This is a genomic window from Enterobacter cloacae complex sp. IR5450 (assembly GCF_049238665.1).
GTDB classification, from domain to species: Bacteria; Pseudomonadota; Gammaproteobacteria; order Enterobacterales; family Enterobacteriaceae; genus Enterobacter; species Enterobacter hormaechei_C.
Genome location: NZ_JBMKIC010000005.1, coordinates 1 through 57671, shown reverse-complemented (window position 1 = coordinate 57671; position 57671 = coordinate 1). Strand labels below are relative to the sequence as shown.

Annotated in this window: 49 protein-coding genes and 1 pseudogene; 11 read left to right on the top strand and 39 right to left on the bottom strand. The window is 56.5% G+C overall.

Annotation, left to right across the window (positions count from 1 at the left end; genetic code table 11):
• Positions 1 to 28: 28 nt before the first annotated feature.
• The 7 genes from ndk to ACOTYB_RS06260 form a co-directional block, all read right to left on the bottom strand.
• Positions 29 to 460, bottom strand: a complete 432-nt coding sequence (ndk, locus tag ACOTYB_RS06290) for a nucleoside-diphosphate kinase (protein WP_003860625.1) — start codon at positions 458 to 460, stop codon at positions 29 to 31.
• Positions 461 to 584: 124 nt separating this feature from the next.
• Complete coding sequence (locus tag ACOTYB_RS06285) at positions 585 to 1460, bottom strand: 4Fe-4S binding protein (RefSeq protein ID WP_220153279.1); 876 nt, start codon at positions 1458 to 1460, stop codon at positions 585 to 587.
• Positions 1460 to 2239 carry a dimethyl sulfoxide reductase anchor subunit family protein gene (locus tag ACOTYB_RS06280; protein WP_220153280.1) on the bottom strand — a complete coding sequence of 260 codons (780 nt, stop codon included), beginning with the start codon at positions 2237 to 2239 and terminating at the stop codon, positions 1460 to 1462. The genes ACOTYB_RS06285 and ACOTYB_RS06280 overlap by 1 nt, the downstream gene beginning before the upstream one ends.
• Positions 2232 to 2861 carry a DMSO/selenate family reductase complex B subunit gene (locus tag ACOTYB_RS06275; protein WP_003860631.1) on the bottom strand — a complete coding sequence of 210 codons (630 nt, stop codon included), beginning with the start codon at positions 2859 to 2861 and terminating at the stop codon, positions 2232 to 2234. Before ACOTYB_RS06275 ends, ACOTYB_RS06280 begins: the two co-directional genes overlap by 8 nt.
• Positions 2858 to 5236 (bottom strand): DMSO/selenate family reductase complex A subunit, encoded by a 2379-nt coding sequence (locus ACOTYB_RS06270; protein ID WP_023325065.1) that lies wholly within the window; start codon positions 5234 to 5236, stop codon positions 2858 to 2860. The genes ACOTYB_RS06275 and ACOTYB_RS06270 overlap by 4 nt, the downstream gene beginning before the upstream one ends.
• Before the next feature lie 88 nt (positions 5237 to 5324).
• A complete protein-coding gene (pbpC, locus tag ACOTYB_RS06265; protein ID WP_220153281.1) occupies positions 5325 to 7652 on the bottom strand; it encodes a peptidoglycan glycosyltransferase PbpC in 2328 nt (775 codons plus the stop codon).
• 1 nt (position 7653) lies between these two features.
• Entirely contained in the window at positions 7654 to 12606 is a 4953-nt protein-coding gene (locus ACOTYB_RS06260) for an alpha-2-macroglobulin family protein (protein ID WP_220153282.1), read from the bottom strand.
• A 286-nt stretch (positions 12607 to 12892) separates the two neighbouring features.
• On the opposite strand from ACOTYB_RS06260, the pseudogene ACOTYB_RS06255 reads away from it, so the two are divergent.
• From ACOTYB_RS06255 to ACOTYB_RS06240, 4 genes and pseudogenes are all read left to right on the top strand, one after another.
• A pseudogene (locus ACOTYB_RS06255) lies at positions 12893 to 14433 on the top strand (PTS transporter subunit EIIC).
• A 12-nt stretch (positions 14434 to 14445) separates the two neighbouring features.
• Complete coding sequence (locus ACOTYB_RS06250; RefSeq protein WP_421765775.1) at positions 14446 to 15813, top strand: 6-phospho-alpha-glucosidase; 1368 nt, start codon at positions 14446 to 14448, stop codon at positions 15811 to 15813.
• A gap of 89 nt (positions 15814 to 15902) precedes the next feature.
• Positions 15903 to 16748 carry a 3-mercaptopyruvate sulfurtransferase gene (gene sseA, locus ACOTYB_RS06245; protein ID WP_022651593.1) on the top strand — a complete coding sequence of 282 codons (846 nt, stop codon included), beginning with the start codon at positions 15903 to 15905 and terminating at the stop codon, positions 16746 to 16748.
• A complete protein-coding gene (locus ACOTYB_RS06240) occupies positions 16748 to 17518 on the top strand; it encodes a MurR/RpiR family transcriptional regulator (RefSeq protein ID WP_022651594.1) in 771 nt (256 codons plus the stop codon). Before sseA ends, ACOTYB_RS06240 begins: the two co-directional genes overlap by 1 nt.
• Positions 17519 to 17535: 17 nt before the next feature.
• Here the strand turns inward: ACOTYB_RS06240 and sseB are convergent, their stop codons facing one another.
• The 11 genes from sseB to trmJ all read right to left on the bottom strand — a co-directional run bounded on the left by sseB (position 17536) and on the right by trmJ (position 26251).
• Complete coding sequence (gene sseB / locus ACOTYB_RS06235; RefSeq protein WP_409248813.1) at positions 17536 to 18312, bottom strand: enhanced serine sensitivity protein SseB; 777 nt, start codon at positions 18310 to 18312, stop codon at positions 17536 to 17538.
• A 78-nt stretch (positions 18313 to 18390) separates the two neighbouring features.
• Positions 18391 to 19677 carry an aminopeptidase PepB gene (gene pepB, locus ACOTYB_RS06230; RefSeq protein ID WP_003860647.1) on the bottom strand — a complete coding sequence of 429 codons (1287 nt, stop codon included), beginning with the start codon at positions 19675 to 19677 and terminating at the stop codon, positions 18391 to 18393.
• A 60-nt stretch (positions 19678 to 19737) separates the two neighbouring features.
• Entirely contained in the window at positions 19738 to 19938 is a 201-nt protein-coding gene (gene iscX, locus ACOTYB_RS06225) for a Fe-S cluster assembly protein IscX (RefSeq protein WP_003860650.1), read from the bottom strand.
• Between the two features lies 1 nt (position 19939).
• On the bottom strand, positions 19940 to 20275 hold the full coding sequence (gene fdx / locus ACOTYB_RS06220; RefSeq protein ID WP_003860652.1) for an ISC system 2Fe-2S type ferredoxin: 336 nt from the start codon (positions 20273 to 20275) through the stop codon (positions 19940 to 19942).
• Between the two features lies 1 nt (position 20276).
• Entirely contained in the window at positions 20277 to 22127 is a 1851-nt protein-coding gene (hscA, locus tag ACOTYB_RS06215) for a Fe-S protein assembly chaperone HscA (RefSeq protein WP_126524753.1), read from the bottom strand.
• A 14-nt stretch (positions 22128 to 22141) separates the two neighbouring features.
• On the bottom strand, positions 22142 to 22657 hold the full coding sequence (gene hscB / locus ACOTYB_RS06210) for a co-chaperone HscB (RefSeq protein ID WP_003860657.1): 516 nt from the start codon (positions 22655 to 22657) through the stop codon (positions 22142 to 22144).
• Between the two features lie 80 nt (positions 22658 to 22737).
• Positions 22738 to 23061 (bottom strand): iron-sulfur cluster assembly protein IscA, encoded by a 324-nt coding sequence (gene iscA / locus ACOTYB_RS06205; protein ID WP_003860659.1) that lies wholly within the window; start codon positions 23059 to 23061, stop codon positions 22738 to 22740.
• Positions 23062 to 23074: 13 nt separating this feature from the next.
• A complete protein-coding gene (gene iscU / locus ACOTYB_RS06200) occupies positions 23075 to 23461 on the bottom strand; it encodes a Fe-S cluster assembly scaffold IscU (protein WP_003860661.1) in 387 nt (128 codons plus the stop codon).
• Between the two features lie 24 nt (positions 23462 to 23485).
• Entirely contained in the window at positions 23486 to 24700 is a 1215-nt protein-coding gene (gene iscS, locus ACOTYB_RS06195; protein WP_220153283.1) for an IscS subfamily cysteine desulfurase, read from the bottom strand.
• Between the two features lie 117 nt (positions 24701 to 24817).
• Positions 24818 to 25309, bottom strand: coding sequence for a Fe-S cluster assembly transcriptional regulator IscR (iscR, locus tag ACOTYB_RS06190; protein ID WP_003860665.1), 492 nt, complete (start codon positions 25307 to 25309; stop codon positions 24818 to 24820).
• A 216-nt stretch (positions 25310 to 25525) separates the two neighbouring features.
• Positions 25526 to 26251 (bottom strand): tRNA (cytosine(32)/uridine(32)-2'-O)-methyltransferase TrmJ, encoded by a 726-nt coding sequence (gene trmJ / locus ACOTYB_RS06185; protein ID WP_003860666.1) that lies wholly within the window; start codon positions 26249 to 26251, stop codon positions 25526 to 25528.
• 132 nt (positions 26252 to 26383) lie between these two features.
• On the opposite strand from trmJ, the gene suhB reads away from it, so the two are divergent.
• Positions 26384 to 27187: an inositol-1-monophosphatase gene (suhB, locus tag ACOTYB_RS06180; protein WP_003860668.1), complete on the top strand. Its 804-nt coding sequence runs from the start codon at positions 26384 to 26386 to the stop codon at positions 27185 to 27187.
• Positions 27188 to 27248: 61 nt separating this feature from the next.
• On the opposite strand, the gene ACOTYB_RS06175 is transcribed toward suhB, so the two are convergent.
• The gene (locus ACOTYB_RS06175; RefSeq protein WP_023314655.1) at positions 27249 to 28229 is read right to left on the bottom strand and encodes a nickel/cobalt transporter; all 981 of its coding nucleotides are present in this window, start codon (positions 28227 to 28229) and stop codon (positions 27249 to 27251) included.
• The gene (locus tag ACOTYB_RS06170; RefSeq protein WP_045330516.1) at positions 28220 to 28858 is read right to left on the bottom strand and encodes a DUF1007 family protein; all 639 of its coding nucleotides are present in this window, start codon (positions 28856 to 28858) and stop codon (positions 28220 to 28222) included. The genes ACOTYB_RS06175 and ACOTYB_RS06170 overlap by 10 nt, the downstream gene beginning before the upstream one ends.
• A 125-nt stretch (positions 28859 to 28983) precedes the next feature.
• Between ACOTYB_RS06170 and csiE the strand changes: the two genes are divergently transcribed.
• Positions 28984 to 30261, top strand: a complete 1278-nt coding sequence (csiE, locus tag ACOTYB_RS06165; RefSeq protein ID WP_220153285.1) for a stationary phase inducible protein CsiE — start codon at positions 28984 to 28986, stop codon at positions 30259 to 30261.
• On the opposite strand, the gene ACOTYB_RS06160 is transcribed toward csiE, so the two are convergent.
• Positions 30262 to 31401: a 3-phenylpropionate MFS transporter gene (locus tag ACOTYB_RS06160; RefSeq protein ID WP_003860673.1), complete on the bottom strand. Its 1140-nt coding sequence runs from the start codon at positions 31399 to 31401 to the stop codon at positions 30262 to 30264.
• A 172-nt stretch (positions 31402 to 31573) separates the two neighbouring features.
• Here ACOTYB_RS06160 and ACOTYB_RS06155 point away from each other — a divergent pair, with 172 nt between their 5' ends.
• Positions 31574 to 31996, top strand: a complete 423-nt coding sequence (locus ACOTYB_RS06155) for a DoxX family protein (protein ID WP_003860675.1) — start codon at positions 31574 to 31576, stop codon at positions 31994 to 31996.
• A 53-nt stretch (positions 31997 to 32049) separates the two neighbouring features.
• Here the strand turns inward: ACOTYB_RS06155 and glyA are convergent, their stop codons facing one another.
• Positions 32050 to 33303, bottom strand: coding sequence for a serine hydroxymethyltransferase (glyA, locus tag ACOTYB_RS06150; RefSeq protein ID WP_003860678.1), 1254 nt, complete (start codon positions 33301 to 33303; stop codon positions 32050 to 32052).
• Positions 33304 to 33607: 304 nt separating this feature from the next.
• Here glyA and hmpA point away from each other — a divergent pair, with 304 nt between their 5' ends.
• Entirely contained in the window at positions 33608 to 34798 is a 1191-nt protein-coding gene (gene hmpA, locus ACOTYB_RS06145; protein WP_003860681.1) for an NO-inducible flavohemoprotein, read from the top strand.
• 76 nt (positions 34799 to 34874) lie between these two features.
• Here the strand turns inward: hmpA and glnB are convergent, their stop codons facing one another.
• From glnB to purL, 5 genes are all read right to left on the bottom strand, one after another.
• Positions 34875 to 35213, bottom strand: coding sequence for a nitrogen regulatory protein P-II (gene glnB, locus ACOTYB_RS06140; protein WP_003860685.1), 339 nt, complete (start codon positions 35211 to 35213; stop codon positions 34875 to 34877).
• Between the two features lie 80 nt (positions 35214 to 35293).
• Positions 35294 to 36631, bottom strand: coding sequence for a two-component system response regulator GlrR (gene glrR / locus ACOTYB_RS06135; RefSeq protein ID WP_003860687.1), 1338 nt, complete (start codon positions 36629 to 36631; stop codon positions 35294 to 35296).
• Entirely contained in the window at positions 36628 to 37380 is a 753-nt protein-coding gene (qseG, locus tag ACOTYB_RS06130; RefSeq protein WP_022651603.1) for a two-component system QseEF-associated lipoprotein QseG, read from the bottom strand. The genes glrR and qseG overlap by 4 nt, the downstream gene beginning before the upstream one ends.
• Positions 37377 to 38810, bottom strand: coding sequence for a two component system sensor histidine kinase QseE/GlrK (qseE, locus tag ACOTYB_RS06125; RefSeq protein WP_421765786.1), 1434 nt, complete (start codon positions 38808 to 38810; stop codon positions 37377 to 37379). The genes qseG and qseE overlap by 4 nt, the downstream gene beginning before the upstream one ends.
• A gap of 532 nt (positions 38811 to 39342) precedes the next feature.
• A complete protein-coding gene (purL, locus tag ACOTYB_RS06120; protein WP_220153286.1) occupies positions 39343 to 43230 on the bottom strand; it encodes a phosphoribosylformylglycinamidine synthase in 3888 nt (1295 codons plus the stop codon).
• A 267-nt stretch (positions 43231 to 43497) separates the two neighbouring features.
• Between purL and mltF the strand changes: the two genes are divergently transcribed.
• A complete protein-coding gene (gene mltF / locus ACOTYB_RS06115; protein ID WP_022651605.1) occupies positions 43498 to 45048 on the top strand; it encodes a membrane-bound lytic murein transglycosylase MltF in 1551 nt (516 codons plus the stop codon).
• Here mltF and tadA read toward each other — a convergent pair.
• The 4 genes from tadA to murQ are packed head-to-tail and all read right to left on the bottom strand — an operon-like array spanning position 44936 to position 48409.
• A complete protein-coding gene (gene tadA, locus ACOTYB_RS06110) occupies positions 44936 to 45475 on the bottom strand; it encodes a tRNA adenosine(34) deaminase TadA (RefSeq protein WP_022651606.1) in 540 nt (179 codons plus the stop codon). The two genes, mltF and tadA, sit on opposite strands and share 113 nt — an antisense overlap.
• 24 nt (positions 45476 to 45499) lie before the next feature.
• Positions 45500 to 46135: a phosphatidylglycerophosphatase C gene (gene yfhb, locus ACOTYB_RS06105; protein WP_003860696.1), complete on the bottom strand. Its 636-nt coding sequence runs from the start codon at positions 46133 to 46135 to the stop codon at positions 45500 to 45502.
• Positions 46136 to 46138: 3 nt separating this feature from the next.
• The gene (locus ACOTYB_RS06100) at positions 46139 to 47503 is read right to left on the bottom strand and encodes a PTS transporter subunit EIIC (RefSeq protein ID WP_003860698.1); all 1365 of its coding nucleotides are present in this window, start codon (positions 47501 to 47503) and stop codon (positions 46139 to 46141) included.
• A 9-nt stretch (positions 47504 to 47512) separates the two neighbouring features.
• Positions 47513 to 48409 (bottom strand): N-acetylmuramic acid 6-phosphate etherase, encoded by an 897-nt coding sequence (murQ, locus tag ACOTYB_RS06095; protein ID WP_003860700.1) that lies wholly within the window; start codon positions 48407 to 48409, stop codon positions 47513 to 47515.
• A gap of 118 nt (positions 48410 to 48527) precedes the next feature.
• Between murQ and ACOTYB_RS06090 the strand changes: the two genes are divergently transcribed.
• The gene (locus tag ACOTYB_RS06090; RefSeq protein WP_003860702.1) at positions 48528 to 49376 is read left to right on the top strand and encodes a MurR/RpiR family transcriptional regulator; all 849 of its coding nucleotides are present in this window, start codon (positions 48528 to 48530) and stop codon (positions 49374 to 49376) included.
• 56 nt (positions 49377 to 49432) lie between these two features.
• Entirely contained in the window at positions 49433 to 49693 is a 261-nt protein-coding gene (locus tag ACOTYB_RS06085; RefSeq protein ID WP_003860704.1) for a YfhL family 4Fe-4S dicluster ferredoxin, read from the top strand.
• On the opposite strand, the gene acpS is transcribed toward ACOTYB_RS06085, so the two are convergent.
• The 8 genes from acpS to ACOTYB_RS06045 form a co-directional block, all read right to left on the bottom strand.
• Positions 49690 to 50070: a holo-ACP synthase gene (gene acpS, locus ACOTYB_RS06080; RefSeq protein ID WP_003860706.1), complete on the bottom strand. Its 381-nt coding sequence runs from the start codon at positions 50068 to 50070 to the stop codon at positions 49690 to 49692. The genes ACOTYB_RS06085 and acpS overlap by 4 nt on opposite strands.
• Positions 50070 to 50801, bottom strand: coding sequence for a pyridoxine 5'-phosphate synthase (gene pdxJ / locus ACOTYB_RS06075; RefSeq protein WP_220153287.1), 732 nt, complete (start codon positions 50799 to 50801; stop codon positions 50070 to 50072). Before pdxJ ends, acpS begins: the two co-directional genes overlap by 1 nt.
• A gap of 75 nt (positions 50802 to 50876) precedes the next feature.
• Entirely contained in the window at positions 50877 to 51584 is a 708-nt protein-coding gene (recO, locus tag ACOTYB_RS06070) for a DNA repair protein RecO (RefSeq protein WP_003860708.1), read from the bottom strand.
• 17 nt (positions 51585 to 51601) lie between these two features.
• Complete coding sequence (gene era / locus ACOTYB_RS06065; RefSeq protein WP_003860709.1) at positions 51602 to 52507, bottom strand: GTPase Era; 906 nt, start codon at positions 52505 to 52507, stop codon at positions 51602 to 51604.
• A complete protein-coding gene (gene rnc, locus ACOTYB_RS06060; RefSeq protein ID WP_003860711.1) occupies positions 52504 to 53184 on the bottom strand; it encodes a ribonuclease III in 681 nt (226 codons plus the stop codon). The genes era and rnc overlap by 4 nt, the downstream gene beginning before the upstream one ends.
• A gap of 223 nt (positions 53185 to 53407) precedes the next feature.
• Positions 53408 to 54382 carry a signal peptidase I gene (gene lepB / locus ACOTYB_RS06055; RefSeq protein WP_048210113.1) on the bottom strand — a complete coding sequence of 325 codons (975 nt, stop codon included), beginning with the start codon at positions 54380 to 54382 and terminating at the stop codon, positions 53408 to 53410.
• Positions 54383 to 54397: 15 nt separating this feature from the next.
• Complete coding sequence (lepA, locus tag ACOTYB_RS06050; protein ID WP_003860714.1) at positions 54398 to 56203, bottom strand: translation elongation factor 4; 1806 nt, start codon at positions 56201 to 56203, stop codon at positions 54398 to 54400.
• Between the two features lie 976 nt (positions 56204 to 57179).
• Positions 57180 to 57551: a transposase gene (locus ACOTYB_RS06045; RefSeq protein ID WP_421765774.1), complete on the bottom strand. Its 372-nt coding sequence runs from the start codon at positions 57549 to 57551 to the stop codon at positions 57180 to 57182.
• Between the last annotated feature and the right edge of the window lie 120 nt (positions 57552 to 57671).

Sequence of the window (57671 nt, the reverse complement as noted above, 5' to 3'; positions counted from 1 at the left end):
ACGTTTGCACGCGGCATTTACGAAATTATTAGCGAGTGCGCGGGCACACTTCGCCTTCAGCGAAGAAGAACGCGATTTCGCGCGCAGCAGATTCAACAGAGTCGGAACCGTGGGTGCCGTTCTCGGTGAAGCTGTCTGCGTAGTCGGCGCGCAGAGTACCTGCCAACGCGTTGTCCGGGTTGGTTGCACCCAGCAGATCGCGGTGACGCTGTACCGCGTTTTCGCCTTCCAGTACGGATACCACGATTGGGCCAGAAGTCATGAACTCGACCAGACCGTCAAAGAATGGGCGACCTTCGTGCTCAGCGTAGAAACCGCGAGCCTGTTCAACGGTCAGGTGCAGCATTTTGGTGCCAACGATCTTAAACCCTGCTGATTCAAAGCGAGCGAAGATGCTGCCAATAACGTTTTTTGCCACCGCGTTTGGTTTGATGATGGAAAAAGTACGTTCAATAGCCATTGATAACCTCTGTAAAATGTTCTGTTGTTTTTGCATACCTGAGTATGGTGTGGCGCGGATTATAAAGAGCAATAGCGCCATTGCCTATGGTTATGCATAACATTTTTTTAAAATGAGACGAAGATTAGCAACAGCTCGTATTTCGCATACCGTGTTGATGATGAAAACAGAGCGGGCACTGCTTTTCATCAGACGTAAATGACCAGAAATGACGGTGGCACGTCAGGCAAACGGCTTCATATGCCGGTATGGTCACGCTTTTCGCTGTTCCTTCTGTTTGCGTCACGTTTATCGCCCCATGCTGGCATACCGCTTCGCAGCCGCCGCACCCCGTACAGCGTCCGGTTTCCACGACCAGTTCAGCGTTCTCAAACCGAATCGCGTTTTCCGTACAACTCCGCCAGCACGCGCCGCAGAGTACGCAGGAGTCGGTATCGAGAGTTATCTCTGCCTCGCTAAACGCAGAAAACGCCCTGCGCAGCTCACGCTGACCGGGCACGACGCTACAGACCCGGACATCCTCACGGGGAACGCGCATCAGCGCACGCCGGGCGGTATTAACCTCGTTGACGGGTATATGTTTAAACGCCCACGCCGCTTCGCCGCGTCGACGAAGCGCCAGATTCAGCCGGGCAATCGCCAGCAACCAGTCAGGATTCTGCTCCGCGTCGATACTGATAAAACGAACGTGGTACTGCGCGTGCCACAGCAGAAGCTCATTCACCCCTGGCGCACGATCAGTAAACGGCCCAACAAGCGTATCGCCACTCAGAAAGCGTTTTCGCGGCGTGATGCCGGTGATGGCCCCAGCGGGGCAGACGAACAGGCAGTCACCGCATTCAATACAGCGGCTGTCATCAACCGAGACGCCGGTGTCGGTAAAAGAAAAAGCCTGCACGGGACAGACGTCCGCGCAGGCGAGGCAGGAAGAGTGGCGAAAACGGCGACGGACGCACGCATGCGTCACGTCCATCGCCGGGGCAAAGGTTAATCCGCCCATCAGCCAATACTGAAGAAAACAAAGCGCAGCATCAGCTCACCCACAATTAGCAAAGCGCTGCCCAACAGCATTGTGCCTCGCGCCGCTTTTAAGCCGCCCGCAGCAAAGCACAGCATACCCGCAACGGATACGCACCAGCTCAGCAGATGAACGGTTCGCAGTTGCTCCAGCATCTGTAGCGGTGCGTGAGGGAACGTCACCACGGTGTGGTCCATAGCCGTAATATCTGCCAGCCAGACGGGCTGCATCACCAGACGCACAAGCACCAGCAGCGTGATAATGACAACCGCCGCACGCACGGTTGACTGGCAACGCGTCCCAACGACCATGCAGGCTGAACCGATAATCCCCACCGAACCGATAAACAGCACCAGAGTGTTAACATGCTGCCATGTCACCACGGATGCGTGCATGTAGATCTGCGCCATGCAGAACACGTCGATCAGACCTACCAGACCTGCCACAACCAGCAGTGGCTTCCAGCCAGGCTTTTTGACAATCATCAGCAGCGTTGCGAAGCCAAGCGCCGCAAGATAAAGACTGGCAAAGATAATCTCACGGCTCAGCCAGGAGCTGGATACGTGGCGCAGCGCGTTAAGAGCATTAAGCGGATAGCCCATGTGCAGCGCGGAGGCGAGCAGCCCCAGGCTCGCCAGCACAAACGCTCCGGCTGCCGGCAGCAGCACGCTGCGTTGCGTGCTTCCGAACGCCAGCCACAGCGTAACGCCAACCGATCCTTGCAGGAACAACGTAAAAATCAGCAGCGGTAACTCATGCATGACGTTTCCCCTCTTTCTCTGCGCCCTGATGCGCTTTGATCACCAGGTTTGGTTTGGTGATGGAGGAATCAGGCAGGCCTTTCACATCACAGACCGCACCATACTTCGCCCGCAGTTCATCAATCGGCCCGAATTTAATCGCTTCGAGTGGACAGGTTGCCACACAGACGGGCTGCTCTCCCTTCGCCTGGAGATCCACGCAGAAATCACATTTGGACATCTGCCCGGTCTGCTCGTTGAGCTGTGGCGCGCCGTAAGGGCAAGACCATGCGCAGTAGCCGCAGCCGACGCACTTATCAGTATCAACGCGCACAATGCCGTCTCCCGGACGCTTGTGCATCGCCGTGGTCGGACAGTTTTTAGTGCAGATTGGGTCTGCACAGTGGTTACAGGAAATAGAGAGCGTGTAGGCAAACACATTGTTGCTGACGCCGCCCTGCCCGGTTGGGATGAAATTCCCGCCATTGACTTCGTAAACGCGACGGAAACGACGTCCGACCTCAAGGTTGTTTTTATCTTTGCACGCCACCTGGCATGCCTTGCAGCCCGAGCAGCGAGAAGAGTCGATATAAAAACCCAGCTGTTTGTCGCTCACCGGTGCGTAATGTTTAAACTGACTCATGCTTTAGCTACCTCCACCAGCATAGTTTGATGGGAATTCCCTTTCGCAAGCGCAGTAATACGGGCGGAACTGAGCACGTTCGCGCAGCCGCCTTTATCGATACCCTGCTCGTCCGGCTGCCACCAGGCGCCTGCCTGCATGGCCACCACGCCTGGAATGATGCGCGGCGTGACCTCCGCCGGGATCTCGCAAATGCCGCGCGCGTTATGAATACGCACGGTATCCCCCTGCGCAATGCCGCGCTTTTGCGCATCCTGCGGGTTGATCCACAGCTTTTGCTGCTGCGCCTCAATTAACCACGGGTTGGCGTACTGGGTGGAGTTAGCGCGGTTTTTCCCTTTCCAGGTGATCAGCTGGAGCGGGAAGGTTTTCGCCAGCTCGTCTTCCGGCCCTTCATGGGCAGGCACGTAGTGCGACAGCGCCGGAATTTCCGGGTGATGCATGTCGTACAGACGCTTCGAGAAGATCTCAATTTTTCCGGACGGCGTCGGGAACGGATGATTCTGCGGATCGCGAATGTTGTCTTCAAAGGCAACGTACGGCGCGCTTTTGAAAAGATGCTGACGCGTCTTCTGTAGCGTCGCGAAGTCCGGCAGGTTTTCATCCGGCATGGACAGCCGCGTCTGCTCCCAGATGTGCTCAATCCACGCTTTTTCGTCACGGCCCTCGCTGAACGCTGGCTCGACGCCAAGCTTAGCAGCGACCTCCCGCAGCCAGTCGTAGTCTGAACGGCGTTCAAATTCAGGTTCAATGAGCTTTTCTGACAGGATCAGATAGCTTGCCGTGCCCCAGGTTTCGCCGATATTCCAGCGTTCCATAAAGCTGGTTTCCGGCAAAAGGAGGTCGGCGTATCTGGCGCTAGGCGTCATAAACAGATCGCTTGCGACGATAAACTCGATTTTCGACTCGTCTTCCAGGACACGGGTTGCCTGATGAAGATCCGGGTTCTGGTTAGCCAGATAATTGCCCGCCAGCGAGAACAGGATGCGGATATTGCTGTCCAGCTTCTCAGCATCCTTCAGGCCATCTTCCGCGGTTACCTTAGAAGCATCATCAGCAGCCTGCACCCAGTTCATGACCGAAATTTTGGCTTTGACCGGGTTGTCCGGCATCTCTGGCCCGGCCGCAAATTTGCGGTTTGCGCAGCCTCCATAGCCTGCTGCCCAGCCGCCTTTCACCCCAACGTTACCCGTCAGCGTGGCCAGTATCGTCGAGCCGCGCGCGGTGCGCTCGCCGCAGTTGTGACGCTGCGGTCCCCAGCCCTGGATCAGCGCGGCGGGTTTGGTGGTTGCGTAGTCGCGCGCCAGCTGACGAATAGTTTGTGCAGGCACGTGAGTGATTTTCTCTGCCCACTCGGGCGTTTTCGCCACGCCATCCTTTGCACCGCTCAGGTAAGCCATCAGGGATTCATTGGCCGGAACGCCTTCTGGCATGGCGTCTTCGTCAAAGCCCAGGGTGTAGCGTTGAATAAAGTCGCGATCGTGCAGATTCTCCGTGACGATCACATACATCATCGCGTCCATCAGGGCGTTGTCCGTGGCAGGAAGCAATGGGATCCACTGATCGGCAAGGGAGGAAACCGTATCGGAATAGCGTGGGTCAACAACGATAAAGCGCGTGCCGTTTTGCTTCATCTTCTGGTAGAAGTGGTTGCTGTGCCCGAAGATGGTTTCCGTCGGGTTATGCCCCCAGAGAATGACCAGTTTGGTGTCCAGCAGCGTGTCCAGAGAGCTGCCGCTGGCGGCGGTGCCATAGGTATACGGCGTTGCCGCCGCCGTGTTACCCATACTGACCGAGTGATAGCTTTCGAGATAGCCGCCGGTTAAGTTGAGCAGACGACGAACCATTTTATCGCCGGAAAAGGTCCCGCCGGACACCGCGGTGCCCACATGAACATAGCGTGACGCAGCACCGTATTTTTGCGTAATAGTTTTTAATTGATTCGCAATAAGGGTGGTGGCTTCATCCCAGGTAATACGTTCGAATTTTCCTTCGCCACGTTTACCCACGCGTTTCATTGGATATTTAAGCCGATCGGGATGATAAACAAATTTCCGATAAGCCCGACCACGAACGCAGGCGCGCATCACTGGCATCTGCGGATCCAGCGCGTTATCCGGTCGCGTTGAAATTCGGGTCACAACGCCATCACTGACGTGAGCACGAATATCACACTTGCCGCCGCAGTCAAACGTACTACAGGTTTGCACCACTTTTTCTTCAGGCGTAGCGTCTGAAACCGCCGCGTCCTGTGCCTGTACTTTGCCGGTTTTGACGACAAACGGCAGGGCGGCGAGCGCCGACCCTGCCTGAATAAAATGACGCCGGGATATGGCGGGAATAAGCCCTTCTCCCTGATGTTTATTTTTTTTCATTGCTCGTTCCTTCAAATAAAAACGCATTCTCGTTTTTTTTCAGGAACGAATATTGATAATTATCAAGCTAACTCTTGAGGAGTAACACTTAGCGATCTAATTCAAAATTCACCGTCACCGTTTGTCCTGTTTCATCTAATACAATTAATTGATATTTACCAGGCAAATATAATTGCAGTGAATAATTCTTCTGATGCCCGTCCAGCGGTTCGCCATTCAAAAACCACCATCGTTGCCCCTCCCCGCCGCTGGTTAAAACATTGAGGGTAATATTTTTCTCACCTGGAAGACGTTTAATTACCGCCCCTTCTCTGACGCCTGACAACATCAGCGGCGCCGCATTATGGTTATCCAGCGGAGGGCAAATTGCTGAACGGGCGGGGAGACGAGCAGCCCGTTTTTCGGCAGCAGGCAGCCAGGGCTCCAGCGGCAGCGGCCAGACATCCAGCACTTTTTCTGTCGCATCAGGACAATCCGCCGCAACGCGTTTGCCTTCTTTATCCAGCCAGACCGGGAAACGGATCCCGCGAATACCTTCCTGTTCCGGCAGCAGCAGCGTAGGCGGTTCACTGCCTTCCAGCAGCCAGGTTGACAGCCGACGCCGACAGTTTTCGCTCCCTTCAGGCAGGGACTGGCCCCCCGGCCAGCAAATCACGCCCCGTCCTACGCTTGCGGGACGCGGATCGCGCGGCAGGCGCGCTTCATCCACCATCGAGCGGGACTGAAGCATGTTATTGACCTGATTCAGGAGCGGTACCGCGCTGGCGAAACCAAACTGCCCGGCAACGGGCGTGCCGTCCGGGCGTCCGGTCCAGATTCCGATGACATAGCGGGCATTCAGGCCGATGGCCCAGGCATCCCGGTAGCCATAGCTGGTGCCCGTTTTCCACGCCAGCGGCGCAACCTGGGGCAGCGCACTGTCCGGCAGGGGCTGTGCTTCATTAGCGAGAATGCGACGAATAATCCACGCCGCCCCCTGCGATAACAGCGGACGTTCGATCAGCGGATCGCCCGGCTGTAAACGCAGCCGGCCCGCCTTACCCTGACGCGCAAAGGCGCTATAGGCGGCAGCGATATCAGCCAGGCGTGCGCCTGCGCCCCCCAGGATCAGAGAGAGGTTGGGCTGTGCCCCCGCAGGCAGAATGAGCGGTAATCCCGCGTTGCTCAGCATTCCGGCAAAACGTTTTGGGCCGTACGCTTCCAGAACCTGCACCGCAGGCAGGTTGAGGGAACGCACCAGGGCTTCGCTCATACTGACCGGCCCATGGAAGCCGCTGTCAAAGTTGCCGGGACGATAATCCCCCGTTTTTCTTGGAACATCCTGTAATAACGAAGCGGGATGGATCAGACCATCGTCCAGCGCCATGCCATAGATGAATGGTTTGAGAACCGATCCCGGCGATCGGATCGCATTGACCATATCTACGTGGCTGAAACGGCTGTCATCATTGATATCTACCGAGCCTACCCAGCCACGCACTTTCATGGATGTATGATCCACGACGATCATCGCCAGCGAACTGCGGGCGGGCAGGCGTGATTTCCAGTTCATTGCCAGCTCTTCAAGCTGTCGTTGCAATGCTGCATCCAGCGTGGTGACTATTTTTGTGTCACGACTTTTACTCAGCATCATGCGGGAAAAGAGCGGCGCCAGTTGCGGCATCTGCCGGGGGGCCAGCCAGACCGGCTCTTCACGGGACTCTTTCACCTGCTTCTCAGACCAGACGCCCTGAGTCAGCATGCGGTCGAGTACTTTGTTCCGCGCCGCTTCGGCACGTTCCGGCCAGCGGTCCGGGCGCAGACGGCTGGGTGCTTGTGGTAGTACAGCCAGCAGCGCCGCGTCGGAATAGCTCAGCTGAGACGGCGGTTTGCCAAGGTAAGTCCAGCTTGCCGCGCCCACGCCCTGCAACGTGCCGCCAAACGGGGCACGGTTCAGATACAGCGTCAGGATTTCACGCTTGGAGAGATGCCATTCCAGCTGCATCGCCCGCCACAGCTGACGAATTTTACCGCCAAAGGTTCGCGGATGCGGATCCAGAAGGCGTGCCACCTGCATGGTAAGCGTGCTCCCGCCAGAAACCACTCTCCCGGAGGTGAGATCCTGCCAGGCGGCACGCATTACAGATAGCGGATTGACGCCCGGGTGATCCCAGAACCAGCGATCTTCATACTGGATCAGCGCCTCAAGATAGCGTGGGGAAACCTCTTTAATGGTAACCGGATAGCGCCAGATGCCTTCGCTGTCGGCAAAACGCCACAACGGAACACCCTGCTCATCCACCACCACTCGCGCAGGGTTGACCTCTTTCAGGGGCAACGGCCACACGCGGTCAGCGACGACAATCAGCCCCCCTGAAACGAGAAGCGCTCCCGCCAGCCACAGCCAGCGGGAGCGAATCAGGCGTGCTATCCGCATCTTACGGAACAACGATCAGCGGGCCACTGGCCGCCCCCGTTGCCCGCCACTGCGGAACGTACATGGACTCGACCATCGGAACAGGCACCTGGTAGGTTCCCGGCGTAACGGCACGGGCCAGGTAAACCAGCGTGACCGGCTGACCTTCATTGACCGGCACCGCGGCCACAAAGCGATCGTCGCGGAATTCCATGTGCTGAATATCAGACTGTTGCATCTGATTCAGCAGGTTTTGCACTTCACTGCCGCTGTCCTGCAAGCTGGCGCTGCTGCTCGCAAGATTCTGGTTTTCCAGCTCCAGACCTGCCGGGAGCAGATCCACCACCAGCGCATCCGGCACGTTCTGGCTGGCCTTCACTTCCAGCCATACCAGAACCAGTTCACCGCTCTTCAGAGAAGAGAGCGACTTGCTGCTGCCATCTGTCGCCAGGATATGACGTTCAATCTGCAAGACATTCGAGGATGGCTGAGGCGCATACTCCGGATAGCCAGTAGTATCCAATCGTACCCACAGCGGCGTAGTGCCGGTATTCGTCATCTGCAACGCACCAATCTGATCGCCGTTCAGGTTTTCTACCTGCGCTTTATCACTGCTCTGGGTCTGTTCAGAGAGGGAGGTCGTTGCCTGCCACGCACCTGACAAGGTTTGCAGTGATCGTCCGGCCAGGAACAGCGCATTGCTCTCCTGGGTAGACAGCCAGCGCTGGCTGAACGCGTCTTCAGATAACGCGTTCAGCAGCCTGTTTTGAGCATCCGGCAGCAGCTTGTACTCTTCCAGCAGCGAGAGCATCAGGGCATTATCACGCAGCTGGCTGCCGTAATCCGCCATCCAGTTTCGGCTGTCGTTACGGGGTGTTTTGAGAGCCAGATCCAGCGCCTGCTGGCTGCGCGGTGCATCCCCCATCAGTTTGAGTGCCATGCCCAGCTGCATCAACGGAAGCCCGGAAGCAGCCTGAGCGTGGCGCTCCCAGATTTCACGCAGCGCACCGAGCGGCGCTTTTTGCTGACGCGCCAGCACCAGCGAAGCATACGCCAGGACAGCAAATTTGCTGGCCTGGGTGTCGTCGCTGTAGCGGATGGACATCATGCCCGGATCCTGTAAATAGCGCAGCAGTCGGCTGTTGGCGTTATTCACCGCCTCGGCAGGCACGCTGTAACCCTGCTCCCCTGCCCGCACCAGGAAGTCCGTGACATAGGCGGTCAGCCAGTACTCTTCCGGGCCGTTTTTATCCCACAAGGCAAAACCGCCATCGTCACGCTGCATTTGCAGCAGACGGGAGATCCCGATATCAATGGCCGCACGGCGTTTATCGTCGGTATCGCCTTTAATGCCCAGTGCCTTCAGCTGTGCCGCGTTGGTGTAGAGGGACGGGAACAGGCCGCTGGTGGTCTGCTCAAGACATCCATACGGATAGGCCTGAAGTTCACGTATGTAGCGCGCCAGGTTCAAAGGTGGTTTACCGCTGAGCAACAGCTGCCCCTGTAGCGTGGCAGGCGAGAAACCTTCGATATGCTGTGCTGGCGCACTCCAGGATTCGCCAGGATTCAGCATCGTGCCCGTATTCACGGTTTGCGCCGGGAATGCGGGACGCACGCCAATTTTCCAGCTCTTCTGCTGCGGCGCAAACGTCTCACCTGGGAGCTGAAGGCCCGTCACCTGAGCAGTCACTTGCCCATCGCCATAGCCCTCCAGGGCACGCACCGGTATAAACAGGGTGCTACGTGCGCCAGGCGGCAGCTTAACCGGCTCTGGCTGAGCACCTTCGAGCGACAACTTACCGGCTGCGGTTAACGCAATGCTCAGCGTTTGCGGCTGGTCAGTCAGGTTAGTCAGGTCCAGCGTCAGGCGGGAGGTATCGCCACTTGCGAGGAACCGCGGCGTGTTAAGCTCGGTGATAATCGGAGCCGCCACAATGATTTTGCTTTCGCTGCTGCCGAAATCGTCTTCCGTCCAGGCCTGCGCCATCAGACGCAGTTCACCGTTGAAATCGCCAATCGGCAGCGTGATGGTACCTTCGCCGTTGGCATCAAGCGTAACCGGCTGCGCCTGCTGGGCAATAATGGTGACATGGTTCACCGGTGGCTTACCGCCGCGTTTCAGTTCATCGCCGTCTCCGCCAAAGCGCAGTGCGGCCAGACGTCCCTGACCTTCAATCACCTGGCCGTAAACATCATAGATGTCCGCGCCATAGCGCTTCTGACCGAAGAAAGCTTGCCACGGATCCGGCGTGACGTAGTCGGTAATGTTCAGCACGCCGCTATCGACAGCCGAGACCAGCACGTTCACCTTCTGTGGCACAGCCCCCTCTTTTACGCTGGCTTTCACTTTCACAGAAAGCGTCTGGTTCGGACGCATTTTTTGCGGGTTATCCAGTGCGATGTTCAGGCGACGATTTTCGTCCCCCATTGGCAGATGCAGCAGGCCAACCGCCCGTTTTGGCGTGGCGGATTTTGATTTATCGCCAGGACGAACCACCAGCGTGCTGAGATAGAGATCGTGACGTTTCCAGGCCTTGTCGACCGGGATAGCGAGATTCAGACCGTTAGCCGGTACGTCGATCTCTTTCCACCACAGCGGCCCTTCACTGGACTCGATCATCGCATAGCCCTTGCCTGCGGCCGGCGCGGCGATGTGCAGTTGGATGGTATCGCCTGGCTGATAGGATGGCTTATCCAGTTTCAGCGTCACGCGGTCAGGGCGCGCGGCCCCGGTGCCGTCGCTGTTATCCTGCCAGCTGTAGCCTGCCCAGAAGCGCACGCTGCTGACCATGTCATCAGGGGCTTTCACTTCCAGACGGTATGAGCCCCACTCCACCGGGAAGGTGACTTTACCGGTTTCATCGGCCTTGAGGTTTAGCTCCTGCTCGCCCTCAACCAGATCTTTTTGATCAAACTGAGACTGCCAGCCCTCACTCTCGGACCAGTTCCAGAAGTAGTCACGACGCTCGCGAATCAGTCGTACCTGTAATCCGGAAACGGCCTTTTTGGCTCCGCTGGCATCGGCATAGACGATGTCGAAGCTGGCGTTGCCGTTCTCGTCGACGATCGGCTGGTTGATGGTAGTATCGGTGCGGTAGTCGTAAACCGCCTTGCTGGCGAACTGAGGGCGAATACCCGGCAGCTCAGCCGCCGGCCAGATGGACTGCTCAGCACGACGCGTCACCGGACGCCCACCTGATTCCAGCAGGCTGGCCTGCAAAATCAGTTGCAGCGGCGAGTGCACCTCTTTCCACTGGCTTTCGGTGGTAACCTGTCCGCGCCCCTGTTCGTCCAGCGTAAGCTGTACTTCATCCAGGCTGCGGCTCAGGTTCTCCTCGGCAATATCACCGAACTGGAAGCCAGGCAGCCCAGGCACCGCGTCACGTAGCGGACGCAGGAAAAGCTGGCCTTGCAGAGAATTGCCGTTAGCTGGCGCGCCGTACAGGTAATAGCCCACAACGTTAAAGTCCACATCCTCCTGCGGGGAAACCGGCGTTTTTTGCCCGGTCAGATTCAGCGCCATGCGCTCAGGCATAAAATCTTCGACGTGGAAATCCCACATGCGCTGTTGGTTATCCCCCGTATTCGCGCGAATATGCCACATGCCGGTCTGGGCGCCGCTATCAAGCGAATAGTTGAAGCGATAAAGGCCGTTCTCAGGTTGCACAACGACCGTACGCGCTACCTGGCCGTCCGGACGCAGCACGTCAAGTTTTACCGGCTGCTCGGGAAGCGGTTTGCCATCGCTGTCGCGAAGCAGGCCGTTCAGGATCACCGTTTCACCCGGACGATAGAGATCGCGCGGGCCAAACATAAAGAACTGTTTGCTGTAACCCGGGTTACCGGCGATATCAAACTCCGCCAGATCCAGCGCCGGAAGTTTGAGATCAAGAAGCGTGGTCTGGCCATCTTTACTGGCCAGGATCAGCGCGGCTTCTTTATCGGTTTCCAGTTTCGCATGACCATCGGCGTCGCTGTTCGCCTCGGCCAGAGTCTGCCCTTTATCGTTCAGAAGGGTAATGGTCACGCCTGACTGCGCCGCACCGTTTTCAAGACTCTGGGTGAAGATGTCCAGGCGGTTATGATAACGGTGAGCGGACAGCCCAATATCACTTAAGGTAAAGAGCGTCGCGGCGTTACTGTAGTTATAGTGACCAGCCTGATTCATCACGGCGATATAGACGCCAGACTGCTGGAGCGGCTTAATATCTTTGAGCGGCAGGAGCAGTTTTTCACGCGTGTTGCGCGCCGGGTTGAGGTCGAAACGGCCGGTGTAGACCAGTTCCGCCATCTTCAGCAGATTGTCAGATTCCCAGTTGGTCAGCGAGTTACGGTACTCCCACTGGCTGACAAACGAGGCCAGCGACTCCGGCTTAACGCGGTAGAAGTTCACGTCCACATTGTTGACGTTGAGCGCCATCACCGGCAACCCTTCCACCACTTTACCCGGCAGCAGCGATCCGCGGCTGGCGAATCCGACCGTCGGTTCAACATCCCGGGTGGTGATCGCTTTTTCATAGTCAATGCCGAATGTCGCTTTGTTCAGCGCCAGCAAATCACGTTCGACGGTGACAACCAGATTACGATTCGGCTCCAGATGGCGCAGGCGCAGCTCTTTCAGATTGGGGGCCAGTTCCCAGGCGCCGTCCACTTTGCCGCTTTTTTTATCCACCACATGTACCGTTTTCGCAAAATCCTGGCTGGGATCCAGCGGTACAGAGAAGGTCAGAACCAGCGTCGCGGCGCCGTCGAGTTGCACTTCAGAGGCATCCAGCAGCGTCAACGCCTTACCCTGACTCTGCGCGGCCAGCTTAGCCAGCTTTTCAGGATCCGGTGTTGCCGGGGTTTTCTTTTCTGATGCAGTAGACGCTGCGGGGGCAGCGGCCTGAGGTTTGTCGTCGCTGTTATCACAGCCGACAAGCGTAAAGGTGGTGAGCAGCGCGAGAGAGATCGCAGCTAAGCGAAACGGTTTCATCCTGTATCCCTGGCCTGAGGGGCCTGTTGGTCATCGTCCGGATAAGTATTATCCGCAAGTTTCGTTAATACAAAAAGTCCAATTTTATAATCTGGAAAGCACCTCGCAGAATGGCATCACGCCGCTACGCCGTGATGGAACCGCGATCACAGCGCATAACGTCACATGTTACCTTTCACGTCATTTGTTTTTAAAACAAGAAGATAGCTGGATAAGCTCGCATCAGGCCTGCTAGTTTTATGACCATGACGCACCCTGAGTGCGCGGTTCAATAAGAGAGAAAGCCATGAAACGAGCCGTGAACGCCCTACAAAATTTCGGAAAATCACTTTACGGACCTGTACTTATCTTACCCATCGTAGGCCTGTTTATCGCCTTTGGGAATGTGCTGGGTAACGGCAATCTGGCCGAGTACCTGCCGTTTCTTGGCCACCCGCTGATCCAGAGTGTCGGCCAGCTGATCGCCAAGTCTGCCGTGTCGGTGCTGGTCAACCTGGCGCTGGTGTTTGCCGTTGGTATCCCCATTGGACTGGCAACCCAAGACAAAGGCTACGCGGCGCTGATTGGGCTGGTAACTTTTATCGTGTTTATCAATGCCATGAACGTGACGTTACAGCTTCAGGGGGAACTGGCCCCTGCGGAACAGATGAAAGCCGCCGGACAAAGCATGGTGCTGGGCGTCCAGGTGCTGGAAATGGGCGTTTTCGCCGGGATCCTGACCGGGGCGCTCTCCGGTTATCTGTACAACAAATATTCCGGTGTCCAGTTTAACGGCGCGATGGCGATTTACTCCGGCCACTGCTTTGTCGCGATTGTAATGCTGCCTGTCTCTATGCTGCTCGGCGTGATCATGAGCGAACTCTGGCCGTACGCACAGCATGGAATAAGCGCCCTGGCGCTGGCGATCAAAGGGTCCGGTCCGTTTGGCGTGGCGATCTACGGTTTCCTTGAACGCATTCTGGTGCCGACGGGCCTGCATCATCTGGTCTATACGCCGTTCCTGTATACCGAACTGGGCGGTACGCAGGAGGTGTGCGGTACGGCTTACCAGGGCGCGCGCAATATCTACTTCGCCGAGATGGCCTGCCCGGACGTGAAGCAGCTCAGCAGTACCGTGGTGTGGGATGCGCGCGGCATCAGCAAAATGTTTGGCCTGCCGCGGCGCTGGCGATGTATATGACCGCCAGGCCAGAGCGTAAAGCGGCGGCGAAAGCGATTCTGATCCCGGCGGCGCTGACCTCGCTGCTGGTCGGCGTAACCGAGCCGATTGAGTTCTCCTTCCTGTTTGTCGCCCCGCTGCTGTTCGTGGTGCATGCGGTGCTGACCGGTATCGGCATGATGCTGTTCTCGCTGTTTGGCGTTCACGCCATCGGCGCCAACGGGATTATCGATTTCATCCTCTACAACCTGCCGCTCGGCACGGAGAAGTCCAACTGGCCCATGTACATCGTGGTCGGGCTGATCATGTTCGCTCTTTATTTCGTGGTATTCCGCTTCCTGATCCTGCGCTTCAACATGAAAACGCCGGGGCGTGAAGATGAGGACCAGGAGACACGCCTTTACAGCAAGCAGGAGTACCAGGCGAAGGGCAATAACGACGGGCTGGGCGAATCGATCGTTGTGGGTCTGGGCGGTCGGGAAAATATAGAGGTAGTGGATAACTGCTACACCCGCTTACGCGTCACGGTGAAGGACGTCGCCATCATCGACGAACCGCGCCTGAAAGCGACCGGCGCGAAAGGGATAATCAAACAAGGTAACAACGTTCAGGTGGTCTACGGGCTGCATGTCAAAAAAATGCGAGAAGCCGTTGAGACGTTTCTCTGAAAGGAGCTAAAGATGTTTACACCCCCATTTATTCTGTCGATTGCTGGCGGCGGTAGCACTTACACGCCAGGTATTGTGAAAAGCCTCATGGTGCGTCTGCACGATTTCCCTCTGGCAGAGATCCGCCTGTATGACATTGACGAGGCGCGCCAGAACACCATCGCGCCCGTGGTGGAGAAGGTTATTCGCGACCACAGCCAGAGCATCAAATTTACGGTCACCAGCGACCCAGAAGTGGCCTTTAGCGGCGCGCATTTTGTCTTCGCCCAGATGCGCGTCGGGCAGTACAAAATGCGCGAGCAGGAGGAAAAAATTCCGCTGCGCCACGGGGTGGTCGGCCAGGAGACCTGCGGGCCCGGCGGGCTGGCATATGGCCTGCGCACGATCCTGCCGATGGTGGAGCTTATCGATCTGGTCGATCGCTACGCGCACGAGAAAGCCTGGATCGTGAACTACTCCAACCCGGCGGCGATTGTCGCTGAGGGCGTGCGTCGCCTGCGCCCCAACGCACGCGTGCTGAACATCTGCGATATGCCGGTTGCCGCGATGCGCAATATGGGTGCCATTCTGGGCGTGGATCGTCATAAACTGGAGGTGGACTATTTTGGCCTAAACCACTTCGGCTGGTTTACCCGCGTGCTGGTGGACGGCGAAGACAAGCTCCCGGCGCTGCGTAAGCATATCGCGAAGTTTGGCCTGCTGACGGAAGATGCCGCAAAAACCGACCCGCAGCATTCCGATCCGTCATGGGTGAAAACCTGGCGCAACATCAAGCCGATTATGGATAACTTCCCGGAGTACCTGCCGAACCCGTATCTACAGTACTACCTGATGCCAAACCAGATTGTGGAGCATCAAAACCCGGACTATACCCGCGCCAACGAAGTGATGAACGGGCGCGAGAAAAAGCTGTTCGCCGCCGCCGAAGAGTACCAGCGCAGCGGGATCTTACCGGACGCCTTCCACGTAGGTGTTCACGGCGAATTTATCGTCGATGTCGCCTGCTCGCTGGCATTCAACCTGCGCCAACGCCATCTGGTGATGGTGGAAAACCGCGGGGCGATTACCAACCTGCCGTACGATGCGGTGGTGGAAGTGCCTGCCTATATCACTTCCGAAGGGCCGGAGCCTGTCCGCGTGGGTCTGGTGCCGCTGTTCCACCAGACGCTCCTGCAACAGCAGCTGGCCTCTGAACAGCTGCTGGTTGAGGCAACCATCGAAGGCAGCTACGAGAAAGCGTTGCAGGCGTTCACTCTGAACCGCACCGTGCCGACCATGGAGCACGCGAAAGCGATTCTGGATGAGATGATCGAAGCCAACCGCGACTACTGGCCTGCGCTGCAAAAGGCCTGGCAGGACGGTGAAGCGGTGAATAAATAGGGGCTTGCTCGCGAGTTGAACGTGGTGAGCTTGTCGGTGTCAGAAAAAACACCGACAATCCTTTTTTACGGAAAAGAATGGAGGCAACCATGTCCACCTCATATTTTGTCGCTGCCGACTGGCTGATTGAGCACGGCGACGACCCGGAAGTTCAGATTATCGACGCGCGCATGGCCCCTCCGGGCCAGGAGCATCGTGACGTTCCCGCTGAATACCGGGCAGGGCACCTGCCTGGCGCGGTATTTTTTGATATCGAAGCCCTCTCCGATCACACCTCTTCCCTGCCGCACATGCTGCCTCGCCCGGAAGCGTTTTCCGTGGCGATGCGCGAGCTGGGCATCAGCAAAGATAAACATCTTGTTGTTTACGATGAAGGTAATCTGTTTTCCGCGCCGCGAGCGTGGTGGATGCTGAAAAACTTCGGCGTGGAAAAGGTATCGATTCTGGCGGGCGGACTTGCAGGCTGGAAGCGCGACGAACTACCGCTTCAGCAGGGTGACGTCACGCTGCCGGAAGGGGAATTTGATGCCACGTTTGACGCTAACGTGGTCAAGCGCCTGACCGACGTGCTGGTCGTGAGCCACGAAAACACGGCGCAAATCGTCGATGCGCGTCCCGCTCCACGTTTCAACGCAGAAGCGGACGAGCCGCGACCGGGACTGAAACGAGGACATATCCCGGGGGCGCTGAACGTGCCGTGGGGCGATCTGGTGTTTGAAGGCGAGCTGAAAACCACCGATGAATTGCGTGCCATTTTTGAACGTCAGGGCGTGGATTTGCATCGTCCGGTTATTGCAAGCTGCGGCTCCGGCGTAACGGCCTGCGTGGTGATCCTGGCGCTGGCAACCCTTGGCGCAAATGACGTGACCCTGTACGACGGCGCCTGGAGTGAATGGGGTGCACGGGACGATCTGCCGGTTGAACCGGCGAAATAATGGATAACCGCCTGGCAACGCTGTTAACGCGCGGGTCGTCGCTGACCCGCGCGGAGTATCGCGTCCTCGCCCACCTCACTGAGCATCCATTGCTGGTGGGCAACATCACGGTGCGCGAGCTGGCGCAGGCGACATTTGTCTCTACCGCGACGATTATGCGGCTGTGCCAGAAGCTGGGGTTTAGCGGCTTTAGCGAGTTTATCTGGCACTGCAAGCAGTTGCTTTCTGACACGCCGCATATCACCGTACAGCCTGGGCAACATGCGGAAATGCCCGCGCTTTTTACCCGGTTCGTTGCCAACTATCAGCAGACCTTCCAGTGGGTCACTCAGGACAAACGCCAGCAGTTTGCCAGCCTGCTGCGCCAGAAAGAGAGCTTCTTTCTCTACGGCGCCGGGTTTTCGTACCTTTTTGCCGAGTACCTGACCAAGAAGTTGCAGGTGCTGGGAAAAACGGCCTTCATCTCCGGGCCGGGAGACAGCCGGAATATTTTTCTCAGCAACGCCGCGCGCTATCAGGTGTTTATTGCCGTTTCACGCAGCGGCGAAACGGAGCAGGTACTGGATAAAGCGCGGATCGCCAAAAACGTCGGCATGACGATCGTCGCGTTTACCCGCGCGTCGGCCAATACGCTGGGGGGTATGGCGGACGTGCATTTTGCCCTCTATGACGAAGCGGTACATTTCGCAGCCGAAGCCGCAGGGGTAACGTCGTTTGAGTCGAATCTGGTGCTGCTGATGGATTTACTGCTGCTGGAAGCAACGGGGTGAAGATCACCCCGCTGTAATCAGATAATGCGGTTGGTCTTGAGATCGCGCAGGAAGCCGCCCCAGCGACGCTCGTAGAACGGGGTGATGTGCTCGGTAATAAAGTGGCTGATCCCCTTCTCACCTTTCTTCACCTGACAGATATCAATCGGCTCATCGCCCGGCAGGGTGTCGGTTGCCACGCTTCCCGCCGCCTGGATGATCTCGTCGATATCGCCGTCGGCCTCAATCCCTATCAGCAGAACAGGCTTTTCGTCAGCGCTCTCTTTGATCGAGCAGAGAAACGCGCGTTTTACCGGCTTGATGGTTTTAAACAGCGTGGTCAGGGAGTCAATCATCTGCGCGGGCGGCTCGGCCACTTCAGAAAGCAGCAGCGTTTCGCCCCCTTCCAGCACCTCCTGAGTGCTGAGCGGGTTGCCCTCGTCACCAATCAGATGGCTGATTTCGCGCGGAGTAAACTCTTTCCCGGTCGGTAGTTTGGCGTTGAGGAACAGCGTCTGCCCCAGGGTCATTTCGAACAACGTGCGCACCGGCATCACCACGAACGTCTGTTCGTCTTCTACCGCTTCCTGCAAGGCCTCGAGCGAGGTAAAGAACGGGATCACCGACGTGCCGTCGTCTTTCTCCCAGTGCAGCAGATCCAGCGCGCTGTCTTCGACAACCTGCTCCCCTTCCGCTGCGGTGCCCGGCACCCAGACGGTGGATTCCAGCAGCGTGCGGAAAAAGGCCGGACGGTGGGCGGGCTCGGTCGCCGCCTGCTCCAACACGGTTTCTAATTCGTTTTTGGTTTCTGACATAACAATTCCAGATGTCGAATTTCCCCCTCACCCCTGCCCTCTTCCATGGGGAGAGGGTTAGGGTGAGGGCAAAGAGCATTACTCAGCCGTCAGCAGGTTCGCTACGGTACGCACGCCCAGACCGGTCGCACCCGCAGACCACTGCTCAACCGCCGCTTTACGGTAGGTTGCGGAGCAGTCAATGTGCAGCCAGCCTTCATGGTAGTTCTCAACGAAGTGAGACAGGAAGCCTGCTGCGGTGCTTGCCCCCGCCGGGTACGCTGCGCTCGCGGTGTTGTTCAGCTCGGCGAAGTTAGACGGCAGCTGGCTGCGGTGGAACTCGGCCAGCGGCAGACGCCAGAACGGTTCGTTTTCCGCCGCCGCGCTGGCCAGCAGGCGAGCGGCCAGCTTGTCGTCGAAGCTGAACAGTGCGTGATAGTCGTTACCCAGCGCAGTTTTCGCCGCGCCGGTCAGGGTCGCCATGTCGATAATCAGCTCCGGCTTCTGCGCAGAGGCGTCGATCAGGCCATCGGCCAGCACCAGACGGCCTTCGGCGTCGGTGTTCATCACCTCAACGTTTTTACCGTTGCGGTAGCGAATGATGTCACCCAGCTTGAAGGCGTTGCCGCTCACCATGTTATCCGCGCAGCACAGGTAGAGCTTCACGCGCTTGTTCAGGCCGCGGGTGATAGCGAAGGCCAGCGCGCCGGTAATGGTCGCCGCGCCGCCCATGTCGGACTTCATGGAGTCCATGAATGCGCTCTGCTTCAGGCTGTAGCCGCCGGTGTCGAAGGTGATGCCTTTCCCGACCAGACAGGCAAAGACCGGCGCTTCTTTGTCGCCGGTTGGGTTGTAGTCCAGCGCCAGCAGCACCGGAGGACGCTCTGAGCCACGGCCCACGGTGTGGATACCCATGTAGTTCTGCTCGCGCAGGTCTTCCCCTTTAGTGATGCGGTAGGACATCTTTTCGCCCGCCACACCGCACAGCAGGTCAACGGCGCGCTGCGCCAGCTGTTCCGGCCCCAGCTCTTCCGCCGGTGCGTTAATGGTGTCGCGCACCCAGTCGATAATGTTCAGGCGGCTTTCCAGCTCTTTCTGACCGGCTTCGTCGAGGTTCGCCCACTCAATTTTACGGGTGCCTTTCGGCCCTTTGTAGCCTGCCCAGAACGCCCAGCTGCGGTCGGTGTCCCACCCTTCCCCTTCCAGCGACACATGCTTAATGCCAAGGCCGTCAATCTTACGCGCGGCGCGCTGGATCAGGCCCAAATCATCGTTGCCCGTCAGGTGCAGGGTAATGCCGTCGTTATTAATGCTGTAGGTGGCTTTCTCGCCCCAGCGCGCGTCGGCAGGCTGATTCGAGAGCGTAATCTTCATCGCTTCGGTCATTTTATTTTTCCTTATTAGCAACTAGCAAACGGGCCGCCTGAAGGCAGCCCGTTTTGTTATTTATTCTGCTTCATCTAACCAGACTAACAGAATCGCCTCCAGAATTTTTTCATTGGATGCGTTGGGATCATCGTCGAAATCCTCTAAATCGCAGATCCACTGATGCATGTCGGTGAATCGTACGGTCTTCGGATCGAGATCCGGGTTCGCGTCGTAGAGCGCTTCGCCGATTTCACGGCTGTCTGTCCACTTCAGTCCCATATCAATGCTCGCGTGCGTGGTTGATGGTGTAGCGTGGGAACTCCACGACCAGATCTTCATCGGTCACCGCAGCCTGGCAGCTTAAGCGGCTGTCTGGCTCCAGACCCCATGCTTTATCCAGCATGTCGTCTTCGTCTTCGGTGCTCTCGGCAAGAGAGTCAAAACCTTCACGCACGATGCAGTGGCAGGTGGTGCAGGCACAGGATTTTTCACAGGCGTGTTCCACTTCGATACCTGCACGCAGGGCTACATCGAGAATGGTTTCACCGGTCTTCGCTTCCAGAACAGCGCCATCCGGACAGAGGTCCGCATGAGGCAAAATTACAATCTTTGGCATATTAAACCTCGTCCACGGACTGGCCTTTCAGCGCGACGCGGACAGATTTGTCCATGCGGCGAGCAGCGAAGTCCTGGGTTTGTTTATCAACGTTTTTAATGGCTTCTTCTATCGCGTCAGCGTCATTGCCTTCGGCCACGGCGCTTAAGCGCGCGGCAGCGTCGTCAATCACCTGGCGCTCAGCGGCGCTTAACAGCGCGGCATCGGCAGCGAGCGCGCCGTTCAGGCTTTCCAGCACGCGTGCGGCTTCAACTTTTTGTTCCGCAAGCATACGCGCCTTCACATCCTGCTCGGCGTAGCTCATTGAGTCCTGAATCATGGAGGCGATTTCGCCATCGGTCAGGCCGTAGGACGGCTTAACCTGAATAGACGACTCGATACCGGTCGATTTTTCCATCGCCGTGACGCTCAGCAGGCCGTCCGCATCCACCTGGAAGGTGACGCGAATATGCGCCCCGCCCGCAGGCAGCGCTGGAATTCCGCGCAGCGCAAAGCGCGCCAGAGAGCGGCAGTCCTGCACCAGCTCACGCTCGCCCTGCATCACGTGGATGGACATCGCGGTCTGGCCGTCTTTGAAGGTGGTGAACTCCTGCGCGCGCGCCACCGGAATGGTGGTGTTACGCGGAATGACTTTCTCCACCAGGCCGCCCATGGTTTCTAAACCCAGAGACAGCGGGATGACGTCCAGCAGCAGCATTTCGCTGTCCGGCTTGTTGCCGACCAGGATATCGGCCTGGATAGCGGCACCCACGGCAACCACTTTGTCCGGGTCGATAGAGGTCAACGGCGTGCGGCCAAAGAATTCCCCCACGCGCTCGCGTACCAGCGGCACGCGGGTTGAGCCGCCAACCATGACCACTTCCAGCACCTCGTCAGCCTCAACGCCTGCATCCTTCAATGCGCGACGGCAGGCCAGCAGCGTACGCTTAACCAGAGGCGCAATCAGTTCGCTGAACCGATCGCGGGTAATCTCACCCTGCCAGCCTGCGACGTTCACGCTGACGGACTGTGCATCGCTCAGGGCGATTTTGGCGTCGATGGCCGCATCCAGCAGTTCACGCTGCACGTGCGCATCGCTGCGATCGCTGATGCCCGCCTGCTCGCGGATGTAATCTGCCAGCAGATGGTCGAAGTCATCGCCGCCGAGCGCGGAATCTCCGCCGGTCGCCAGCACTTCGAACACGCCGCGGCTCAGGCGCAGGATTGAGATATCGAACGTCCCGCCGCCGAGATCGTAAACCGCGATCACCCCTTCCTGACCGGAGTCGAGGCCGTAGGCAATCGCCGCCGCCGTCGGTTCGTTCAGCAGACGCAGCACGTGCAGGCCCGCCAGACGCGCGGCGTCTTTGGTGCCCTGACGCTGTGCATCGTCGAAATAGGCCGGAACGGTGATCACCACGCCGTCCAGATCGCCGCCGAGCGTCGCTGTGGCGCGTGCCGCCAGCGCTTTAAGGATGTCAGCAGAAACGCGAATCGGGTTCAGCAAACCGGCTGACGTCGCGATCATCGGCAGGCCGTTTTCGCTGGCCTGTAGCTGATACGGCAGATGCGGGTAACGGGTCTGGATATCAGCCAGCGAGCGGCCCATCATGCGCTTAACCGAGCTGATGGTATTGGCCGGATCGCGCGCGGCGTTAGCGCGGGCATCAACCCCGACCGCGTGACCCTGCTGTTGGTAGTGGACTACAGAAGGCAGCAGATGGCGCCCCTGCTCGTCAGCCAGCGTTTCCGCCTGGCCGCTGCGCACGGTCGCCACGAGGGAATTGGTGGTGCCCAGGTCAATACCGACCGCCAGACGACGCTGGTGCGGTGCGGCACTTAAGCCAGGCTCACTAATTTGTAATAAGGCCATAATTGCTTCCGAAATTAAAAATCGAGCAGCTTTTCTTCGAGTTGTTCAGCACTGCTTCGCAGTTTATCGAGAAAACGGAGTTTGCGCACAGTGTCTGCCGCCACGTCCCAGGTCTCGTTGTTCAGTTGCTCCACCATCTGCTGATGGCGGGTATCGAACATGCCCTTTACGCGCGTGATAAAGCTTTCCAGGCGCGCTTCGTCTTTAGCCTGTTCAATTTCATCCAGCTCTTCGCGCAGCTCCAGTTGTTCCATCAGAAAGGCGGTGTCGCGCACGGTATGCTGTTCGCTCGCCAGATCGAAACCGTGAAGCGAGAGCAGATATTCTGCACGCGCCAGCGGATGACGCAGCGTTTGCCAGGCCTGGTTGATGGTGGCGGAGTGTGATACCGCAGCCAGTTGCTCTGCCTGCGTCCCGCTGGCGAATTTATCCGGATGGTACTGACGCTGGAGATCCTGAAAACGGACCGTCAGCGCCTGGAGATCGATCGGGTATTGAGCGGGTAGTCCGAAGAGAGTGAAGTAATCCATAACAATCTCAGGGGTAGCCTGTCAGAACAAACCCCACGCGTAGCGGGTAACGCCACGGTGGGGTTTCGGATGACGCGCGGTTAAACGTGGAAGCTTTCGCCGCAACCACACTCGTCTTTGACGTTCGGGTTCGTAAATTTGAACCCTTCGTTCAGGCCTTCTTTGACGAAGTCCAGCTGAGTGCCGTTGAGGAATTGCAGGCTTTTGCCATCGACCACCACCTTCACGCCCTTGTCTTCAAACACGGTGTCATCAGACGCCGGTTCGTCAACAAACTCCAGTACGTAAGCCATACCAGAACAGCCGGAGGTACGTACGCCCAGTCGCAGGCCAAAGCCTTTACCACGGTTCGCCAGAAAAGAGCTTACTCGCGCGGCAGCGCTGTCGCTAAGGGTAATCGACATACTCAAACCTCAATTATTTTGCTTCACGTTTGCTTTTGTAATCCGCAATGGCGGCTTTGATCGCGTCTTCTGCCAGAATTGAGCAGTGAATTTTAACCGGCGGCAGTTCGAGTTCTTCAGCAATATCCGTGTTCTTGATTGCCTGTGCTTCGTCCAGAGACTTGCCCTTCACCCATTCGGTGACCAGGGAGCTGGACGCGATAGCAGAACCGCAGCCGTAGGTCTTGAAGCGCGCGTCTTCAATGATACCTTCATTGTTGACTTTGATCTGCAACTTCATCACGTCGCCACATGCTGGTGCACCGACCATGCCGCTACCAACAGATTCGTCGCTGTTGTCAAAAGAGCCAACGTTGCGCGGGTTTTCGTAATGATCGATGACTTTTTCGCTGTATGCCATGATTGAATTCTCCTTATGTACCGATTAGTGATGTGACCATTCAATGCTGTTCAGATCCACGCCCTGCTTGAACATTTCCCACAGTGGAGAAAGGTCGCGCAGACGGCCGATGGAGTTACGAACCAGCTTGATGGTGTAGTCAATCTCTTCTTCGGTAGTAAAACGACCTAAAGAGAAACGGATAGAGCTGTGTGCCAGCTCGTCAGTCATACCCAGCGCGCGCAGCACGTAGGATGGCTCCAGGCTTGCAGAGGTACAGGCAGAGCCGGAAGAAACGGCCAGGTCTTTCAGCGCCATGATCAGCGACTCGCCTTCAACATAGTTGAAGCTGACGTTGAGGATGTTCGGCGCGCCCTGCTCGAGATCGCCGTTCAGATACACTTCTTCCATATCTTTCACGCCGTCCCACAGACGGTTACGCAGCGTGCGCAGGCGTGCCATCTCGGTTTCCATCTCTACTTTTGCAATGCGGTAGGCTTCGCCCATGCCCACGATCTGGTGAACAGGCAGCGTACCGGAACGCATGCCGCGCTCGTGACCGCCGCCGTGCATCTGTGCTTCGATGCGGATACGTGGCTTACGACGAACGTACAGCGCGCCGATACCTTTCGGACCATAGATTTTGTGACCGGAGAAGGACATCAGGTCCACTTTCAGCTGGCTCAGGTCGATAGGCAGTTTGCCCACGCTCTGGGTCGCGTCCACGTGGTAGATGATACCGCGCGCGCGGCACATTTCGCCGATGGTCGCGATGTCTTGTACCACGCCGATTTCGTTGTTGACGTGCATGATGGAGACCAGAATGGTGTCATCACGCATCGCCGCTTCGAGCTCTTTCAGATCGATAATGCCGTTGCTCTGTGGCGCCAGATAGGTGACTTCGAACCCTTCACGCTCCAGCTGACGGCAGGTGTCCAGCACGGCTTTGTGTTCGGTTTTGCTGGTGATGATGTGCTTGCCTTTTTTCTGATAAAAGTTGGCTGCACCCTTAATCGCCAGGTTGTCGGATTCGGTCGCACCGGAGGTGAAAACAATTTCACGCGGGTCGGCACCGACCAGGTCAGCAATCTGATTACGGGCGATATCAACCGCCTCTTCAGCATGCCAGCCAAAACGGTGTGAACGGGAAGCTGGGTTACCAAAGTTTCCGTCCAGGGTCAGACACTGCATCATTTTCTCGGCAACACGCGGGTCCACCGGCGTGGTTGCGGAGTAATCGAGATAAATCGGTAATTTCATTGCTCTATAAACTCCGTACATCGCTTCAATGCAAGGAATCAGGCAACCGGCTGGATGTACGACCGAGTACGCGGGGTGTGACCACCCCGGCCTGATTCTGAATACTTATCTTTTTAATTACGCGCGCAGTTTAACGTCGATGGCGTCCTGCGTGCGGGTGCTGCGCTGTGAATCCTGACTATGCTGACGACCAGAGACATCCAGAACTTCCTGGTTATTCACCAGCTCACCGAGGGTGATGTTGTTCAGGAAGCCGGTCAGACGGTCGCTCAGATCGCGCCACAGCGCGTGGGTCAGGCATTTATCGCCGCCCTGACAGCCGCCTTTACCCTGGCAACGGGTCGCGTCAACGGATTCGTCAACCGCGCTAATCACTTCACCAACCGCAATACTGCCCGCGTCTTTACCCAGCAGATAACCGCCGCCCGGGCCACGAACGCTGGACACCAGTCCATTTTTACGCAGTCTGGAGAACAGCTGTTCCAGGTAAGAGAGGGAGATCCCTTGTCGTTCAGAAATATCAGCCAACGGAACCGGGCCCGCTTCGGAGTTGAGCGCAACGTCCAGCATCGCGGTCACGGCATAACGCCCTTTAGATGTCAGTCTCATGTCTTACTTAACCTCAAACTCGCCCCTGCCCGGGGTTTTTTATTGTAAAATGGGGGTATTGCATAGCAGGGCCAAGTCTGACATTCCTGACTAAATTGGTCAACTATTTACTTGACTGTTTTAGTCAGGTATTTAACCTTCTGTGCCTTCATAATATAGGTGCGGCCTGATGCCCTCACCCCAGCCCTCTCCCACGGGGAGAGGGGGAAATCGACACTACGCTTTGTTCTTCTGCTCAATCGACGCCAGAATCCCGCGCAGAATGTTCAGCTCCTGGCTTTCCGGGCGGGCGCGGGTGAACATACGGCGCAGCTTGTTCATCACCTGACCCGGGTGGCCTTCACGGATAAAGCCGGTTGAGAGCAGCGTCTGCTCCAGATGACCGTAGAAGCGCTCCAGATCGTCCACCAGCGGGTAGGCCGTCTCTTCTTTAGGTTCGACCGGTTTCTCCTGCGTCGCCAGCCATGCCATGCGCACTTCGTAGGCAATGACCTGCACCGCCATCGCCAGGTTCAGCGAGCTGTATTCCGGATTGGCGGCAATCGCCACGTGGTAGTGACACTTCTGTAGTTCCTCGTTGGTCAGGCCAACGCGTTCACGACCAAACACCAGCGCAACCGGCGCCTGTTCCGCTTCTGAGATACTTTTCAGGCCGCATTCGCGCGGGTCCAGCATCGGCCAGGGCAGCGTACGGGAGCGCGCGCTGGTCCCCACCACCAGACTGCAACCGGCCAGGGCTTCGTCCAGGGTGTCCACGATCTGCGCATTCCCGATCACGTCGCTGGCGCCGGCCGCCAGAGCAATAGCCTGAGAGTCTGGTTTCACCAGCGGATTAACCAGCCACAGGTTCGTTAAGCCCATGGTTTTCATAGCGCGGGCCACAGAGCCCATGTTGCCGGTGTGCGATGTTTCGACCAGCACGATTCGAATGTTTTGCAGCATAATTTTTAGATGTCTGGATTCAGTGTCTGAAGAATATTCGGGCATATTATCATAAACGAGAGACATAATCCGATCCCGCTGCTATACTCTGCGCCGATTTTCCTGTTCTTTAACATCCAGTGAGAGAGACCGATGCATCCGATGCTGACCATCGCCGTGCGCGCAGCGCGCAAGGCGGGTAATGTAATTGCCAAACACTACGAAACCCCAGACTCCGTAGAAACCAGCCAGAAAGGCAGCAATGATTTCGTGACTAACGTCGATAAAGCCGCAGAAGCGATTATTATCGAAACGATCCGCAAATCTTACCCGCAGCACACCATCATCACCGAAGAAAGCGGTGAACATGAAGGTACCGATCAGGATGTTCAATGGGTTATCGATCCACTGGATGGCACCACCAACTTCGTTAAACGCCTGCCACACTTCTCTGTGTCTATTGCAGTACGCATCAAAGGCCGTACTGAAGTCGCTGTTGTTTACGATCCAATGCGTAACGAACTGTTCACCGCAACCCGCGGTCAGGGCGCGCAGCTGAACGGCTACCGTCTGCGTTGCAGCAATGCACGCGATCTGGACGGCACGATTCTGGCGACTGGCTTCCCGTTCAAGGCGAAGCAGCACGCAACCACCTATATGAATATCCTGGGCAAGCTGTTCACCGAATGCGCGGACTTCCGTCGCACTGGCTCTGCAGCACTGGATCTGGCCTACGTGGCGACCGGCCGCGTTGACGGTTACTTTGAGCTGTCACTGAAGCCGTGGGACTTCGCGGCGGGCGAGCTGATCGCACGTGAAGCTGGCGCGATTGTTTGCGACTTCACCGGCGGCCATAACTATATGTCTACCGGCAACATCGTTGCAGGTAACCCGCGCGTTGTTAAAGCCATGCTGGCAAACATGCGTGATGAACTGAGCGATGCGCTGAAGCGTTAATTCAGTCTGTTAAGCCCGGTGGCGCTACGCTTACCGGGCCTACAACACGCCTCAGATACGGCTAGAAAGGCCGCAACCCCCTTCCCACCGGCACCGCGCTCATCCACATCGTGACCGCAGCCACCAGCAGAATCACCCCGCCCGCCAACGCAAGCGTCGTCCAGCCAACCTGTCGCCACAATACCGGCGTTTTATTGCCGCTGAGTTTTACCGCCAGCTGACGGAAGCTGTGCACCAGCAAGGCTAACGAAGAGATCGTCAGAGACGTTCCCGCCGCCATCGCCAGCGCCGAGAGCATGCCCCAGCCAAATACGCCTGTCACTTTGCTGAACAACAGCACCATGATTGCGCCCGAGCACGGACGCATCCCCATTGAGAGCACAATCATCAGACGCGCACGCCAGTCGTCACCATTCTGTAATTGTTCCTGCGTCGGCAGATGCTGATGCCCGCACCCGCAGTTTTCATGGTGAACGTGATGCGGCGTAAAGGCTTTGAATTTTGGTTTTTGCAGCAACGCGCGCAATTTTTTCAGCGCCCGCCAGCAGAGGATCAACCCCAGCACGCCTACCAGCGCGTAACTCCCCTTCTCCAGCCAGAAGCTGCTCATATGCAGCTGGCGAGCCGGCAGCTGTAGCAGCGAGAGGACGACCACGACCAGCGCAATCGCCACCCCGCCCTGAAGTAAAGAAGAAGCCAGCGTCAGGCCGATACTCGATTTCAGCTTCGACGGATGCGTGGCAAGCCAGGTCGTGATGACAATTTTGCCGTGCCCCGGTCCCAGGGCATGCAGCACGCCATAGATAAAGCTGAACGCCAGAAGAGCGCCGCCCGCTTTGGTCGGATTTTCCGCCACGGCTTTCAGCAGCACGCTCATCTGCTGATTAACTTCCCGCTGCCAGAGGACGCTTTTCACCATCACCTGCGGCCATGCCTGCCACAGCCAGAGCGCGCCGCCAACCGCTAACAACAAAAAGAGCGCCAGAGGCCAGAGGTGCAGCCAGCGACGCGGCTTACTGACGGGAGAGGAGATCACTGACATTGTAACGTCACCTCCTGCGCGAACTGTTTACCCAGCTCCATGTCCTCAGGCGGGGCATCTGCTTTATCCAGCGAGATCGCAAAGTTCAGCGTCTCTTCGCTGGGTTTAGGGGTGTGCACGCCAATTTTGCAGCTTTTTTGCAGCGCGTCCGGCAGCCGTACGTCGCTGTCTTTGTCATAGCGCATATCGACATAGTAGGTAGGGTCAAAAGTGGAAAAGCGGTACGTTTGCCCGGGCAGCGGCTGAGGATGCGCCAGCGGAAGCACGAACGTAAGCACCGCCTGATGACCTTCGCGGGTCATGCCGTACTCCGTGGGACGGTTAAGAAATTTCACCTTTTGTCCGTTGTGCCAGAACTCGGTGAAGTAGTGCTGACCCAGCACGTTGGCCATCACCTCCGCCGCCAGCTTTTTCCAGATCTCATCGCCGGGCTTTGCGTTTCCGGCATCGTACAGCAGGTCGGCGGAGGTGATTTCATCCATCGTCCAGTGCATCTTCAGGCCACTGAGCTGCGTGCCGTCCGTCACCAGTTCGGTTTTCAGGCTGATAAAACTGTGAGGATGTGCGCCGGCGGCGAAAGTGAAAACCGCCAAAAATAACGCTACCGCGCTTTGTTTAACTATTTGCATCTGTTCCTCACGTCAAAAATTCTGTGATGTTCGCCAGCAATCCTGAGTGAAAGGCCTGCCGGTGCGCTTTTCAGCGCCCATCCTTTAGCTATTCTTATCAAACATTCACACTGGATACCCGACAGATGATGACGACGCTTGAAATTCCATCTGTGCTTTCCAGTTCGCAGCGCCGCTGCCAGGTGCTTTTGATGCTTTACCTGCCCGATGCTGCCATCACCGCACAGAGCATAATCGCTGCCAACGGCGTGGACGACGTCATGGCACGGCAAGATATAGCCGAGACGCGCGATGAAATCCAGCGCTATCATCGGCTTGATATCGTCACGCACCATGATGGCTGCTACCGAATTGAGGGTACCGCCCTGAATCAACGTTTGTGCCTGCTGCACTGGCTGCGCAGGGCGCTTCGGCTGTGTCCACATTTTGTCGCCCAACAGTTTACTCCTGCCTTAAAAACCGCGCTCAAACAGCACGGCATTGCCCGCCCGCTTTATGACGATGCGAACCTTCGGGCGCTTATCAACTTTTGTGCGCGCAAGCTTCAGCGCCAGTTTGAGTCCCGCGACGTACAATTTTTACAGCTCTATCTGCAATATTGTCTGATTCAGCATCATCTGGGCAATACGCCGGAGTTTTCGCCCGTTCAGCGCAGCTGGACGCAGTCCCGAGGGGAATACTTTACGGCGCAGGAAATTGTCCGCCACTGGAAACGGCGCGTCCCGCAGGGAACGCACAGCGATGAACAGCTGTTCCTGGCGCTGCTGTTTATGATGCTTCGCACACCCGACCCGGTGATGGATAAACACCAGCAGGATCAGCGCCTGCGTCGCGCCATCGTGCGTATGATTGCCCGTTTCCGGGCACAAACCGGGATGAACTTCAGCGATGAGCAAGGTCTGACCGATCAGCTTTATATCCATCTGGCTCAGGCGCTGGACCGCTCCTTGTTTGACATCGGCATCGACAACAGTCTGCCGGAAGAGATCCACCGTTTATACCCCCGGCTGCTGCGCACCACTAAAGAGGCGCTGTTTGAGCTGGAAGCCGAATTTGGTCTGCGATTCTCCGGTGAAGAGATGGCTCTGGTGGCGGTGATTTTTGGTGCCTGGCTGATGCAGGAGACCGATCTGCATGAAAAACAGGTGGTCCTGTTAACGGGGGAAAATAAAGCCTGTGAAGAGTTAATTGAGCAGCAGCTTCGCGAGCTGACGCTGCTGCCGCTCAATATTCGTTATCTTAGCCTGGAGGCGTTTAAGAAGGAGGGCGCGCCCCGCGAGGCGGCGCTGGTTATTACGCCTTATCCAACCGCCCTGCCGCTGTTCTCGCCGCCGCTCATTCATGCCGTTGAGACCCTGAACACGCAGCAGCAGGAACACATTCGCGTAATGCTCGAATCGTAGTTACGTGCGAGCAGCGACTTTAGGGCGAATAACGATGGCCGGTAAAGCGACCAGCGCCATCACCCAGAACACACCGTGCCCCAGGTGCTGATAGAGGAAACCGGCAAATACGGTCATCACCGCAATACTGCCGCCCATCGCCACCGCTGAATAGACCGCCTGAAGACGAATAACGTCCCCACCCTCTCGCGCCGCGATGTAGCGCATCGCCGCCAGATGGCAGACGGTGAAGGTTCCGCAGTGCAGAATTTGCGCCACAATCAGCCACGGCAGCTCCGTCGTCCAGCCCATGATGCCCCAGCGCGCCACGCCGCACACGGCGGAAAGCAGCAGCAGGTCACGCGCCCCGAAACGACGGAACAGTTTTTGGCTCAGCGCGAAGATAATAACCTCCGCCACCACGCCGAGCGACCACAGGTAGCCTACCGCAGAAGCCGAGTAACCCGCCCCCTGCCAGTAGATGGCGCTGAAGCCATAATAGGCCGCATGCGCCCCCTGAAGCAGACAGACGCAGGCCAGGAAACGCCAGCTTTGCGCCACCAGCGAGCGCCAGGCGGGCCAGCCGGCGCTCTCCTGATGGCGGCTTTCGCCCTGCGGCATCACCGACGGACGCAGCAACATACCGAGCAGCATTGAGGCGATGCCGAGCGTTAGCAGCGCCAGAATGGCACGATAGTCATAGAGGCTAACCAGTTTCCCGACCAGCGCAGAGCCGATCACGAAGGCAATCGATCCCCACAGGCGCACGCGGCCATAGTCCATGGTGATCTGCTTTTGCCAGGTGTTCGCCAGGGCATCCGTCAGCGGCACCAGCGGGGAGAAGAACAGATTAAAGCCAACCATTACCACCATCAGCCAGGCAAACTGGTGGCTAACCCAGAAGCAGGCGGCAAAGACCAGCGTCAGCAGGGCCAGAATTCGCACCGCTTTAATCAGTAAGGAGGGATCGCTGACGCGGGGCGCAATCAGCAGACTACCCAGGAAACGTGCCACCAGCCCCGCGCCCAACAGGATGCCAATGGTCTCAGGCGTCAGACCAATTCCCTTGAGCCAGACGCTCCAGAAAGGCAGAAAAATACCGTAACTAAAGAAATAGGTGAAATAGCTGAGCGCCAGCCAGCGCGTGGAATGCAAGACCATGAATCCCTCCCGAAATGGAGGCGATAGTCTGGCGTTAATCCCTGACTTTAGCAAGTCGTTAGCGCGCTATAAATTAACTAAAAATTAACATCATCACCAGCCGGACAGCGTATGGCGAGAGCGGTAAAACTGTATTACGTTTATAAGACATCGCCTGAAGAGGTCGTTTGCCATGAACAGCTTACGTTATTTCGATTTCGGCTCCTCTCGTTCTCTCCTGCTTTTAATTGCCCGCATTGCTATCGTGGTCCTGTTTATTATTTTCGGTTATCCCAAGCTGACGGGGTTTAGCGGCACCGTTCAGTATATGACGTCGCTCGGCGCCCCTATGCCCATGCTGGCCGCGATTATTGCGGTGGTGATGGAAGTCCCCGCCGCGATTCTAATCGTGCTGGGCTTTTTCACCCGCCCTCTCGCGGTGATCTTTGTCTTCTATACGCTGGGAACGGCGGTGATTGGTCACCACTACTGGGATATGACGGGCGATGCGGTCCTGCCAAATATGATTAACTTCTACAAAAATGTGAGTATCGCTGGCGCATTTATTTTGCTGGCGATTACCGGGCCGGGGGCCATCTCCCTCGATCGACGTTAGCCCATAAAAAAAGGCCGCATGAGCGGCCTTTTTCAGTTCTGCAACGCAGAGAATTATGCGTACACCGGGAAGCGTGCGCAGATGTCCAGCACTTTACCTTTAACGCGCTCGATAACCGCGTCGTCATTGATGTTGTCCAGAACGTCACACATCCAGCCCGCCAGCTCTTTTACTTCCGCTTCTTTAAAGCCACGACGAGTTACGGCCGGAGAACCGATACGGATACCGGAGGTCACGAACGGGCTCTTCGGATCGTTTGGCACGCTGTTTTTGTTCACGGTGATGTTGGCGCGGCCGAGGGCTGCGTCAGCTTCTTTACCGGTCAGGTTCTTATCAACCAGGTCCAGCAGGAACAGGTGGTTTTCAGTCCCGCCAGAGACCACTTTGTAGCCACGATTCAGGAACACTTCCACCATCGCTTTGGCGTTTTTAGCAACCTGCTGCTGATAAACCTTGAACTCTGGCTCCATCGCTTCTTTCAGCGCGACGGCTTTCGCGGCGATAACGTGCATCAGCGGGCCGCCCTGGGCGCTTGGGAATACGGCGGAGTTCAGCTTTTTGTACAGCTCTTCGTCACCGCCTTTCGCCAGGATCAGCCCACCGCGTGGACCCGCCAGGGTTTTGTGGGTGGTGGTGGTCACAACGTGCGCATGTGGAACCGGGTTCGGGTAAACGCCAGCGGCAATCAGACCGGCAACGTGCGCCATGTCGACGAACAGGTACGCGCCGATGCTGTCAGCGATTTCACGCATTTTTGCCCAGTCAACGATGCCGGAGTAAGCAGAGAAGCCACCGATGATCATCTTCGGCTTGTGCTCTTTGGCCTGCTTCGCCATGTCTTCGTAGTCAATTTTACCGGACTCATCAATACCGTAAGGGATGATGTTGTACAGTTTGCCAGAGAAGTTAACCGGGGAGCCGTGAGTCAGGTGGCCGCCCTGCGCCAGGTTCATACCCAGAACGGTATCGCCCGGCTGCAACAGCGCGGTATAAACAGCGAAGTTAGCCTGAGAGCCAGAGTGCGGCTGGACGTTCGCGTAGTCAGCGCCAAAGAGTTCTTTCGCACGGTCAATAGCCAGCTGCTCAACGATATCAACGTATTCGCAACCGCCGTAGTAGCGCTTGCCCGGATAACCTTCAGCATATTTGTTGGTCAGCTGAGAACCCTGCGCCTGCATCACGCGCGGGCTGGTGTAGTTTTCGGAGGCGATCAGTTCGATGTGCTCTTCCTGACGTACTTTTTCCTGCTCCATAGCCTGCCACAGTTCGGCATCATAATCGGCAATGTTCATTTCACGCTTTAACATCCGCATCTCCTGACTCAGCTAACAAGTAAATTTTTGGCCTGAAAAGGCAGTCCTGTTGGACGACGGGCAACAGTATAACTGAATAGTTCTGCGATAACAGGTCTTGACAAACGATTTTACGCAAACGTTTACCTCCACGCCACGCAAGGGTTTGAGCAATAAAGCTCTCACCATTTTCAACGGATTTCTTTTCAGCTTTGTGATGCATATTTTTCACGATGCAAAGAACCATTTACATTGCAGGGGTATTTTTATAAGATGCATCTAAAATACATCATTAAAGTAACATCAGAAGGAAGCTGCTATGCTCGACGCCCAAACCATCGCTACCGTGAAAGCCACAATTCCCCTGCTGGTTGAAACGGGTCCTAAACTGACCGCCCATTTCTACGATCGCATGTTCGCGCATAACCCGGAGCTCAAAGAGATTTTCAACATGAGCAACCAGCGTAACGGCGATCAGCGCGAAGCGCTGTTTAACGCTATTGCCGCCTATGCCAGCAACATCGAAAACCTGCCGGCTCTGCTGCCTGCGGTGGAAAAAATCGCGCAGAAGCACACCAGCTTCCAGATCAAACCTGAGCAGTACAACATCGTCGGCAGTCACCTGCTGGCGACCCTGGACGAAATGTTCAGCCCGGGCCAGGAAGTACTGGATGCCTGGGGGAAGGCCTATGGCGTACTTGCAAACGTATTCATCAACCGTGAAGCACAGATCTACAGCGAAAACGCCAGCAAGAATGGCGGCTGGGAAGGCACGCGCGCCTTCCGCATCGTTGAGAAAACCCCGCGCAGCGCACTGATCACCAGCTTTGAGTTTGAGCCAGTTGATGGTCAGCCAGTTGCCGATTACCAGCCGGGCCAGTATCTGGGCGTCTGGCTGAAGCCTGAAGGCTTCCCGCATCAGGAGATTCGCCAGTACTCCCTGACCCGCAAGCCAGACGGCAAAGGCTATCGCATTGCGGTTAAACGTGAGGAAGGTGGTCAGGTATCCAACTGGCTCCATAACGAAGCCAGCGTGGGCGACGTGGTCCATCTGGCGGCACCGGCGGGCGATTTCTTTATGGCCGTTGAAACGAATACCCCGGTGACGCTTATCTCCGCAGGCGTGGGTCAGACGCCAATGCTGGCGATGCTGGATACGCTGGCGAAAGCAAACCACAGCGCGCAGGTTAACTGGTTCCACGCGGCGGAGAACGGTGATGTTCACGCCTTTGCGGACGAAGTGAAAGCGCTGGGAGCGGGTCTGCCACACTTTACCGCGCATACCTGGTATCGTTCACCCACGGAAGCCGACCGCGCAGCGGCTCGTTTCGACAGCGAAGGCCTGATGAATTTAGGGCAGCATGAAGGGGCGTTCAGCGCACCGGGGATGCAGTTCTACGTTTGTGGGCCGGTAGCGTTTATGCAGTATGCCGCGAAGCAGCTGGTCGACCTGGGCGTGAATAAAGACAACATTCATTACGAATGTTTCGGCCCGCATAAAGTGCTGTAATGCAAAAAGCCCCTCAACGAGGGGCTTTTTTTTCGCCGGGTGGCAGCTGCGCCTTACCCGGCCTACCAAATCTTTTTTAAATCGCCGCGTCGTCTTCTTCGCCGGTACGGATACGGATCACGCGCGCCACGTCAAAGACGAAGATTTTCCCGTCGCCAATTTTACCGGTCTGCGCCGTGCGGATGATAGTATCCACACAGGTATCGACGATATCATCGCTTACCACGATCTCGATTTTCACTTTCGGCAGAAAGTCCACCATGTACTCTGCGCCACGGTATAGCTCGGTGTGGCCCTTCTGACGACCAAAACCTTTCACTTCAGTTACGGTCATCCCGGTGATGCCTACTTCTGCCAGCGCTTCACGTACATCATCCAGTTTGAAAGGTTTAATAATCGCATCAATCTTTTTCATGGTGGGTCCTTAAACTCTTGCCAGTAAGCAGCCTCGTAATCGGTTGCTCACAGTATCATATTCAGGCGAATTTTGCGGTATTACTCTTTAAAATCGTTCGCTTCCAGCTCGTGGCGTGAGAGCAATTTATAAAACTCGGTACGGTTACGCCCGGCCATGCGCGCCGCATGGGTTACGTTGCCTTTGGTGATTTGCAGCAGCTTGCGCAGATAGTTCAGCTCGAACTGGTTTCGCGCTTCCGCAAACGTCGGTAAGGCCGTGTTTTCCCCCTCGAGCGCCTGCTCCACCAGCGCATCGCTGATCACCGGCGATGACGTCAGCGCCACGCACTGCTCAATCACGTTCACCAGCTGGCGTACGTTGCCCGGCCAGCTTGCTGTCATCAGGCGTTTCATCGCATCGGTGGAGAACGCGCGCACGAATGGTTTGTGGCGGTCAGCGGCCTGGCGCAAAAGGTGATTTGCCAGCAGCGGGATATCTTCCGCACGCTCGGCCAGCGCCGGGATTTTCAGGTTGACGACATTCAGTCGATAGTAGAGATCTTCGCGGAACTCGTTGCGCGCCATCACCTTGGGTAAATCGCGATGGGTAGCGGAAATAATGCGCACGTTGATATCGATATCGCGGTTGCTGCCAAGCGGACGCACTTTCCGCTCCTGCAACACGCGCAGCAGTTTGACCTGCAACGGCGCGGGCATATCGCCAATTTCATCAAGGAACAGCGTGCCCCCCTCTGCCGCCTGGAACAGCCCTTCACGGCTGCTCACCGCGCCGGTAAAGGCGCCGCGGGCATGGCCGAAGAGCTCAGACTCAAGCAGTTGTTCCGGCAGCGCGCCACAGTTGATGGCAATAAAGGCATTTTTACTGCGTGGGCTGGCGTTGTGGATCGCCTGGGCCAGGATCTCTTTCCCGGTCCCGCTCTGGCCGTTGATCAGCACGCTAACGTCGGATTGCGCCACCATCCGCGCCTGTTCCAGCAGGCGCAGCATCACAGGGCTACGCGTCACGATGGATTCACGCCAGCCGTCGTCGCCGGATGGCGCCGCGTGCTCAAGAGCGCTGTCGATCGCTTTATAGAGGGCGTCTTTATCCACCGGTTTGGTGAGGAAGCTGAATACCCCCTGCTGCGTCGCGGCCACCGCATCAGGAATAGATCCGTGAGCGGTGAGGATAATCACCGGCATCCCGGGCTGCTGCTTCTGGATCTCCGTGAACAGTTGCAGGCCATCCATTTCATCCATGCGCAAATCGCTGATCACCAGATCGATTTTCTCGCGGCTGAGCACTTTCAGCCCCTCCTGCCCGCTTTCAGCGGTGACCACGCTGTAGCCTTCGCTGACCAGACGCATCCCCAGCAGCTTTAACAGCCCGGGATCGTCATCCACCAGTAACAGATGGGCAGGTTTACGGCTTGTCATGGCTTCACATCCTCTTGTTTCGGCGTCTCACTGTCTGGCGTCGTGGCAGAGTTGCCTTTCGACCCATCGGGCAGATAGCTGCCTGCCGGCTTACGCGTCGAGAGCTGTCTTTCGATATCGGTCAGATTTTCGAGCTTGCGGGTGGTGGTTTCCAGCTGCTCGCGCAGCGACTCCTGCTGCTGGCGAAGCGCATCAAGCTCGCTGTCGCTTGACTGCTGCAATTTGCTGTAGCGGAAACGCTCTTCGGACAGCTGTAATTGCAGGGTTTGTCCGTCCCGCCAGAGCTGATAAACCGGGCGCACCTGGAGGGGAATATTGATCACGTAAGTATCCAGCCGCGTCACGTTGGCGCGGCGTTCGACAGGCGTGATTCTGGCATCCGCCATCACGATCCCGCGTTTAAACGCGTCCTGCCAGGTATCGTCCATCAGCATCGCCGCCTGGGCACGGGCCTCGGCGGGCGCCAGTCGCTGGGCGCAGTCTATTCCGCGCAGCCAGAACAGCGGATTGGATTCAACATCACGCCCCGACAGGCTCCAGATATCATCGCAACGTGTTGAAAGGAAATCGGCCAGCTGTTTTTGCGGCCATTTATCTTCCTGTTTGTGGCTAATCGCACTTTTTGGTGCATGGGTTACACAGCCGGCCAGCAGTAAGCAGGGCAGGCTGAGGCGCACATTTTTGCTGGAAAACACCGCGCGCAGTGCGCGGTAAAAGACGTGTGACATACTCACCAGGTTGTTATTCATTTCATTGATTTTTCCGGCTCAAGAGGCAGTTCGATACGAAAACAGACATCGGCGCGTTCATCACTCACGATGTTAAGCTCACCCTGCATGCGTCGTATGCAGTCGCGGGCAATACTCAGCCCCAGACCACTTCCTTTTACCGCACCTTTTCGCTGATGACTCCCCTGGAAGAAGGGCTCAAAGATCATCGTTTTTTCATCATCCGGAATCGGGCTTCCCGTATTCGCTACGTCAATAAATACCCGCGAACCGTTGTTATTGCTTCTGATATAAATGGTACCGGATTCAGTACCATAGTGCACCGCATTGGAATAAAGATTATCCAGTACGCTCATTAAGAGCATCGGCTCTGCCAGACAGGATGGCGCATTGAGATCCACCTGGGTATGCATCATTTTAGCTCTTGCTGGCAGGCTATGGGCGGAGATCACCATGTCCACCAGCGGTTCAATCTCAACGCTTTCAAGCACCACAGCACCATCCGCCAGCTTGCGGTTATAGTCCAGCAGTTGTTCAATAAGTTTTTGTAAATTGCGGCTACTGGCATCCAGAATCGCCACGATCTCTTTTTGCTTAGGGGATAACGGCCCCGCTACTTCATCTGCCAGCAGCTCCGTGCCTTCACGCATACTGGCCAGCGGTGTTTTGAGTTCGTGTGAGATATGGCGCAGGAACTGGTGACGCTGCGATTCCAGCCACGCCAGGCGTTCAGAAAGCCAGATGATGCGCTGACCGACCGAGCGCAGCTCACGCGGGCCTTTAAAAACAACCGTATCCCCGAGAGATTTGCCCTCCCCCAGGCGGTTAATTATCCGCTGGATCCCCTTTACCGGGCCGATGATCATGCGGGTAAAGAGCAGTACCAGCCCCAGGCTGACGAGGAACAGCACCAGCGCCTGCCAGCCGAAGAACTGGCCGCGCTCGGCAATCTCCTGCTGGAGTTGCTGCCCACGGGAAAAGATAACCGTACGGGTGGATTGCACCATCTCCGTATTGGCGTTCGCGAAGGCTTCAAGTCGGGCGGCGGCGGCGGCATCAGGACCGCTGTTTTTGCACTGGAGCTGCGCCAGATCGTTCAGATCCTGACGCAGCGCCTGATAGAGTTTGTCATCCGGCAAGACCCCGGCATGGGCATCCAGCATTTCGCTGTAGCGTTTACGCTGGTTCTGATAGACCCTCTCCAGCGTACGGTCGTCCAGCACGCAGTACTGGCGATAGCTACGCTCCATCTCCAGCGCGGCGTTGGTCATTGCCTCGCTACGGCGGGCATCAATAAGCGTGGTGCGGTTAGTCAGGGCCGCCTGGGCACTTAACGCATTCAGGCTTTGCCATGCCTGCCACGCCAGAACCAGCAAAGGTAGCAGGATCAGCAGGAAGGCCATCATAACGAGCTGTCGCAGGGAGCGAGGGAAAGCGGGCCAGCGTTTCAACACATTACTCTCATCATCCGGGTTTGAGGAGAGCGTAACTGAGTCTGCCCTTCAGATACAACAAAGCCGGGTAAAAACCCGGCTTTGTCATGGAATAAGGCGGTGCCTAACTCGACGTTTCGCCCTGGCCTGATAAAGCATTGCAATAATCAGTAGTTGGACGGCAGGCACCTTTTTGTGCGTCATTCGAAGTTTATGTAGCACGTCCCGAAGGGGCTGACATAAGAAGGTGAATGAGCCACTGGCTACTATTATGCAACATACGTGCCAGATTGCAAACTTTGATACTATCCTTATGATTAATAATTGTTTTATTATTAAAATGCATTGATTGTCAGGTGAATGATTTCCAGGCTAAGTGTCGCTATTAAGCAACACCTTAATGGAAACCTGTCCTGCCATAGATAAATCAACAATTTATATGTCTCTTATTGGAGACACTCAATCCAGAGGATTGTCGCAATTTTGCGACAGGTACAAAAAAGCCCGGTGGCGCTCGCGCTTACCGGGCCTACAGTCAGGGCGTTGAAACTTAACCCAGTTGTTTACGCGCGTTGCGGAAAATGCGCATCCACGGGCTGTCCTCGCCCCAGTTTTCCGGGTGCCAGGAATTGCTCACGGTGCGGAAGACACGCTCCGGGTGCGGCATCATGATGGTCACCCGACCGCTTTCGCTGGTGACCGCGGTAATGCCATTTGCCGAACCGTTCGGGTTAGCCGGATAGGTTTCGGTGACCTTGCCGAAGTTATCAACAAAGCGCAGCGCTACCAGTCCTTTGCTTTCAAGCTGAGCCAGGTGCGCCGCATCACGCATTTCAACCTGACCTTCGCCGTGCGAAACCGCGATTGGCATCTGCGAACCCACCATTCCCTGCAACAGCAGAGACGGGCTTTGGGTTACTTCTACCAGGCTGAAGCGCGCTTCGAAGCGGTCAGACTGGTTACGCACAAAGCGCGGCCAGGCTTCGCTGCCCGGGATCAACTCGCGCAGGTTAGACATCATCTGACAGCCGTTACACACACCCAGCGCCAGCGTCTGCGGACGATGGAAGAAGGTTTCGAACTCGTCACGCACGCGGCTGTTGAACAGAATAGACTTCGCCCAGCCTTCGCCCGCGCCCAGCACGTCACCGTAGGAGAACCCTCCGCAGGCAACCAGCGCCTGGAAATCATCCAGCCCGGTACGCCCGGCCAGCAGGTCGCTCATGTGGACGTCGATGGCGTCAAAGCCCGCCCGGTGGAAGGCCGCCGCCATCTCAACGTGGGAGTTAACGCCCTGCTCGCGCAGCACGGCCACTTTCGGACGCGCACCGGTCGCAATGTACGGCGCAGCGATATCTTCGTTGATGTCGAAGGAGAGCTTCACGTTCAGGCCTGGATCGTTGTCGTTAGCCTTGGCGTTGTGTTCCTGATCGGCACATTCCGGGTTATCGCGCAGGCGCTGCATCTGCCAGGTGGTTTCTGCCCACCACATGCGCAGCGTGGTGCGGCTTTCGCTGAACACCGCGTGGCCGTCGGCTTCAATCACGAAGCGGTCGCCCTGCACCGCTTTACCGAGATAGTGTACGCAGTCTGCCAGACCGTGCTGCGCCAGAATCGCTTCCACCGCGTCGCGATCTGCGGCGCGTACCTGAATGACCGCGCCAAGCTCTTCGTTAAACAGCGCCGCCAGGCGGTCTTCGCCAAGCGTTGCAATGTTTGCTTCAACGCCGCAGTGACCGGTGAAGGCCATCTCTGCCAGCGTCACCAGCAGGCCACCATCGGAACGGTCGTGGTAGGCCAGCAGCTTGCGCTGTGCCACCAGCGCCTGAATTGCGTCGTAGAAGCCTTTTAGCTGCGCCACGTCGCGCACGTCGGCTGGCTTGTCGCCAAGTTGACGGTAAACCTGCGCCAGTGCGGTGGCGCCCAGCGCGTTGTGGCCTTTACCCAGGTCAATCAACAACAGGGCGTTATCTTCGGTCGCCAGCTGCGGCGTAACGGTATGGCGTACGTCTTCTACACGGGCAAACGCGGTGATCACCAGCGACAGCGGAGAGGTCATCTCGCGCTGCTCGTTACCCTCCTGCCAGCGGGTTTTCATCGACATGGAGTCTTTACCCACCGGAATGGTCAGGCCGAGGGCTGGACACAGCTCCTCACCCACCGCTTTCACGGCTTCATACAGGCCGGCGTCTTCCCCCGGGTGACCGGCTGCCGCCATCCAGTTCGCGGAAAGTTTGATACGTTTGATGTCGCCAATCTGCGTCGCCGCGATGTTGGTCAGCGCTTCACCAACCGCCAGTCGTGCAGAGGCGGCGAAGTCCAGCAGCGCCACCGGGGTGCGTTCGCCCAGCGCCATCGCTTCGCCGTAGTAGCTGTCGAGGCTCGCGGTGGTCACGGCGCAGTTCGCCACCGGGATCTGCCACGGGCCAACCATCTGATCGCGGGATACCATACCGGTAACGGTACGGTCGCCAATGGTCACCAGGAAGGTTTTCTCTGCCACAGCAGGCAGGTGCAGCACGCGGTTGACCGCTTCCGCCACGGTAATGCCCTGGCGATCCAGCGCTTTGCCCGCTGCTTTACGGGTTGTTACGTCGCGGGTCATCTTCGGCGTTTTACCGAGCAGCACGTCCAGCGGCAGATCGATAGGCTGGTTGTCGAAATGGGTGTCGCTCAGAGTCAGGTGCTGCTCTTCGGTCGCTTCACCGATGACGGCATACGGCGCGCGCTCGCGGCGGCACAGCTCGTCAAACAGCGGCAGTTGGTCGGCCGCAACCGCCAGCACATAGCGCTCCTGGGATTCGTTACACCAGATTTCCAGCGGGCTCATACCCGGCTCATCGCTCAGGATATCGCGCAGGTTGAAGCGTCCGCCGCGACCGCCGTCGCTCACCAGCTCCGGCATAGCGTTGGACAGACCGCCCGCGCCCACGTCGTGGATGAACAGAATCGGGTTAGCATCGCCCAGCTGCCAGCAGCGGTCGATCACTTCCTGGCAGCGACGCTCCATCTCAGGGTTGTCACGCTGCACGGAGGCGAAATCGAGATCCGCATCAGACTGGCCGGAGGCCATAGAAGAGGCCGCACCGCCGCCCAGACCGATGTTCATCGCCGGGCCGCCCAGCACGATCAGCTTCGCGCCGACGACGATCTCGCCTTTCTGCACGTGATCGGCACGGATGTTGCCGATCCCGCCCGCCAGCATGATCGGTTTGTGGTAGCCGCGCAGCTCTTCGCCGTTGTGGCTGTCCACTTTCTCTTCATAGGTACGGAAGTAACCGTTCAGCGCCGGACGACCAAATTCGTTGTTAAACGCCGCGCCGCCCAGCGGGCCTTCGGTCATGATATCCAGCGCGGTCACGATGCGCTCTGGCTTGCCGAAATCTTCTTCCCACGGCTGTTCAAAGCCCGGGATACGCAGGTTGGAGACGGAGAAACCGACCAGACCCGCTTTTGGTTTCGCGCCGCGACCGGTCGCCCCTTCGTCACGGATTTCACCGCCGGAGCCGGTCGCCGCACCCGGCCATGGGGAGATCGCCGTCGGGTGGTTGTGGGTTTCCACTTTCATCAGGATATGCGCGGGCTCCTGATGGAAGTCATAGCGCCCTGCTTCGCGATCGGCGAAGAAGCGGCCCACCTCGGAACCTTCCATCACCGCGGCGTTGTCTTTATAGGCAGACAGCACGTGGTCAGGGGTTTGCTCCATGGTGTTTTTGATCATTTTGAACAGCGACTTCGGCTGCTGTTCGCCGTCGATAATCCAGTCGGCGTTGAAAATCTTGTGGCGGCAGTGCTCGGAGTTGGCCTGCGCGAACATATACAGTTCGATGTCGTTCGGGTTGCGATTCAGCTTAACGAATGCATCCTGAAGGTAGTCGATTTCATCCTCTGCGAGTGCCAGACCAAGACGCAGGTTTGCGTCAATCAGCGCCTGACGGCCCTGCCCCAGCAGATCCACGCTCTGTACCGGCGCAGGCTGATGGTGGGAGAACAGTTTCTGCGCATCATCCAGAGAGTCAAACACACTCTCCATCATGCGGTCGTGCAGTTCAGCCGCAACCGCCTGCCACTGCGCGTCGCTCAGGGTAGAGGCTTCCACGTAGTACGCCACACCGCGCTCCAGACGGTTAATCTGGTTCAGGCCGCAGTTGTGAGCGATGTCTGTTGCTTTGGAAGACCAGGGGGAGATGGTGCCAGGGCGTGGCGTGGCGAGGATTAATTTGCCGGTCGGCGTATGGCTGCTAAGGCTTGGGCCATATTTAAGCAGACGTTCCAGCTGTACGCGCTCCTCTGCATTCAGGGGGGCATTCAGGTCAGCAAAATGGACATACTCAGCGTAAATATTGCTTACCGGAAGGTCGGCCGCCTGAAAACGTGCCAGCAGTTTGGTAATACGGAAGGCAGACAGTGCAGGCGAACCACGCAGAATTTCCATCATAAGTCTCTCGTCTTCGAAGCGCCGGGGCGCTTACAGTGTGCGCAAGGGGGGAAAACGGGCGTCATTATAGAGAATCCTGAGCGCCGACGAAACCGTTTGCGTCGAAATAAAATTGGCAAAGAGATTTAACAATAGATGTGACCTGTCTCTCTAATTGGTTGCCAACTGGCGCTACTTTGCGCAAAATGCCGCTCAATCAATGGCAAACTCTACTCTTAACATGACTACAGCACACTGAGGCAACCGGCGTCGCAGAGAATTAACTAATTGAAAAAATTAAAGATTAATTATCTGCTCATCGGCATTGTTACGTTGCTGCTGGCAGTGGCCCTCTGGCCGTCTATCCCCTGGTTCGGCAAGGCCGAAAACCGTATCGCCGCCATTCAGGAGCGGGGGGAGTTGCGCGTCAGTACCCTCTCCTCCCCGCTTATTTACGACGATATCAACGGTAAAACCATCGGTCTTGATTACGAACTGGCACAGCTGTTTGCGGACTATCTGGGCGTGAAGCTGAAAGTTACCGTGCGGCAGAACATCAACCAGCTGTTTGATGATTTGGACCATGACCGTGCCGATATTCTCGCCGCAGGTCTGGTGTACAACAGCGAACGCAGCAAAAACTATCAGCCGGGCCCGACCTACTACTCCGTGTCGCAGCAGGTGGTTTATCGTGTGGGTAGCCTGCGCCCGCGCTCACTGGCCGACATCACCGACCAGCAATTGACCATTGCGCCAGGCCATGTGGTGATTGACGATCTGCGGGCGTTGAAAGAGAAAAAATACCCTAACCTCAGCTGGACGGTCGATCCTAAACTCGGCACGACCGAATTGCTGGAGCAGGTAAAAGATAAAAAGCTGGCCTATACCATTGCTGATTCGGTGGCGATCAGTCTTTTCCAGCGCGTTCATCCTGAAATCGCCGTGGCGCTGGATGTGACCGACGAACAGCCGGTGACCTGGTTTACCCAGCTGGACGACGATCAAACCGTCTCTGCGGCCATGCTCGATTTCTTTAATTCCATCAATGAAGACGGCACCCTGGCGCGTCTGGAAGAGAAATATCTCGGTCACGGGGACGATTTTGATTACGTTGACACCCGCACCTTCCTGCGCGCGGTGGACAGCGTGCTGCCGGACCTGCAACCGCTGTTTGAGAAGTACGCCCAGGAGATTGACTGGAAGCTGCTGGCGGCAATTTCCTACCAGGAATCGCACTGGGATGCTCAGGCCACCTCCCCCACGGGCGTGCGCGGGTTGATGATGCTGACCAAAAATACCGCCCAGAGCCTCGGCATCAGCGACCGGACCGATGCGGAACAGAGCATCAGCGGCGGCGCGCAGTATTTACAGGATATGATGGCGAAAGTGCCGGAGACGGTCCCGGAAGGGGAGCGGATCTGGTTTGCGCTGGCCGCCTATAACATGGGGTATGCGCATATGCTCGACGCGCGGGCGCTGACGGCGAAAACCAAAGGTAATCCGGACAGTTGGTCAGATGTAAAACAGCGCCTGCCGCTGCTTAGCCAGAAACAGTGGTACCAGAAGCTGACGTATGGCTATGCGCGCGGGCATGAAGCGTATGCCTACGTGGAAAATATTCGTAAGTATCAGATAAGCCTGGTGGGATATCTGCTGGAGAAAGAAAAAGAGGCGGCCGAGGCGCAACAGCTGGCTGAAAGCTATCCGGTGGTCGCACCGGAAGAGCTTAATCACCCTGCGGTTTCAATTCTGCCTTTTGTTGCTTTTTCTGCTGCCGACGCATTCGAAAAAAGTCACTTAACAGACCCGAACATTCTGGTGCAAGTACCCCGCCGATAGTTTTCACCTGGTGGTTCATCCCCGGATGCCCAAGTACGTCCATCAGTGAACCAGCAGCGCCCGTCTTTTCATCCCGCGCGCCAAACACCAGCGTACCGATTCGGCTGTGCACCATCGCCCCGGAGCACATTACGCACGGCTCAAGGGTGACATACAGGGTGGTATCAAGCAGACGATAGTTTTGCAGCACCAGTCCGCCCTGACGCAGCGCCATAATTTCAGCATGCGCGGTAGGATCGTGACGGCCAATCGGACGGTTCCACCCTTCCCCAATCACCTGATTGTTATGGACCAGAACCGCGCCCACGGGCACTTCGCCCTCTTCCCAGGCGCGCTGAGCCAGCGCCAGCGCATGACGCATCCAGTATTCATGATTGTGTTCAGGGTTGGACAAGGGCTGATACTCCAGTCGAAAAGCGGGCGGCATTATACACAGCCGGTACAGATAAGACTATTCGAGTTGCTGAAGTTCGCCCAGAGGCGTGACGCGCCAGCGATGCTGGCAAAAATAGAGCAGCGGGTTGTCCTGCTTGCTGTCGCTGTAGCCGCTGTACAGACGCAGCGGCGTACCGATGCGTTTCTCCAGCTGCACCACTTTTTCATGTCCGAGGCAGCGCAGGGTGAGCACCCAGCCGCCGTAGCCGCGCGCGATCTGCGTGGCGATAAGATTTACGCGCGGCAGCCAGGGCGTATCAAAATAGACTTGCTCCACCAGCGTCTGCGGGGAGCCAGTAATCAGCCAGATATCGGCATCATTGGCGTCGAGATAGCTGGTCAGGCGCGCCTGTACCACGGGAAACGCGGCGACGTGCCCGCGAAACCAGTGCGCAAAATCCTGTTCGAGCTGCTTGAGGCGCGCTTCGCTATGACCAAACGTGCATCCCCAGAGCAGCAGGCTCATCGGCCAGCGCGCTGCACGGCCTTTCACCAGCAGCGCGATGCCAATAACGGGTAACAGGGGTAATACCAGCAACGCGTTAAGGGGCTGGCGCCGCAGCAGGTAGCGCATAAAGGTGCCGAACATATCCTGCTGATGCAGCGTTCCATCCAGATCAAAAAAGACAACGCGACGCTCGTGACTGGCCAAACCTTACTCCTCTGGGTCGTTGAATCCTAACAGCCAGGTAAACAGGAACCCGGCGATCACCGCTACCAGATAGCCTAACAGATAGAGCATCACTTTTCCGGTCACGATGGTTAATGCCAGCGGTAAACCGGAGATCCCGAAGGTAATGACGGTCGCCACTTTCCAGTAGCTGATTAACGCCCCGCCCACCGCGCCACCGAGACAGGCGGCCAGGAACGGCTTACCCAGCGGCAAGGTCACGCCGAAAATCAACGGTTCGCCGATACCGAGTAACCCGACCGGCAGCGCCCCTTTAATGACCTTTTTCAGACGCGCGTTGCGGGTTTTCATCAGCACCGCGATGGCCGCGCCGACCTGCCCAACGCCAGCCATCGACAGGATCGGCAGCAGGGCGTTATAGCCGTGCGCCTGTACCAGTTCGACGTGAATCGGCACCAGCCCCTGATGCAGACCGGTCAGCACTAACGGCAGGAAGGTCCCGGACAGCACGGCCCCCACCAGCAGCCCGCCGCGATCGATCGCCAGAGACGCGCCGTGGGCGATGGCTTCAGAGATCGCGCCACCTAACGGTTGCAGCGCCACAATCGCCACGCTCCCGGTAATCAATGTGGTCAGCAGCGGGTTGAGGATCAGTTCAATCGAGCCTGGCAGCAACGCGCGTAGCTTTTTCTCAATCCAGCACATCAGAATGACCACCAGCAGCACGGCAATCACCCCACCGCGGCCAGGCTGAAGCGCCTCGCCAAACAGCGTAATCTGCGCCAGCTGCGGGCTGGAGAGGATACCCGCCATTACGCCGCCCATCGCCAGCGAGCCGCCGAACACTTTGGCCGTGTTCACCCCCACCAGAATATTCATGATGGCAAACACCGCGCTGCCGAAAATCGCCAGAATACCCAGCAGGTTCGGATACTGGGTGGCGAAATTCCCGACAATATCCGGACGCTTGAGGATATTGATAATCCCGGTGATCAGCCCCGACGCGATAAACGCCGGGATAAGAGGAATAAAGACGTTTGCCAGCTGGCGCAGCGCATCGCTCATGGGGGCTTTGTATTTGGCTTTCGCCTGCGCTTTGGTGCGTTCCGCGTCGTCAAAGGCGGGAGCCGTTTCACTGCCCGTCATCAGGGCGCGCATGGCATCAACCACCTGCGCCGCTTTGCCCGGACCGACAATCAGCTGGTGCTGTTGCCCCTGTTTAACGTACCCGCTCACGCCGGGGAGCTGCTTCAGGCGCGTTAAATCAAGCTTTTCGTCGTTGTACACCTCGACGCGTACACGCGTCATGCAGTTTTCCAGACGCTGAATATTTTTTTCCCCACCGATCCCAAGCAGGATGTCGCTGGCGAGCGCTGCTGTTTTGTCCATAAACGCCTCTTATTGATGTTCTAATGCCGCCCGTAAAAACCCGTGATGGGCTTCAAGCCTGGCTCTGGCCGCGGCTGCATCCAGCCCGGTTAATATCATCAGAATGGCGGGTTTTACATCGTGATCGGTCTGCTGAAGCACCTTTTCCGCCTCTTCACGACTGGCGCCTGTCGCTTCCATCACCATGCGGCAGGCTCTGTCCACCAGCTTGACGTTGGTGGCCTGCATATCCACCATCAGGTTTTGGTAGACCTTGCCAAATTTCACCATCGCGCCGGTGGAGATCATATTGAGCACCAGCTTCTGTGCGGTTCCGGATTTCAGGCGCGTGGAGCCGGTGAGCGCTTCCGGCCCGACGACCGGAGAGATGGCAATGGCGGCCACCTGCGCAATCGGCGAACCCGGGTTACAGGAGATGGCCACCGTGGTACATCCCGTCTGTCTGGCGTATTCCAGCCCACCAATGACGTACGGCGTACGACCAGAAGCCGCCAGCCCGACGACCAGATCCTGCGCGGTCAGGTTCAGCGCCCTGAGATCGTCTTCCCCAAGCTGTTTATTGTCTTCTGCCCCTTCCACCGCTTTCAGCAGCGCGCCGGGGCCACCGGCAATCAGGCCAACGACCAGACCGTGCGGAACGCCAAACGTCGGGGGACATTCTGAGGCATCCAGCACACCGAGGCGCCCACTGGTACCCGCCCCCATATAAATAATGCGTCCTCCTGCTTTCAGAGCGTCGGCAGCGGCGTCTACGGCTTTCGCCACCTCGGGCAATGTCTCTTTGACTGCCAGCGCGACGAGGGTATCCTGTTGATTAAAGCGGTTTACCAGCTCCAGCGTGGACAGTGCATCAAGATCCATGGTTTGCGGGTTACGCGTTTCAGAAACAAGAGAGCCTAGATTCATGTTATTTACCTCTGGAATTTTTAATTCATAATAAACGCACTATAATGGAATATAAAATTCATTCAGGCGAGCATAATTCGTATTTGCGCGGGTAATCACATTTTCGCCAGGAGACCGTATGAACTGTTTAATTCGTATTCGCCAGCGCTACGCAGGGTTTGCCCAGAGTGACAAAAAGCTGGCGGATTATTTACTTTCCCAGCCCGATCGCGCGCGACACCTCAGCTCCCAGCAGCTGGCAGGCGAAGCCGGGGTGAGCCAGTCGAGCGTGGTGAAATTTGCCCAGAAGATAGGCTATAAAGGCTTTCCGGCGCTAAAACTGGCGATCAGTGAAGCACTGGTAAGCAACCCTAATCCGCAGTCAATGCCGGTGCATAACCAGATCCGCGGCGACGATCCGATGCGTCTGGTCGGCGAAAAGCTGATCAAGGAGAACGTGGCGGCAATGCATGCCACGCTGGATGTGAACACGGAAGAGAAGCTGCTGGAAAGCGTAGCCATGCTTCGCGACGCGCGGCGTATTGTATTGACCGGGATCGGTGCCTCCGGACTGGTTGCGCGTAACTTTGGCTGGAAGCTGACAAAAATCGGCTATAACGCCATCGTTGAACAGGATATGCACGCGCTGCTGGCGACCGTGCAGGCCATGGATCCTGACGATTTACTGCTGGCCATCTCCTATTCCGGCGAGCGCCGTGAAATTAATATGGCTACCGACGAAGCCCTGCGCGTAGGAGGAAAAATTCTGGCCATTACTGGCTTCAGCCCGAATGCGCTCCAGCAGCGGGCCACCCGCTGTCTGTATACCATCGCCGAGGAACAGGCCACTCGCAGCGCGGCGATTTCGTCGACGAGTGCGCAGATGATGCTGACGGACCTGCTGTTTATGGCGCTGGTTCAGCAGGATCTGGAGCGTGCGCCAGAGCGTATTCGTCACAGCGAAGAGCTGGTAAAAAAACTGGTTTGAACAACGAATGAGCGTATAATGCCCGCCCTGTTTGTGATGTTTCTGAGAATTTCCTGATGGCGCTGTTAATCACCAAAAAATGCATCAACTGCGATATGTGCGAACCCGAATGCCCGAACGAGGCGATTTCGATGGGCGACAGCATTTATGAGATTAACAGCGACCGCTGCACCGAGTGCATTGGCCACTATGAGACGCCGACCTGCCAGAAGGTGTGCCCCATTCCCAATACGATCTTAAAAGATCCGGCACATGTCGAGAACGAAGAACAGCTGTGGGATAAGTTTGTCCTGATGCACCATGCGGACAAAATTTAACCTTCGATAATCACCGTCGCACAGGCGTAGTGGCGTTCATCTGCAAGCGTTACGTGCATGTGCGCCACGCCCAGCTTCTCCGCCAGCTTAAGCGCCTCGCCCCATAAACGCAGACGTGGCTTACCCAGCTCATCGTTAAACACTTCAAACTGGTTAAACGCCAGGCCGTTACGAATGCCCGTGCCGAACGCTTTCGCCGCCGCCTCTTTTACCGCGAAACGCTTTGCCAGAAAGCGCACCGGCTGCTGATGCGCCTCCCAGATAGCCCATTCGTTATCGCTCAGCACGCGTCTTGCGAGGCGATCGCCGCTCCGGGCGATCACCGCTTCGATGCGGGCTATTTCAACGATGTCGGTGCCTAAGCCCAGAATAGCCATTACTGACGCGCTTCCAGCATCAGGCGCTTCATCTCGGAAACCGCTTCTTTCAGGCCGCTCATCACCGCACGACCAATAATGGCGTGGCCGATGTTCAGCTCGTGCATTTCCGGCAGGGCAGCGATGGCTTTTACGTTGTGATAGGTCAGGCCGTGACCGGCGTTAACCTTCAGTCCCAGGCTCGCGGCGTAGGTTGCCGCTTTGGCGATCCGCTCCAGCTCTTTCGCCTGCGCTGCGTCGTTTTCAGCATCGGCATAGCAGCCGGTGTGAATTTCAATATACGGCGCGCCCACGTCGGCAGCGGCTTTAATCTGGGTGAAATCGGCGTCGATGAAGAGAGAAACCAGGATACCGGCATCCGCCAGGCGTTTGCTGGCATCGCGCATTTTGTCGAGCTGCCCGGCCACATCCAGACCGCCTTCGGTGGTCACTTCCTGTCGTTTTTCCGGCACCAGGCAGCAGAAATGCGGCTTCGTATCGCAGGCAATCGTCAGCATCTCTTCCGTTACTGCCATCTCCAGATTCATGCGGGTATCCAGCGTCTGGCGCAGGATACGCACGTCGCGATCGGTGATGTGGCGACGGTCTTCACGCAGATGGACGGTAATGCCGTCCGCCCCAGCCTGCTCGGCGATAAACGCCGCCTGAACCGGATCCGGATACGCCGTGCCGCGCGCGTTGCGCAGGGTGGCAATGTGGTCGATGTTGACGCCTAACAGTAATTCAGCCATGACAATCCTCGGTATTTTTGTTCATTTACCTTCCTCCTCTCCCTCCGGGAGAGGGCTGGAGTGAGGGGTAAAACATTAGCGTTTCGGCATAAACTGCCTGAATAATTCGCGGCTCTTTAAAGGTTTGCCCCCAAGATACGGCTTGAGCGCAATTCGGGTAAAGCGTTTTGCCGCACGCAGGGTGTCGGCGTCCGGGAACTCGCGTTCATACAGTGCTCTGAGCTGGCGCCCGGTAAAGGTGCTGTTATCGACGACGACACTGGCAATAAAGCCCTTTTCCTCACGATAGCGATAGGTCATGGTATCTTCTACCTCGTCCCCACTCCCCGCGCAGTGCAGAAAATCAACACCGTATCCAAGGTGACCAAGCAGCGCCAGCTCGAAACGACGCAGCACAGGCTCAGGAGTGCCGGTTGCGCCAGCGAGCGACTGAATACAGTGCAGGTAATCAAAGAAAAGTTCAGAGAAGCGGGTCTCATGTTCAAGCACCCGTGAGATGAGTTCGTTGACGTACAAACCGCTGTAGAGCGTGATACCAGAAAGAGGAAGCGCGAGGGAAACGGCTTCAGCACTGCGCAGGGTTTTGACTTCCCCTCGCCCGCCAAAGCGGACCAGCAGTGGGGTGAAAGGCTGCAAGGCACCTTTGAGATTAGAACGTCTGGAACGTGCGCCTTTGGCAACAAGGCGCACGCGACCGGACTCTTCCGTGAAGACGTCCAGCATCAGGCTGGTTTCGCTCCAGGGACGACTATGCAGGACAAAGGCGCGCTGCCATCCATCCATATGCTCGTCGTCTTAGGTTACTGATCTTCGCCGTAACCGAGGCTGCGCAGCGCACGCTCATCATCGGCCCAGCCAGATTTCACTTTCACCCACAGTTCCAGGTGAACCGGTGCTTCAAACATGTCCTGCATGTCTTTACGGGCTTCGATTCCGATAGTTTTGATCTTGGCGCCTTTATTACCGATCACCATCTTCTTCTGCCCTTCACGCTCAACGAGGATCAGACCGTTAATATCGTAACCGCCGCGCTCGTTGCTCTGGAAACGCTCGATCTCCACCGTCACAGAGTACGGCAGTTCAGCGCCCAGGAAACGCATCAGCTTCTCACGGATGATTTCAGACGCCATAAAACGCTGAGAGCGATCGGTGATGTAGTCTTCAGGGAAGTGATGAGTCGCTTCCGGCAGATGCTTGCGCACGATGCCCGCGATGGTATCAACGTTCAGACCCGTCTCCGCAGACAGCGGAACGATGTCGAGGAAGTTCATCTGGCTGCCCAGCCATTGCAGGTGCGGCAGCAGATCGGCTTTTTCCTGCACATTGTCCACTTTATTGACCGCAAGGATCACCGGCGTTTTGCCGTCGCGCAGCTTGTTCAGGACCATTTCGTCGTCCGGCGTCCAGCGGGTGCCTTCCACAACGAAAATCACCAGCTCTACGTCGCCAATGGAGCTGCTCGCCGCCTTGTTCATCAGACGGTTGATGGCGCGCTTCTCTTCCATGTGCAGGCCCGGGGTATCGACGTAAATCGCCTGATACGCGCCTTCAGTATGGATACCGACGATGCGGTGACGCGTGGTCTGCGCCTTACGCGAGGTGATAGAAATCTTCTGCCCAAGCAGATTATTCAGCAGGGTGGATTTGCCAACGTTCGGACGTCCGACGATGGCAATAAATCCGCAATAGGTTTTGTCGATGCTCATTCCAGCTCCAGCATTTTTAACGCCTGTTCGGCGGCAGCCTGTTCAGCCTTACGACGGCTTGAACCCGTGCCGACCACCGGTTCACTCAGGCCACTGACCTGGCAATGGATGGTAAATTCCTGATCGTGCGCTTCGCCACGTACCTGCACCACCAGATAGGATGGCAGCGGCAGATGACGACCCTGCAAATATTCTTGCAGACGCGTTTTAGGATCTTTTTGTTTATCGCCCGGGCTGATTTCGTCCAGGCGGGTCTGATACCAGTTCAGGATCAGCTTTTCTACGGTCTGGATATCGCTGTCCAGGAACACGCCACCGATCAATGCCTCGACCGTATCGGCAAGGATGGATTCACGACGGAAACCACCACTTTTCAGCTCACCTGGCCCCAGACGCAGACATTCACCCAGCTCAAACTCGCGTGCGATTTCAGCGAGGGTATTGCCGCGCACCAGCGTGGCGCGCATGCGGCTCATATCACCTTCGTCCACACGCGGAAAACGATGATAAAGCGCATTTGCAATCACGAAACTTAAAATAGAGTCGCCTAAAAACTCGAGACGCTCATTATGTTTGCTGCTGGCACTGCGATGGGTTAATGCCTGTTGCAACAACTCCTGATGATGAAAAGTGTAGCCCAGCTTCCGTTGAAGCCGATTAATTACGATGGGGTTCATGCGATACCAATAAATGAATGCGTCAAAAATGCAGCACACGAAACCGACCTGAGAAAACCAACGCGGTTTCGTGTGCCGTGGCACCCTTGCAGGGCCAACCTTAAACTTCGGGGGAATATTCTATACACAACGACAGGGGATGTCGTTAGTTCAAAGAGATTTATCGCTGAAATAATTCACGTAGCGGCGAATAAAAGCCGCTACGTGTTATTTTTGACGAAAATTAATGAATTCCGCCAATACGATTCAGGCGAACGCCGGTCGGCCACTCGCCTTCCTGCTTCTCAAAACTCATCCAGATAGCGGTTGCTTTACCGACCAGATTCGCTTCCGGCACAAAGCCCCAGTAACGGCTGTCCGCAGAGTTATCGCGGTTGTCACCCATCATGAAGTAGTGTCCCGGTGGCACAATCCAGGTCGCCAGCTGTTGGCCTGGCTGCTGGTAGTACATTGCCAGTTGATCCTGTGCGATTGGCACGGTCAGAATGCGGTGAGTGACATCGCCCAGCGTCTCTTTCCGTTCAACCAGACGAATACCGTTCTCTTTGGTTTCACCTTTTGGCACCTGGAAGAATCCGCTGGTCGCTTCACCGCCGTTACGGCGGGCAAAGGTCTGCACAAAATCACTTGGCTCAACGTTGGAGTAAGTGACTGGCAGCCCATTTTCACATGCAGTTCCAGAGCTACAGCCTGGCTGAATGGTCACCTCTTTCGCCACCGGATCGTAGGTCACTTTATCGCCCGGCAGACCTACCGCGCGTTTAATATAATCCAGCCGTGGATCTTCCGGATATTTAAACACCACGATGTCGCCACGTTTCGGATGACCCGTTTCGATCAGCGTTTTCTGGTAGATCGGATCTTTGATGCCATAGGCAAACTTCTCAACCAGAATGAAATCACCGATCAGCAGCGTTGGCATCATCGATCCTGACGGGATCTGGAACGGTTCATAGATAAAAGAACGCACCACCAGCACAATCGCCAGCACCGGGAATACCGATGCCCCTGTTTCCAGCCAGCCCGGTTTTGGGCCGACTTTTTTCAGGGTTTTCGCGTCCAGCGCATCGCCCGTGGCTGCCTGCGCGGCAGCCTGACGTTCACGGCGTTTTGGGGCGAAGATAAACTTATCCAGGCACCACAACAGACCTGTCACCAGGGTAGCGATGACCAGGATCAGGGCAAACATGTTCGCCATGCCAACTCCTTAAGGTTATTTACCGTTACCGTCTTTACCAACATGAAGGATGGCAAGGAATGCTTCCTGCGGCAGCTCAACGTTACCGACCTGCTTCATACGCTTCTTACCTTCTTTCTGCTTCTGCAACAGCTTTTTCTTACGGCTGACGTCGCCGCCATAGCACTTAGCCAGAACGTTTTTACGCAGCTGCTTCACGGTTGAACGGGCAATGATGTGGTTACCAATGGCCGCCTGAATCGCAATGTCAAACTGCTGACGCGGGATGAGATCTTTCATCTTCTCAACCAGCTCACGACCACGGTACGGTGCGTTATCGTTGTGGGTGATCAGCGCCAGGGCATCAACACGCTCGCCGTTGATCAGTACATCCACGCGAACCATGTTCGAGGCCTGGAAGCGTTTGAAGTTGTAGTCCAGCGACGCATAGCCACGGGAGGTAGACTTCAGACGGTCGAAGAAGTCGAGCACTACTTCCGCCATCGGAATTTCATAGGTCAGCGCCACCTGGTTACCGTGGTAAACCATGTTGGTCTGCACGCCACGCTTCTCAATACACAGGGTGATCACGTTGCCGAGGAACTCCTGCGGCAGCAGCATGTGACACTCTGCGATAGGCTCGCGCAGTTCCTGAATATTATTCAGCGGCGGGAGCTTGGACGGGCTGTCGACGTAGATCACCTCTTTCGACGTGGTTTCTACTTCGTAGACAACCGTCGGGGCGGTGGTGATCAGATCCAGATCGTATTCACGCTCCAGACGTTCCTGAATGATCTCCATGTGCAGCAGACCGAGGAAGCCACAGCGGAAGCCGAAGCCCAGCGCCGTTGAGCTTTCTGGCTCGTAGAACAGGGAGGCATCGTTGAGGCTCAGCTTTCCGAGCGCATCGCGGAAGTTTTCGTAATCGTCAGAGCTGACCGGGAACAGACCCGCATAAACCTGCGGTTTCACCTTTTTGAAGCCTGGCAGCGCTTTATCTGCCGGGTTACGTGCACCGGTCAGGGTATCACCCACCGGCGCGCCGAGGATGTCTTTAATGGCACAGACCAGCCAGCCCACTTCGCCGCATTTCAGCTCGGTACGGTCAACCTGTTTTGGCGTGAAGATGCCCAGACGATCAGCGTTGTAGACCTGGCCGGTGCTCATGACCTTGATTTTGTCGCCTTTACGCATGGTGCCGTTTTTAATACGCACCAGCGAAACAACGCCGAGGTAGTTATCAAACCAGGAGTCGATGATCAGCGCCTGTAGCGGCGCATCCGGGTCACCTTCCGGCGGCGGAATATCACGCACCAGACGTTCCAGTACATCCGGAACGCCGACGCCGGTTTTCGCCGAGCAGCGCACAGCATCGGTCGCATCAATACCGACGATGTCTTCAATCTCTTCCGCTACGCGCTCAGGATCGGCGGCTGGCAGGTCGATTTTATTCAGAACCGGCACCACTTCGAGATCCATTTCCATGGCGGTGTAGCAGTTTGCCAGCGTCTGGGCCTCTACGCCCTGTCCGGCATCCACCACCAGCAGCGCGCCTTCGCAGGCCGCCAGCGAGCGTGACACTTCATAAGAGAAGTCAACGTGCCCTGGGGTGTCGATAAAGTTCAGCTGATAGGTTTCACCATCGGAAGCTTTATAGTCGAGCGTCACGCTCTGCGCTTTGATGGTAATACCGCGTTCGCGTTCCAGGTCCATGGAGTCCAGAACCTGGGCTGCCATTTCACGATCAGACAGGCCACCGCAAATCTGGATAATACGGTCAGACAGCGTCGACTTACCGTGGTCAATGTGAGCAATGATGGAGAAATTTCTTATGTTCTTCATATGTATGGATTTATTTACTCGCTATGCGGATTAAATCTTCTTGATGGACACAGCGGTGGACACTCCACAGTAACTACCCCATCAACGACTGGCATGCATATTACACTGTAGCGCCCAAATCGTCAGCATACGATCTCCTGTTCATTGAGTGATAACGAGTGCCTACAGTTAAGCAATGTAAATTAAATTGTTGGGCAGTCATCATCACCCAGCGCGCGGTTGATGAAGAACGTCACTCTGCCAAGCACCTCCCCCTTCCAGAGCAGCACCTTCGCTCGCTTCGCCATCATCTGTCATGAGTGACAGCCCCATCAGATTGGCAAACTGTGTGTGGCAGTCGCACAGAATCAACAACACATCACTTGGCGTCTTCTTCATTACAGGTTCGATTACCGCAAAGCCTTTATCAGTTTCGAAGCTCGCTCTGCAACTCTTACTATCGCCCCATCACCGGCCATTCGCCGCCCGTTTTGCATAAGACGGGCGGCAGTTTACTTTACTCGTTCTATTAAGGATATTGCGTGTTTTACTCAGCTTTTTTTATCTTCTTTTTCTGCCTCGTAAATTGCTCCTATACTTCAATTTTCACTCATTGTTCCGTACACAGCCAATAGAGCAGTCAAGTAATTCTATTTTGTAAACAAGCTTGGTAACCTGAGTCTGTCGCTGACCCAGTAAGTTTTAAGCCTATTTTCAAGAATCACTGAGGGGAGGTACTAGTTGAGATACCGAGTAGTTTATAAATTACGTTTTGAGTTAGCTTTTAGCTTTCACAACCGAAAACTCGCAAATCCATTTCAACACACTTATATACTTCCGCTTGTAAAGTATTGGACCAGACGTTGACATTCTCAATAACAATCAAGAGATTCTTGCTTCAACGGAAGTTGAATTAACCTTCCTCCACAAGCATAAACGACATGCCCTGCCGCTTAAAATTCATCACATAGTACAACATCATCACGGAAAAAAACCGTTACAAGAGTTTACTTTCTCGGCGAATAATTTCACCACCCAGCCACTCTTGTTTGTATATCAACTGCCTGACAAATTCGTATCTCATACTCAGAGTCTTATCGTTCTTGGCAGATACAGAATCCATCAAGTTCACAACCTCAACAACTGCGTGATTTTTACAAATTGCCGTGGTTGCTTTATGGATATTATCAAGTCTTATCCTTGCTGCCTTTGATCTTACTCTATCAATTTTACCTTTGTTTTTTAGCCAATTTTTGCTGTATTTCTTTCTTCTCGCCAGTGTTTTATTGAGACGGATTAACTTTTTCCTTTCTTCCGCTTGGTAAGTGTTATCACCGCCAACCCCAGATGACAGATGAACGCTATTCACATTATTAAGTACAATTGTAGTTTTGATATCAGAGGGGTGTGAATCGCCACAGGTTTAACAGACACCTCAGAGTCATTTAAGATGACTTAAAGAGAGGTACCCATGAGCGGTAAGCGTTAT

Excerpts from the sequence above, each read along its gene's own strand:
- ndk (WP_003860625.1), bottom strand. The coding sequence starts at position 460 with ATGGCTATTGAACGTACTTTTTCCATCATCAAACCAAACGCGGTGGCA.
- ACOTYB_RS06285 (WP_220153279.1), bottom strand. The coding sequence starts at position 1,460 with ATGGGCGGATTAACCTTTGCCCCGGCGATGGACGTGACGCATGCGTGC.
- ACOTYB_RS06280 (WP_220153280.1), bottom strand. The coding sequence starts at position 2,239 with ATGCATGAGTTACCGCTGCTGATTTTTACGTTGTTCCTGCAAGGATCG.
- ACOTYB_RS06275 (WP_003860631.1), bottom strand. The coding sequence starts at position 2,861 with ATGAGTCAGTTTAAACATTACGCACCGGTGAGCGACAAACAGCTGGGT.
- ACOTYB_RS06270 (WP_023325065.1), bottom strand. The coding sequence starts at position 5,236 with ATGAAAAAAAATAAACATCAGGGAGAAGGGCTTATTCCCGCCATATCC.
- pbpC (WP_220153281.1), bottom strand. The coding sequence starts at position 7,652 with ATGCGGATAGCACGCCTGATTCGCTCCCGCTGGCTGTGGCTGGCGGGA.
- ACOTYB_RS06260 (WP_220153282.1), bottom strand. The coding sequence starts at position 12,606 with ATGAAACCGTTTCGCTTAGCTGCGATCTCTCTCGCGCTGCTCACCACC.
- ACOTYB_RS06250 (WP_421765775.1), top strand. The coding sequence starts at position 14,446 with ATGTTTACACCCCCATTTATTCTGTCGATTGCTGGCGGCGGTAGCACT.
- sseA (WP_022651593.1), top strand. The coding sequence starts at position 15,903 with ATGTCCACCTCATATTTTGTCGCTGCCGACTGGCTGATTGAGCACGGC.
- ACOTYB_RS06240 (WP_022651594.1), top strand. The coding sequence starts at position 16,748 with ATGGATAACCGCCTGGCAACGCTGTTAACGCGCGGGTCGTCGCTGACC.
- sseB (WP_409248813.1), bottom strand. The coding sequence starts at position 18,312 with ATGTCAGAAACCAAAAACGAATTAGAAACCGTGTTGGAGCAGGCGGCG.
- pepB (WP_003860647.1), bottom strand. The coding sequence starts at position 19,677 with ATGACCGAAGCGATGAAGATTACGCTCTCGAATCAGCCTGCCGACGCG.
- iscX (WP_003860650.1), bottom strand. The coding sequence starts at position 19,938 with ATGGGACTGAAGTGGACAGACAGCCGTGAAATCGGCGAAGCGCTCTAC.
- fdx (WP_003860652.1), bottom strand. The coding sequence starts at position 20,275 with ATGCCAAAGATTGTAATTTTGCCTCATGCGGACCTCTGTCCGGATGGC.
- hscA (WP_126524753.1), bottom strand. The coding sequence starts at position 22,127 with ATGGCCTTATTACAAATTAGTGAGCCTGGCTTAAGTGCCGCACCGCAC.
- hscB (WP_003860657.1), bottom strand. The coding sequence starts at position 22,657 with ATGGATTACTTCACTCTCTTCGGACTACCCGCTCAATACCCGATCGAT.
- iscA (WP_003860659.1), bottom strand. The coding sequence starts at position 23,061 with ATGTCGATTACCCTTAGCGACAGCGCTGCCGCGCGAGTAAGCTCTTTT.
- iscU (WP_003860661.1), bottom strand. The coding sequence starts at position 23,461 with ATGGCATACAGCGAAAAAGTCATCGATCATTACGAAAACCCGCGCAAC.
- iscS (WP_220153283.1), bottom strand. The coding sequence starts at position 24,700 with ATGAAATTACCGATTTATCTCGATTACTCCGCAACCACGCCGGTGGAC.
- iscR (WP_003860665.1), bottom strand. The coding sequence starts at position 25,309 with ATGAGACTGACATCTAAAGGGCGTTATGCCGTGACCGCGATGCTGGAC.
- trmJ (WP_003860666.1), bottom strand. The coding sequence starts at position 26,251 with ATGCTGCAAAACATTCGAATCGTGCTGGTCGAAACATCGCACACCGGC.
- suhB (WP_003860668.1), top strand. The coding sequence starts at position 26,384 with ATGCATCCGATGCTGACCATCGCCGTGCGCGCAGCGCGCAAGGCGGGT.
- ACOTYB_RS06175 (WP_023314655.1), bottom strand. The coding sequence starts at position 28,229 with ATGTCAGTGATCTCCTCTCCCGTCAGTAAGCCGCGTCGCTGGCTGCAC.
- ACOTYB_RS06170 (WP_045330516.1), bottom strand. The coding sequence starts at position 28,858 with ATGCAAATAGTTAAACAAAGCGCGGTAGCGTTATTTTTGGCGGTTTTC.
- csiE (WP_220153285.1), top strand. The coding sequence starts at position 28,984 with ATGATGACGACGCTTGAAATTCCATCTGTGCTTTCCAGTTCGCAGCGC.
- ACOTYB_RS06160 (WP_003860673.1), bottom strand. The coding sequence starts at position 31,401 with ATGGTCTTGCATTCCACGCGCTGGCTGGCGCTCAGCTATTTCACCTAT.
- ACOTYB_RS06155 (WP_003860675.1), top strand. The coding sequence starts at position 31,574 with ATGAACAGCTTACGTTATTTCGATTTCGGCTCCTCTCGTTCTCTCCTG.
- glyA (WP_003860678.1), bottom strand. The coding sequence starts at position 33,303 with ATGTTAAAGCGTGAAATGAACATTGCCGATTATGATGCCGAACTGTGG.
- hmpA (WP_003860681.1), top strand. The coding sequence starts at position 33,608 with ATGCTCGACGCCCAAACCATCGCTACCGTGAAAGCCACAATTCCCCTG.
- glnB (WP_003860685.1), bottom strand. The coding sequence starts at position 35,213 with ATGAAAAAGATTGATGCGATTATTAAACCTTTCAAACTGGATGATGTA.
- glrR (WP_003860687.1), bottom strand. The coding sequence starts at position 36,631 with ATGACAAGCCGTAAACCTGCCCATCTGTTACTGGTGGATGACGATCCC.
- qseG (WP_022651603.1), bottom strand. The coding sequence starts at position 37,380 with ATGAATAACAACCTGGTGAGTATGTCACACGTCTTTTACCGCGCACTG.
- purL (WP_220153286.1), bottom strand. The coding sequence starts at position 43,230 with ATGATGGAAATTCTGCGTGGTTCGCCTGCACTGTCTGCCTTCCGTATT.
- tadA (WP_022651606.1), bottom strand. The coding sequence starts at position 45,475 with ATGCCGCCCGCTTTTCGACTGGAGTATCAGCCCTTGTCCAACCCTGAA.
- ACOTYB_RS06100 (WP_003860698.1), bottom strand. The coding sequence starts at position 47,503 with ATGGACAAAACAGCAGCGCTCGCCAGCGACATCCTGCTTGGGATCGGT.
- murQ (WP_003860700.1), bottom strand. The coding sequence starts at position 48,409 with ATGAATCTAGGCTCTCTTGTTTCTGAAACGCGTAACCCGCAAACCATG.
- ACOTYB_RS06090 (WP_003860702.1), top strand. The coding sequence starts at position 48,528 with ATGAACTGTTTAATTCGTATTCGCCAGCGCTACGCAGGGTTTGCCCAG.
- ACOTYB_RS06085 (WP_003860704.1), top strand. The coding sequence starts at position 49,433 with ATGGCGCTGTTAATCACCAAAAAATGCATCAACTGCGATATGTGCGAA.
- acpS (WP_003860706.1), bottom strand. The coding sequence starts at position 50,070 with ATGGCTATTCTGGGCTTAGGCACCGACATCGTTGAAATAGCCCGCATC.
- pdxJ (WP_220153287.1), bottom strand. The coding sequence starts at position 50,801 with ATGGCTGAATTACTGTTAGGCGTCAACATCGACCACATTGCCACCCTG.
- recO (WP_003860708.1), bottom strand. The coding sequence starts at position 51,584 with ATGGATGGATGGCAGCGCGCCTTTGTCCTGCATAGTCGTCCCTGGAGC.
- era (WP_003860709.1), bottom strand. The coding sequence starts at position 52,507 with ATGAGCATCGACAAAACCTATTGCGGATTTATTGCCATCGTCGGACGT.
- rnc (WP_003860711.1), bottom strand. The coding sequence starts at position 53,184 with ATGAACCCCATCGTAATTAATCGGCTTCAACGGAAGCTGGGCTACACT.
- lepB (WP_048210113.1), bottom strand. The coding sequence starts at position 54,382 with ATGGCGAACATGTTTGCCCTGATCCTGGTCATCGCTACCCTGGTGACA.
- lepA (WP_003860714.1), bottom strand. The coding sequence starts at position 56,203 with ATGAAGAACATAAGAAATTTCTCCATCATTGCTCACATTGACCACGGT.